The organism is Dietzia aurantiaca, from assembly GCF_021033825.1.
GTDB classification, from domain to species: domain Bacteria; phylum Actinomycetota; class Actinomycetes; order Mycobacteriales; family Mycobacteriaceae; genus Dietzia; species Dietzia aurantiaca.
On the sequence record NZ_JAIFXZ010000012.1, the window covers coordinates 1 to 56,484 of the forward strand.

A 56,484-nucleotide genomic window follows, 5' to 3' on the forward strand; every position below is an offset into this window, starting at 1 on the left:
GATGTCTATGCTGGCCTACGCCAACATCCAGCGTGAGACTTGTCGGGCCGATGCGCCGAGAACGTCAGGTCATGGGCGATGATCTGGGTCAGCGGGAACGACTCGGGTGGGCCACACAGTGCGTCGATCACCCGGCCACACCATGCGCCACGAGGTTTCACATCGCGCGTCATGGCCAGCCACCGCGCAGCGATCTCGGAGTGCTGCCAGCGCAGATCAGCCGTGTCGTCCCCTCCCTGAGGCCGGGCTCGTCCTCCCCCTCGATGCACGCGTGCCACGGTTGCTGCATATTAAACCGGCATCCCACCGAGCCCCGGTATGCACCATTTCCTTGCGCGGCGAATCGCGGAGGGCGATGGTGCTGTCATGAACATCGAACGCATCGTTCCCGATCTGACGGTCACGGACCTCGGGCGGGCCGTCAATGAACACGTCACGGCCCTCGGGCTCGAAGTCGTCATGGACCACGGGTGGATCGTCACGCTGGCTGACTCTGCAGGCCATCAGCTGAGCTTGATCACCGCCGATGACACAGCTCCCGAGAACCCCGACGTCTCCGTATTCGTGGACGACGTTCAGACCGCGTACGACCGCACCGTGGCGGCAGGTCTCGAGATCGTGCACCCGCTCACGACAGAAAAATGGGGCGTCGCCCGGTTCTTCTACCGCGACGCGTCAGGCAATGTGATCAACGTCGGCATGCATGCTCGGTGACCGCCCGACTCACACGTTGAAGCGGAACTCCACCGCATGCCGGTACAGAGCAATCGCTGATGGAGTTCGGCTCGAACGCACCATGTCAGCGATAGACATCACGAGGGTCAGTCATGAACTGATGTCGAGCGTCTCGCTCCATCCCGCGTCCGCGAGGACCTGCTGCAGGGCGTCAGCGACGCTCACCGTGGCATCGAATACTGACTCATCCAGGGCGGCGACCCGGTCGTTGCTGCGGTACCAGGACGCGACATCGGCCTCCGACACCTCCGCGGCCAATGCCTTCGTTCGATGCCGTTCGAGCGTCTCGTCGAGGTCGAGTTCATAGCAGTAGCAGCGAGTCAGACCAGCATGATCTTTTCGCAGCTGAGCGAGCATCTCGCCATAGCTCTCGGAATGCAGGATGCCCTCGATCACGACGTCGAGACCGTTGTCGAGCGCGAACCGCGCCGACAGATCGATATACGGCACGCTCAACGCACCCGGATGGTCGCGAACATGGAGGATCTCTCGCCGAAGCACGTCATGGCCGATGATCGCCACGCCGCGCGGTCGCGCAGCTCGGATCGCCTCCGCCAAATGCGACTTCCCGCTGCCCGAGTTCCCGCGAATGATGATTAGACGAGAGCTCCCGGAGCCGGTCTCCCCAGAGGTCATGCGACCTTCAACGGCGTGATCGCAACGACCTTGTCGCCCAGCACTCGACGCTCGAGCCGCAGTTCATAGTTCGACTGCAGGTTCATCCAGAACTCCTCGGACGTACCGAAGTACCGTGCCAGGCGGATCGCTGTGTCGGCGGTGATGCCCCGCTTGCCATGCACGATCTCGTTGATCCGACGCGGCGGTACACCGATCGACACAGCGAGCTTGTTCTGCGTGATCCCGAAGCCCTCGATGAAGTCCTCCATCAGGATCTCTCCCGGGTGAATCGGCTCGATCAGGTCGGCCTCAGTGGTAGTCGACGAGTTCGACATTGTCCGCACCTCCATCTCTCCAGACGAAGCAGAGACGCCATTGCGCGTTCACGCGGATACTGTGCTGCCCGCGGCGGTCACCGACCAGCCGCTCCAGGCGGTTGCCCGGTGGGATCCGGAGATCCTCGACATCCTTCGCCGCATGGATCAACTCGAGTTTCCGCAAGGTCGCCCGCTGTACAGCCCGGTCTACGCGCTTGACGTACTGCTCATGCCAGATGCGCTCAGCGTCCTTGTTGCCGAACGATCTGATCACGGGACCAGTCTATAACGGGTGCCGTCATTAACGCTAGACGTTAAACCGGAACTCCACCACGTCGCCGTCGACCATCACGTAGTCCTTGCCCTCCATGCGCACCTTGCCGGCGGCCTTGGCAGCCGCCATTGACCCAGCCGTGTCAAGGTCAGAGAACGACACGATCTCGGCCTTGATGAAGCCCTTCTCGAAGTCGGTGTGGATCACGCCGGCCGCCTTGGGCGCGGTGTCGCCCTTGCGGATGGTCCAGGCGCGCGACTCCTTGGGGCCGGCGGTGAGGTAAGTCTGCAGACCGAGGGTGTGGAACCCGGCGCGGGCGAGCGCGGCGAGGCCGGGCTCGGTCTGGCCGATCGACTCGAGGAGCTCCATGGCGTCGTCCTCGTCGAGCTCGAGCAGCTCGGCCTCGACCTTTGCGTCGAGGAACACAGCGTCGGCCGGCGCCACGGCGGCGGTCAGTTCGGCCTTGCGCTCGTCGCTGGTCAGCACCGACTCGTCGGCGTTGAACACGTAGAGGAACGGCTTCGCGGTCATGAGGTGCAGATCGCGCAGCAGTCCGCGGTCGATCTCGTCCTGCGCCTTGAACAGGGTCCGGCCGTCCTCGAGCACGGCCTGCGCCTTGCGGACCTCGTCGAGGACAGGCGCGAGTGACTTGTCCTTGCGGGAGTCCTTCTCCAGGCGCGGGATGGCCTTCTCGACCGTCTCGAGGTCCGCGAGGATCAGCTCGGTGGCGATCACCTCGATGTCGGACATCGGGTCGACCTTGCCGTCGACGTGGATGACGTCCGGGTCGTCGAACACCCGTACCACCTGGCAGATGGCGTCGGCCTCACGGATGTTGGCGAGGAACTTGTTGCCCATCCCCTCACCGGTGCTCGCGCCCTTGACGATGCCGGCGATGTCCACGAACGACACCACGGCCGGCAGGATCCGCTCCGAGCCGAAGATCTCGGCCAGGCGGTTCAGCCGCGGGTCCGGTAGGTCCACGACTCCGACGTTGGGCTCGATCGTGGCGAACGGGTAGTTCGCCGCGAGCACGTCGTTGTTCGTCAGGGCATTGAACAGGGTCGACTTCCCGACGTTGGGCAGTCCGACGATTCCGAGGGTGAGGCTCACGGGACCCGAGTCTACGTCCCACTCCCCTGCCGGCCCGCCTCGCCACCCACGCCGGTGTCCGGCAGCACACCGCCGCTCCCTCTGACATCATGAACCCCATGAGTGACGAGCCGGTACGTCCGCCCACGCAGGACTCCGACGACCAGCATGTCGACCGTTCAGTACTACTCGGGATCGGGGGCCGCTGGCTCACGGACTGGGCACTGCGCCTGGCCATCGTCCTGGTGGCCGGTTGGCTGCTGTCCCGGGTCGGCGGCGCCCTGTGGGTCGGCATTCTGCCGATCCTGCTGGCGCTCATCGTCGCCACCGTGCTGTGGCCGCCGACGGGCTGGATGACGAGACACCACGTCCCCAAGTCCCTCGCCGCGCTCATCTCGATCCTCGGATCGCTGGGCGTCGTCGCCGGAGTGATCGCCCTCATCGCGCCGTCGATCGTCGAGCAGAGCGTCCAGCTGGCCGACCAGACGTCGGAGGCGATCGGCACGGTGCAGGACTGGCTGCGCGGGCCGCCGCTCAATATCCGGGACGAGCAGCTCGACGGGGTCCTCAACCAGCTCAGCACCACCCTCCAGGACCGCGGTGACCAGATCGCCAACGGCGTGTTCACCGGCGTCAGCGCCGTCGGCTCGCTCGTCGTCACCGTCGTCCTGGTCCTGGTCCTCACATTCTTCTTCATCAAGGACGGGCCGCGCTTCCTGCCGATGGTGCGCCGGGTCGCGGGCCGCAACGCGGGCCGTCACCTCACCGAGGTGCTCACCCGCAGCTGGAACACCCTGGGCGGGTACATACGTACCCAGGCGATCGTCTCGTTCGTCGACGCGGCGCTCATCGGACTCGCGCTGGTGATCCTCGGCGTGCCGCTGGCGTGGGCCCTGGCGGTCATCACGTTCATCGCCGGCTTCATCCCCATCGTGGGTGCGTTCACGGCGGGCGCGCTGGCGGTGCTCATCGCGCTGGTGGCCAACGGCTTCACCACCGCGATCATCGTGCTCGTCGTGATCATCGCGGTGCAGCAGCTGGAGGGCAACGTGCTCCAGCCGATCCTGCAGTCCCGCGCCATGAACCTGCACCCGGTCGTGGTCCTGCTGGGCGTCGCGGCGGGTAGCACCCTGTTCGGCATCATCGGCGCGTTCCTCGCCGTGCCCGTGCTGGCGGTGGTCGCGGTGATCCTGAGGTACCTCGGCGAGCAGATCGACCTGCGCACCGGCGATGTCACGGCATCGGATCTGGCCTCCGCGACGGATGAGGGCCGGCTCACGGCGTGGCTCGGCGAGATGTCCAGCTCGCGATTCGCTCCCCTGCGCAAGAGCAGCAGCGCGATCATGGCCGGGATGATCGACGAGAAGCCCCACATCGCCGCGACGGGAACCGCGGGCGGGCGCGTCGCCACGGGTACCGGCGAGAGTGTCGGGGACGACGACGACAACGCCGCCACCGCTCCCGGCGGCGACGATCTGGTGCCGACACAGGGTGAGCTCCCCGAGCCCGGCCCGGTCGATCCGGACGCCGTGACCGGCAACCGCCCGTCGCCCGCGGAGCAGAAGCCGAACCCCCTGCGCCGCTTCGGTCGATTCCTCGCTCGCAGGCTCGAGGGTTAGAGTCTTGTCCCGTGAGTAGACGCAGAAGTGGACGGGTGCCGGCGGACGAGAGGTCTGTCGTGTCCTCGATGCGTGGACTGCCCGCATGGACTGCGGTCCTGCTGACGGTGGCCATCTCGCTGACCGGGGTGGCGATCGATTCGCTCTCCGGTGAGCTCGGTGCGGCGTTCACCGTCTTGTTCTTCCTCGGCTGCGTCCTCGCGGTGCTGATGGTCTCGCGCCGTTCGCTGTTCGTCGCCGGCGTGCAGCCGCCGATCGTGATGGCGGTCCTGGTGCCGCTGGTCTACGTGATCGCCGGCGTGGGCGGGGGCTCGGGGCTGTTCTCCCGCACCCAGATCATCTCGATCAGCCTGCCCCTGGCCACCCGGTTTCCCCTGATGATCACCACCACCGTCGTGGTGATCGCGCTCGCGCTGATCCGCGCCTACGTCCTGGAGCCACGGAACTCGCGACCCGTCGCGCGTCCCCAGCGGAGCGCCCCGGCACACGCCCGCCGCTGAGGCCGGGCGCGCCCGGGGCGCGTCGTGTTGGAGGGGCCGATCGGCCGCCGCGGGAAGAACCCGATCAGGCCTTGTTCTTCTCGGTGATCCGGAGCTCGCGCGGCAGCGCGAACGTGATCGTCTCCTGCGCGGTACGTACGGTGTCGACGTCGTTGTAACCGTGCTCGGCGAGCAGGTCCACCACGCCGCGCACGAGGATCTCGGGCACCGAGGCGCCTGAGGTGACACCCACGGTCGTCACTCCCTCGAGCCACGACAGGTCGATCTCCTTGGCGTAGTCCACCAGGTGTGCGTCGCGCGCGCCGGCCTGGAGGGCCACCTCGACGAGTCGAACCGAGTTGGAGGAGTTCGTCGACCCCACCACGATCACCAGGTCACAGTCGGGGGCCATCGCCTTGACCGCGCTCTGCCGGTTCTGCGTGGCATAACAGATGTCGTCCGACGGCGGATCGATGAGCGTGGGGTACTTCGCCTTGAGGCGACGCACAGTCTCCATGGTCTCGTCCACGCTCAGCGTGGTCTGGGAGAGCCAGATGAGCTTCTCCGTGTCGACCGGCACGTCCAGGGCGTCCACGGAATCGGGTCCGTCGACCAGGGTCACCACGTCGGGTGCCTCACCCGCGGTGCCCTCGACCTCCTCGTGCCCCTCGTGGCCCACGAGGAGGATCTGGTAGCCCTCACGGGCGAAGCGCTTGACCTCGGTGTGCACCTTGGTCACCAACGGGCAGGTCGCATCGAATGTGCGGAGCTCGAGGCTCTTGGCGCTGTCGCGGACGGCGGGGGAAACGCCGTGTGCGGAGAACACGAGGTTGGCTCCGCGGGGGACCTCATCGGTCTCGTCGACGAAGATCACGCCACGGTCGGTGAACTGCTCCACCACGTACTTGTTGTGGACGATCTCCTTGCGCATGTACAGCGGGGCACCGTGCTTCTCCAGTGCCTTCTCCACGGTCTCGACGGCCCGGTCGACACCGGCACAGTAGCCACGCGGTTCCGCGAGAAGCACTCGCTTGGTTGCCGGTTCGGCGATCATGTCGGTCTGCTCGGTCATGACCCCAGGGTACGGTTCATACTGGATTTCGACCATTACGTCTCCGGGCCTCCCCCGGCAGGAAGGTTCGCATGCTCCGCCCCCTGTTCCTCACCCGTGCCACGATCGGCCTCGCCGCCACCGCGGTGGAGGGTGTCGTGGCGCTGCCAGGTCGTGCGGCGGACGCGGTGTCCACGATTCCCGGCGTCCCGGTCAAGCTCGCCGGCTCCCTCGTCCAGTCGTACCTCCACGCAGGTCAGCGACTCACCGATTTCGCGGTCAAGGGTGACCGGGTGCTCGCGGCGGTGTTCCCCGCGCGCACCGACCAGCCCGAGTGGGCGACGTTCGACGAGGACCTCGTGACCGACGATCCGGCGGCCGGCGAGGCGGATGGGGGCGGCGCCGACGTCCCGTCCGGCCGCGTCTCCCCCCGGCACCCGTGAGCGGCTCGGCACCCGGGGCCAAGAGCAGCCCGGAACAACCGTGGCCGGTGCGGGTCGTCTCCGACCAGATCGCCGCGTGGATCCACCGGCTCGGTGCGGTCTGGGTCGAGGGCCAGATCACCCAGTTGAGTCTGCGCCCGGGCACACGCACCACGTTCCTGACGCTCCGGGACCCGTCGGTCGACAACTCGTTGACCCTCACCTGCCCGCCTCGCCTCATCTCCGAGGCGCCGGTGCCGGTCACCGAGGGCAGCCGGGTCGTGATCCGCGGCACCCCGCGCTTCTACACCGGTCGCGGCTCCCTCTCGTTGCAGGTCTCGGAGATCCGTCCGGTCGGCGTGGGCGAGTTGCTCGCCCGGATCGAGCGGCTCAAGCAGGCCCTGTCCGCCGAGGGTCTGTTCGATCCGCGCCTGAAGCGCCCGCTGCCGTTCCTGCCCGCCTGCGTGGGTCTGATCACCGGGCGCGCGAGTGCCGCCGAGCGCGATGTCGTGGAGGTGGCCCGGGGTCGCTGGCCCGACGTCCGGTTCGCGGTCCGTAACACCGCCGTCCAGGGCGTCTCGGCGGTGCCCCAGATCCTTGACGCGCTGGCGGAGCTCGATGCCGACCCCGTCGTCGACGTCATCATCCTCGCGCGCGGCGGCGGCTCCGTCGAGGACCTCCTGCCGTTCTCCGACGAGGCGCTGATCCGTGCCATCTCCACGTGCCGCACGCCGGTGGTCAGCGCGATCGGCCACGAGCCGGACTCCCCCCTGTCCGACCTGGTGGCCGACCTGCGCGCCGCCACGCCCACCGACGCGGCCAAGCGGGTCGTCCCCGACGTGGTCGAGGAGCGGCGCCGCATCGCCGAGGCGCGCGCCCGTACCGCGCGGGCCCTGCGCGCCTGGGTGGACCGCGAGCAGCACCAGCTCACCGCCGTGCGCTCCCGCCCCTGCATGGCCAACCCGCACGGACTCGTGGACTCGCGGGCCGAGATCGTGGCCGAGGCACTACGCGCCGCCCGCCGCGACATCACCCGCATCATCGACTCGGAGTCCACGTCGCTGGGCCACCTGTCAGCTCGATTGACCACCCTGGGACCGGCGGCCACCCTCGCCAGGGGTTACGCCGTCGTGCAGTCCGTGGCGGGCCCGAACGACGGCCGCGTGGTCTCGTCCATCGCCGACGCCCCGCCCGGCTCGCAGTTGCGCATCCGGGTCGCCGACGGCGCACTCTCCGCCGCGGTGCTCGGCGCCACCCCGGCCGCCGGCCGCCCCACCCGGGCGCCGGATCCCGACCCCACCTCGCCCACCTCCCCCACCTCCGAGGAGCAGTCCTGATGTCCGACGAACAGATCCCCGTCTCCGAACTCGGATACGAGAAGGCCCGCGACGAACTGATCGAGGTGGTGCGGATCCTCGAGGCCGGCGGACAGGATCTCGACTCGTCGCTGGCGCTGTGGGAGCGGGGCGAGGAGCTCGCCGCGCGGTGCACCGAGCACCTGGACGGCGCGCGCAAGCGCATCGACGCGGTTCTGGGCGAGGAGGCGCCCTAGCCGGTCGGCAGCGGCTCGGAGTCCTGCACCGCGGTGGCCATTGTCTCGAAATCGGAGTTCGGCGCGGAGCCGGTCACGGCGACCCGCGTGTCTCCGGTGTCGAGCACCCAGACAGGACGCACGTCGTCCCCGTTGTAGACGGACCACTCGCGGCCCGAGATCGGCACCATGGTGCGGCTCGGACGCGGCTCGCCGTCGACCATCCGGACCACGTCCTCCGGCGCGTCGGTCTGGACGAGCTCGATGTAACTGCGCTCCCCCGTCACCCAGCCGACGTGGCTGGAGGTGAATCCGCCCAGCGACTGGACGCGACCGGAGTTCGACGTCCATCCCTCGGGGACCTCGGGCGAACGGATCGGGAAGTCGAGGGTGCGGGCGTCCTCGGCGAGCGACGCCGCGGCGTCGAACTCGCGGATCGGGCCCTGCTCCGGCCCGGACGGCGAGAAGGCGCATTGTCCGGCGACGCCGGCGAAGACGCCGACGATCACCATGAGCACCACCACCGACCAGAACATGTCGCGGTTGCCCTGCAGGATTCTCGGTTTCGCCTCGGCCACGACCGCCAGTATCCCACCTCGCCGCGGCGCGACCGACGGTCGGTCTACGGCACTGCCCCCGACGTGGAACAATGAGTGTCGACCACCACAGCCGAGCCGCGCCCGTCATCGCCCGCGCGCGGAGCCAATCCGAGGAGCCCGACGATACATGTCTGACGCCAAGCGCCCTGATCGAAATCTCGCCATGGAGTTGGTCCGCGTGACCGAGGCCGCCGCGCTGGCGGCCGGCCGCTGGGTCGGGCGGGGTGACAAGAACGGTGGCGACGGCGCCGCGGTCGACGCGATGCGCGAGCTCATCTCGACGGTCGAGATGGACGGCGTCGTGGTGATCGGCGAGGGCGAGAAAGACGAGGCGCCCATGCTCTACAACGGCGAGCGGGTCGGCACCGGCTCCGGGCCCGCCGTCGACGTGGCCGTGGACCCGATCGACGGCACGCGCCTCATGGCAGAGGGGCGCCCCAACTCGATCGCCGTGATCGCGGTGGCCGAGCGCGGCGCGATGTTCGATCCGTCGGCCGTGTTCTACATGCGCAAGATCGCCGTGGGCCCCGAGGCCGTCGGCAATATCGACCTGGCCGAGTCCACGGAGTGGAACATCCGCTCGGTCGCCGAGGCCAAGAACATCGATGTGGGCGACCTGACGGTCTGCGTCCTGGACCGCCCCCGCCACGCGGAGCTGATCGCCGAGATCCGCGCCGCCGGCGCCAAGGTCCGTCTGATCATGGATGGTGACGTCGCCGGTGCGGTCGCCACCGCCACCGACGGCAGCTCGGTCGACATGCTCATGGGCGTCGGCGGTACCCCCGAGGGCATCATCGTGGCCTGCGCCATGAAGTGCATGGGCGGCGAGATCCAGGGCCAGCTGTGGCCCCAGGACGACGCCGAGCGTCAGAAGGCCGTCGACGCCGGTCTGGATGTCGACGCGATCCTCACCACCGACGACCTGGTCAAGGGCGACAACTGCTTCTTCGCCGCCACCGGCATCACCAACGGCGACATGGTGCGCGGCGTCAGCTACCGCGCCAACGGCGCCATCACCCGCTCTCTCGTCATGCGCTCCAAGTCGGGCACGGTCCGCCACGTCGAGGGCCGCCACAAGATGGAGAAGCTCCGCGAGTTCTCGGCCGTCGACTACGGCCAGGACGCCTGACCCACCACACTGGGCCGGCCCCGGCGGCATCCGGTAGCCGGGGTCGGGCCACGGCATCGCGGCGGTTCCACGCCCGCTCCCCTGCGGAGAGCGTCGGGCGCGCCTACTCTGGCGAACATGGCCGATCAGAGTGGATTCCGAATCGAACACGACACGATGGGCGAGGTGCGGGTGCCCGTCGACGCATTGTGGCGGGCGCAGACCCAGCGCGCCGTGGAGAACTTCCCCGTCTCGGGCCGGGGCCTGGAGCGCGCCCAGATCCGTGCGCTCGGTCTGCTCAAGTCCGCGTGCGCGGCCGTCAACGGCCAACTCGGTCTGCTCGACCGGGCCAAGGTCGATGCGATCGTGGCGGCCGCCGACCGTATCGCCGAGGGCGAGGTGGACGAGCACTTCCCGGTGGATGTGTTCCAGACCGGCTCGGGCACCAGTTCCAACATGAACACCAACGAGGTCATCGCCTCACTGTGCGCCGACGCGGGCGTGACGGTCCATCCGAACGACGACGTGAACATGTCGCAGTCGTCGAACGACACGTTTCCCACGGCAACCCATGTCGCGGCGACCGAGGTCGTGATCGGCGATCTCATCCCGGCGCTGACCGTGCTGGCCGAGTCCTTCGAGGCCAAGTCGGAGCAGTGGCGCGAGGTCGTCAAGGCCGGCCGCACCCATCTCATGGACGCGGTCCCGGTGACGCTGGGCCAGGAGTTCGGCGGGTATGCCCGTCAGATCCGGGCCGGGATCGAGCGGGTCTGCGCGACACTGCCCCGCGTGGGCGAGTTGCCGATCGGCGGCACCGCGGCCGGCACCGGACTCAACGCCCCCGACGGCTTCGGTTCGGCGGTCGTCGAGGAGCTGCGCTCCCTCACCGGGCTGGAGGAGCTGCGGTTGGCCGTGGACCCCTTCGAGGCGCAGTCCGCCCGCGACGGGCTGGTCGAGCTGTCGGGCGCACTCCGCACCGTCGCGGTGTCGCTGACCAAGATCGCGAACGACATCCGATGGATGGGCTCCGGCCCCATGACCGGCCTGTCCGAGGTGCATCTCCCCGACCTGCAGCCCGGGTCCTCCATCATGCCGGGCAAGGTCAACCCGGTCCTGTGTGAGACGGTCGCGCAGGTCGCCGCACAGGTGGTGGGCAACGACGCCGCGGTCGCCTGGGCCGGTGCCAGCGGAGCATTCGAGCTCAACACCGCCATCCCGCTGATGGCCCGCAATGTTCTCGAGTCCGTGCGGATCCTGTCGACCTCGTCCGAGTTGTTCGCGCAGCGGTGCATCGACGGGATCGAGCCGGATGCCGACCGGATGCGCCGGCTTGCCGAATCCTCGCCGTCGATCGTCACGCCGCTCAACTCCGCGATCGGCTACGAGGAGGCCGCACGTGTGGCCAAGCACGCCCTCGCCGAGGGGATGACGATCCGCGAGGCCGTCTTCGCGCTCGGTTTCGTGCCGGATCCGTTGAGCGAGGAGGAACTCGACCGTCGGCTCGACGTGCTGGGGATGACCGGGCTCGACCGCAAGCGCTGAGACGACGGCCTCCGGCTGTCAGCCCCCCTGCCCGGCCCTCTCTCCCGGCCGGGTGGGGGTGCTGACACGTGGGTCAGGCCGCGCGGATGCGCCGCAGCTCCCCCGGGGTGCCGTCGGGGTGGAACTCCTCGAGCATCGTGGTGACGAGCTCGGCGATCGCCGACCTCTCCGACCGGCTCAGCGTGACGTGGGCGAACAGCGGGTGCCCCTTCAGCTTCTCGACCACCGCCTGGATCCCGTCATGCCTGCCGACACGCAGGTTGTCGCGCTGGGCGACGTCGTGGGTGAGCACGACCCGGGACCCGCTACCGAGGCGGGACAGCACGGTGAGCAGGACGTTGCGCTCGAGTGACTGCGCCTCGTCGACGATCACGAACGAATCGTGCAGACTCCGCCCGCGGATATGGGTCAGGGGAAGCACCTCGAGGATGTCGCGGTCCATGACCTCGTCGATGACGTTCTCGCTGACCAGGCCCTCGAGCGTGTCGAACACGGCCTGCGACCAGGGTGACATCTTCTCCGACTCGCTGCCTGGCAGGTAGCCGAGTTCCTGACCGCCGACCGCGTAGAGGGGCCGGAACACGACGATCTTGCGGTGCCGGCGCCGCTCAAGGACCGACTCCAGTCCGGCGCACAGGGCGAGTGCCGACTTGCCCGTGCCCGCGCGACCGCCGAGGGACACGATCCCGATCGACTCGTCCAACAGGCAGTCGATCGCGATGCGCTGCTCTGCGGAGCGCCCGCGCAGGCCGAATACCTCGACGTCGCCGCGGACGAGCCGGAGCCCACCGTCGTCGGTCACCCGGGCCAGTGCCGACGAGGATTCGGTCTGCACGCGTACGCCGCAGTGCACGGGCGTGGCGGCGTCGAGTCCGGCGGCGCGGGCCGCCAGGGGGCTCACCCGTCCCTCGGCGAACAATCCGTCGACGAGCTCCTGGGTGGCGGGCAGATCGTCGACGCCGCGGTAGCCGGTGAGCACGACGTCCTGGGCGTGGTACTCATCCGCCGGCAGCCCCACGGACCCGGCCTTGACGCGCAGCGGGATGTCCTTGGACACCAGGACGGTCTCGGCACCCTCGGCCCGCAGGTTGAGCGCGCACGCCAGGATGCGGGAGTCGTTTCCGGTGTTGCGGAAGCCCGAGGGCAGGACGGACTGGTCGGTGTGGTTGAGCTCCACCCGCAACGTCCCGCCCTGATCGGTGACGATGAGGTCGCCGTCGAGTCGACCGTTGCGCAGCCGCAGGTCCTCCAGCAGACGTAGCGCCTCGCGGGCGTAGTAGCCCAGCTCGGGGTGGTGACGCTTGGCCTCGAGTTCCCCGATCACCGCGATGGGCAGCACCACGTGGTGCTCGGCGAAGCGGGTGACGGCCCACGGATCGGACAGCAGAACCGAGGTGTCGAGGACGTAGGTACGTACGGTGTCGGTCACGGCGCGCTCCTGACCCGCGGCACCCGCAGGCGGTTCGGGATGGACCGGTCGGGCCAGGTCACCGGGTGGTGACGGGGCCGGGTGCCGGCCCCCTCCCGATCGCGTTCGACGATCATCGGCTGGGACCTCCCGACGGTCGGCTTCCCCACCGACCGTTGGGCCTGACGCTACGCCTGAATCACATCCCTGTAGTTAAGTTGAGGTGAACTCCGCACTCCTGCCGGTCCGCCGCCGTCACTCGACCATCAGCCGGACGGTCTCGGCGACGAGCGCGGGGCGGTCAGAGCCGTCGATCTCGACGGTGACGAGGCTGTTGAGCTGGACGCCGGAGGACTTGCGCTGCAACGAGGTGAGTTCGATGCCGGCCCGGATCCGGGACCCGACGGGCACGGCAGCGGGAAAGCGGACCTTGTCGAGCCCGTAGTTGATCATCATCCCGAAGCCCCGGATCTCCATGACCTCTGCGCCGAGCAGCGGCACCAACGACAGGGTGAGATAGCCGTGCGCGATGGTCGCGCCGTAGGGGCCCTCGGCCGCGCGGACCGGGTCGACGTGGATCCACTGGTGATCACCGGTGGCATCGGCGAAGGCGTCCACCCTCTCCTGCGTCACTTCCATCCAGGAGCTGTAGCCGACGTGCTCCCCTATCGCGGCCTCGATTCCCGCGATTCCCTCGAACACCCGTGGTGCTGTGGTCATTCCAGTCCTCCTCGTGCGACGAGTTGTGCCGCGATGACGTTACAGCTGAGCCGGCGGGGTCGGCCTCAGATGTGCCGGCCGCCCGTGACCTCGAGGACCGTGCCGGTCATGTAGCTGGACATGTCACTTGCCAGGAACAGCACCACCCGGGCCACCTCCGACGGCTCGGCGGCGCGGCCCATCGGAATCTCCTTCATCTTCTCGTCCCAGATGTGCTCGGGCATCGCCAGCGTCATGGCGGTCCGGATGAGCCCGGGTTGAACGGCGTTGACCCGAACGCCGGCGAACGCGACCTCCTTGGCCGCGGCCTTGGTCAGCCCCACGATCCCGGCCTTGGCGGCGGAGTAGTTGGTCTGGCCGACCAGTCCGACCTTGCCGGAGATCGACGAGATGTTGACGATCGCACCGCCCCCATGGGTCCGCATGCGGCCGGCGGCGGCGCGTGTGCCGTTCCAGCTGCCCTTGAGGTGGATCGCGATGATGTCGTCGAACTGCTCCTCGGTCATCTTGCGCATCGTCGCGTCCCGGGTGACACCGGCGTTGTTGACGAAGACCCCGAGGGGGCCGAACGCGTCCTCCGCGGCGTCGATCGTCGCCTCGACCGCGGCCCCGTCGCGGACATCGCAACGAATGTAGCGGGCCACGCCGTCACCACCTAGCTCGGCGACGGCCGCGGCGCCGGCGTCGTCGTCGATATCGCCGATCACCACTCGCGCGCCCGCGTCGATGAACGTGCGCGCGATCTCCAGACCGATCCCCCGGGCGCCGCCCGTGACCACCGCGGTCCTGCCCTCGAGAAGTCCCGTCATGTCCCCTCTCCCCGTCGCATCCCGGCTCCGCCAGGATCGCCTCTGCGTGTTCCCCGAGCGCCGGAACCGCGCCCATCGGCAGTTCTACGCCCGCCGCTGTCCCCCGCGCTCATCGGGGCCCCGCTGCTCTGGCCGCAGCGCGGACCAGACCACCGCCGATGATGAGCTTCTGGATCTCGCTCGTTCCCTCGTAGAGGCGCAGCAACCTGATGTCGCGGTAGATCCGTTCGACGGCCACGCCGCGCATGTAGCCGGTCCCGCCGTGGACCTGGACACCGAGATCGGCGACCGTGCCGGCCATCTCGGTGCAGTAGAGCTTCGCCACGGACGGCGCGATCCGGCGATCCTCCTCGGTCACCCATTTGTCGGCTGCGTCGCGGACCAGCGCCCGCCCGGCCATGACGCCGGTTTGCATCTCCGCGAGCATGGCCTGGACCAGCTGGAATTCGCCGATCGGCCGGCCGCCCTGGGTGGTCTCGGCGGCGTAGGCGACGGATTCGTCCAGAACGCGCTGCGCGGAGCCCACGGCGACGGCGGCGATATGGACCCGGCCGCGGGCGAGCGAGGTCATGGCCGCGCGGTAGCCGGCGTCCACGTCGCCACCGACCACAGCGGAGTCCGGCACCCGCACACCCCGGAACGCGACCTCGGCGGTCCAGGCGCCCTCCTGGCCCATCTTGACGTCCTTCGGGCCCACAGAGACGCCCGGCGCGTCCGCGGGGACGAGGAACACGGCGATCCCCGTGCCTGCCGCGTCAGCGGGCCGCGTGCGGGCGAACACCACGAACAGCCCGGCCGAGGGGGCGTTGGTGATGAATCTCTTGGTCCCGTCGATCACCCAGTCGTCGCCGTCCCGGACCGCCCTGGTCGCCAACCCCGCGGGGTTGGATCCGGCGCCGTCCTCGGTCAGGGCGAAGGACGCGATCACCTCGCCGGAGGCGATCCGGCCGAGCCACTGACGCTTCTGCTCGTCGGTGCCGAAGTCGACCAGCACCTGTCCGGCGATGCCGTTGTTGGTCCCGAACTGCGACCGGACGGCCAGACTGGTGTAGCCGAACTCCATCGCTAGTTCCACGTCCTGCCGCAGGTCCAGCCCCAGCCCACCCCACTGCTGCGGGATCGCATAGCCGAACAGTCCCATGTCGGCCAGAGCGGCCCGGGTGGCCTCGTCGATCGCATCGGCGTCGGCGAACTCCTGCTCGCGTGGGACCAGTTCCGTCCGGATGAAGTCCCGCGTCGCCGCGAGGATGTCCGCGAAGTCCTCGGCCCCCACCTCCATCGTGCCCTCCGCCCGTTCGTCCTACTCGAGACCGATTCGCCGCGGCCCGAATGTACGCCAGCAACTATTATCATCGTTTGTGATCCACCGACAGCTCCGCGGCAACTGAGTAGGGTCGCACGCATGAAGGCCGCCGTGTGTGTCGAGACCGGATCACAGCTGGTGATCGAAGACATCCCCATTCCCTCCCCCCGCGCGGGCGAGGTGCTGGTCCACAACCACGCCTGCGGGGTCTGCCACACGGACCTGCACGTGATGAAGGGCGAGGTCGGCTTCCCACTGCCGGGCGTACTGGGCCATGAGATCTCCGGCATCGTGGCCGAGGTCGGCGCCGGGGTGACCAACGTCGGACCGGGCGACCGGGTGGTGGGCTCGTTCATCATGCCGTGCGGGACCTGCGAGAACTGCGCGCGCGGCATGGAGGACCTGTGCTCGACGTTCTTCGCGTACAACCGCCTGCGCGGCACGCTGTACGACGGCGAGACCCGCCTGCACCGCCCCTCCGGCGAGCCGCTGTCGATGTACTCGATGGGCGGGATGGCCGAGTACAGCGTCACCCCCGCCACGAGCGTGTTCCGCCTGCCGGACGAGCTCAACCTCACCGACACCGCGATTCTGGGGTGCTCGCTGTTCACCGCCTACGGTGCGGTTCGCAACGTGGGTGAGGTGCGGACCGGTGAGTCGGTGGCGGTGATCGCCGTGGGAGGGGTCGGACAGAACATCGTGCAACTGTCGGCCGCCAGTGGCGCCGAGGCGGTCGTCGCGATCGATGTCAACGACGACAAGCTGGCTCTCGCCCGTCGTATGGGCGCGACACACACCATCAATTCGTCCCACACCGATGCCGCCGAGGCGATCGCGGAGATCACCGGCGGCCGCGGGGTCGACGTGGCGTTCGAGGCCCTGGGCTCGGCGCGCACCACCACTCTGGCCGTGGACATCACCCGGGAGGGCGGCCGCGCCGTCGTCGTCGGCATCCCTCCCGCGGGAACCACTCTCGACGTGGACCTCGCCCGCATCGTCCGACGCAAGATCCAGATCAAGGGCTCCTACGGGGCCCGCGCCCGGCGCGATATTCCCGACCTCATTCGCATGCTCGCGGCGGGCAAGCTAGACCTGAGCGGCGTCATCTCACGGCGCGTGGGCCTCGACGAGGCGCCCGCCACCTACGAGGCGCTGGACCGCGGCGAGATCCTCGGCCGCGCGGTGGTCCTCACCGGCGGCTGAGCCGATGCTGTTGACACCGCCAGGGAGCACCCGGCATCCGCTCCCGCGCCTGCGCGTGGGCCCCCAGACGCCTCCGTCGATGTACTCGCGCCCCCACCGCATTCCTACCGCGTTCCCGCCGCCTGGCCGCCGCCTGGCCACGGCACAAGCTCATCCGGCAGAGGGTTCGGCACAAAGTCACTCGAGCTATGTGGGCCGAATCCACTTCTCGATGAGGGGTGGCACCGAACGCCGGCACCGAACGTCGGCGTCTGACGCCGCGACCCCGGCCGCCCTAGACGGGCGACCGGGGTCGAAGTGTGATGCTGCCGGCTCGTGCAGCGAGGCTCAGAGCAGCTCGATGATGGTGGCGTTGGCCTGGCCGCCGCCCTCACACATCGTCTGCAGGCCGTACTTGATGCCCTGGTTACGCATATGCGCGATCATGTCGGACATCAGGCGGCCGCCCGAGCCACCGAGCGGGTGACCGAGCGCGATCGCGCCGCCGTTGGGGTTGAGCTTGGCCGGGTCGGCGCCGGTCTCGGCGAGCCACGCCATGGGCACGGAGGCGAACGCCTCGTTGACCTCGAACACCCCGATGTCGTCAATCGACAGACCCGATTTCTGCAGGGCCTTTGCAGTGGCCGGGATCGGAGCGGTCAGCATGATGACCGGGTCATCGCCCGCCAGCGTCGCGGTGTGCACCCGGGCGATGGGCGTGCACCCGTACTTGGCGGCGGCCTCCTCGCTCATCACCAGCACGGCCGAGGCGCCGTCCGAGATCTGCGAGGCGTTGCCCGCGTGGATGACACCGTCCTCCTTGAACGGGGTCTTGAGCCCGGCCAGGCCCTCCACGGTGCTGCCGCGGCGGATGCCCTGGTCGGTGTCGAACATCCCGTCAGGGGTCTGGACCGGGACGATGTGACCGGCGAAGAAGCCGGCATCCTGCGCGGCGGCGGCCTTCTCGTGCGAGGCCACCGCGAACTCGTCGAGCTGGGTGCGCGAGAAGCCCCAGCGCTCGGCGATCATCTCAGCACCGACGCCCTGGTTGGGGGCGATGCCGTTGTAGCGGGTCATGAACTTCTCGCCGTACGGGAACGACTCGGCCGAGACGTGCGAACCCATCGGGACGCGGGTCATCGACTCGACGCCACCGGCGACCACGACGTCCTGGTAGCCCGACTCGATCACCGCGACGGCGAAGCTCAGTGCCTGCTGCGACGAACCACACTGGCGGTCGATCGTCACACCGTTGACCGTCTCCGGCCAGCCGGCCGACAGAGCAGCGGTCCGGGCGATGTCGCCGGCCTGCTCACCGGCCTGGGTGACACAACCCCAGATGACGTCCTCGACCGCGGCCGGGTCCAGGCCCGCGCGCTCGACGAGCCCGCTCAGCACCGTGCCCGACAGGTCGGCGGGATGAACGCCCGCCAGACCGCCCTTACGCTTACCGACCGCACTGCGCACGGCCTCCACAATCACTGCACCCATATGGTGTTCTCCTTGTCCGAAATGGCCCCGGCACGGGCCGCGGCCCGTTAGTGGGACATCCTAGTAGTGGCCGTGTTCCGGCGGTGGGCTGTTCTCAGCCGATGTACGGCGGGGTCCTGCGCAGCTCACCGCGCGCGATGGTGCGGCGATGCACGGCGTCCGGGCCGTCGACGATCCGCAGCGCCCGCGCCCACGCATAGAAGTACGCGAGCGGCGTGTCGTCCGAGACCCCGGCACCACCGAAGATCTCGATCGCCCGGTCGATCACCGCGCAGGCGACCTGCGGGGCGATCACCTTGATGGCGGAGATCTCGAAGCGCGCGTCCTTGGCGCCCACGGTGTCAATCATCCAGGCGCAGTGCTGCACCTGCAGGCGCGCCTGGTCGATCTCGATGCGCGAATTGGCGATGTGCTCCTGCACCACACCCTGCTCGGACAGATATCCGCCGAACGCGTGACGCGACTTGGCACGGTCCACCATCAGGGCCAGCGCCCGCTCGGCCATGCCGATCGCCCGCATCGCGTGGTGGATACGGCCCGGCCCGAGACGGGCCTGGGCGATGGCGAACCCGGCGCCCTCCTCACCCAGTAGATTCTCGACCGGCACGCGGACGTCCTTGAACACCAGCTCGCAGTGGCCGTGCTGGTCCTGGTAACCGAACAGCGGCAGGTTGCGCTCGATGGTCAGGCCCGGGGTGTCCCGCGGCACGAGCACCATCGACTGCTGGCGGTGGGTGTCCGCCTCCGGGTCGGTCTTGCCCATGACGATGAGGATCTCGCAGCGCGTATCGGCCACGCCGGTGATCCACCACTTGCGGCCGTTGATCACGTACTCGTCGCCCTCGCGGCGGATGACGGTCTGCACGTTGGTGGCATCGGAGGAGGCCACGTCCGGCTCGGTCATGACGTACGCCGAGCGCATGGTGCCGGCCTTGAGCGGCTCGAGGTAGGTGGCTTTCTGCTCGTCGGTGCCGAACAGGTGGAAGGTCTCCATGTTCCCGGTGTCCGGGGCCTGCGAGTTGATGGCCTCGGGGGCGATGACCGGCGACCAGCCGGTGATCTCGGAGACGGCGGCGAACTCGAGGTTGGAGATCCCCGACCACTCGGGCAGGAAGAGGTTCCACAACCCCCGCCGGCGGGCCTCGGCCTTGAGGTCCTCCATGACGGGCGGGTAGGCGTTGTCGCCGTGCTCGCGCAGGTATTCCTTCCACACGGGCTCGGCCGGGAAGACATGCTCGCGCATGAACTCCCACATGTTCTCCTGCAGCTCGAGGCTGCGCTGGCTGTGTGCGAATTCCATTGGCACTACTCCTGTAGAAGTGTCTGGTTCAGGCTGCGTCGGTTCAGTGCAGCGGCGGTTCAGTGCATAGTCATGCCGCCGTCCACCACGAGCGTGGTGCCCGTGATGAACGATGCGGCATCGGAGGCGAGGAAGAGCAGGGCGGCGTCCAGCTCGGGCTGGAGGCCGAGACGGCCGAAGATCGTGCTGCCGGTGATGTCGGCGAGCATCTGCTCGGGGATCTCGTCGGTCATCTCTGACGCGAAGTAGCCGGGTGCGAGCGAGTTGACCCGGATGCCGCGACGGCCACCCCACTGCGAGGCCAGGTCCCGGGTCAGGCCCATGACGGCGGCCTTGGTGGCCGAGTACGCGGCCTGCGGTGCGAAGCCGGCGGTCAGCCCCAGGACGCTGGCCACGTTGACGATGCTCGAGCCGGGCCCCATGACCGCGGCGCACTCCTTGGCGGCCCAGAACGCCCCGTTCAGGTTGACGTCCACGACCGAGCGGAACTGCTCGGGGGTCTCCTTGAGCGCGGGTACCGCGGTGCCGAGGCCGGCGTTGTTGATCAGCACGTCGATCCGCCCGTGCTCGGCCATCGCGGCGCGGACCATCTCCGCGCACGACTCGGGGTCGGCCACGTCGCAGGCCACGGTGGAGGCCTCGCCGCCGCGGGAGCGGAGCTCCTCGGCCAGCGCCTCGAGCCGTTCCTTGCGGCGGGCGGCCAGCACGACGGTGGCCCCCGCCGAGGACAGCGCGCGGGCGAACCCGGCGCCGAGGCCGGACGAGGCGCCGGTGATCACCACGACGCGACCGTCCATCCGGAACCGGTCCAGCACGGGCACCGCGGTCTGCGGCCCGGTGCGGGGATCGACAGGTGCGGGCACTGTGGGTGAACTCGCGGTGTCGGAGTCGGTCATCAGTTTGTCTCCTTCCGGGAGTCGAGGATCGAGTGGCCGTGGTCGACCAGGTCGCGGATCTGCGGACCGATGTCGCCGAAGTCCTGACCGGCCATGTCGCCGGCCAGCGAACGGGTGGCCACGCCCTGGGCGATCGCCGCGAACTTGAACGTGGCGAACGCCAGGTACCAGGGCATGTATGACGGGTCGGTGCCGGTGGCCGCGCAGTAGCGGTCGAGCAGCCGCTGCGGCCCCGGCCACCCGGGCTCGGTGGTGATGCTGGGGATCAGCGGCACCTCGGGCCCGTCCGGGTCGCCCCAGTACAGGACCGTCTGCGCGAGGTCGGCGACGGGATCGCCGAGCGTGGACAGCTCCCAGTCCAGGATCGCGAGGATACGGCCCGGGTCGTCGGGCGCCACGACGTAGTTGTCCAGTCGGTAGTCGCCGTGGATGATCCTCGACGACGGCGAGGTGGGCATGCTCTCCCCGAGCCGCGCCGCCAGCTCCGGAAGCCGATCGGCCCGGACGGAGTCGACCGCCTTCTCGGACTGCCCGAGCCACCGGCGCAGTTGCCTCTCGAGGTAGCCGTCCGGGCGACCGAGATCGGCCAGGCCCACCGCGTTCTGATCCACCGCGTGGAGCGCGATCAGGGCGTCGATCTGCGCGTCGGCCATGGCAGCCTTGTCGTCGTCGGACTCGGCGAAGCCCGGCGGCAACGCGTCGCGGATGACGTGGCCGACCACCTTCTCCATCACGTAGTACGGCACGCCCAGGTCCTCGCCGGTGGTCTCGTTGAGCACCACCTGCGCGACCGGGACGTCGGTGTCGCCCAACCCGATCTGGATCCGCGCCTCGCGACCCATGTCGTGGGCACTGGGCAGCAGCTCGCCGGTGGGCGGCCTGCGCAGGATGAGTTCGCCGGCGTCCGAACGCAGGGTGAAGGTGAGGTTGGACTTGCCACCGGCGATGAGCTCGGCCTCGAACTCGGTCCAGGCCTTCTCACCGGTCGCCTCCGCGATCTTGGGGCCCACCACGTCGGGCCGGAGCAACTCGTCGACGGGCAGCCCCTCGGACTCTGTGTCTGTCTGGGAAGTGGTCATGAACTACGATCCTCGCGGTCGATGGACGGATGTGTGGCCGGTTCGGGCGCGACTAGCCGCGGCCGACCGTGTGCAGGTTGTCGCCCCGGGTCTCCTTCATGATGGCCGTGGCGATGATCGTGCAGACACAGAGCACGATGATGTACGCGCTGATCAGCCAGTACAGGTCCCACTGGATGAACTGGGCGTTGAGATAGGGAGCACTTCCGCCGAACACCGCGACGGACAGCGAGTACGCGAACCCGATCCCGGCCGTGCGCATCTTGGTGGGGAACGCCTCGGACATGAACGAGGACAGGATCGACCCGGCCGCGGCGACCAGGGTCATGGCGATGAGCGAGGCCACGAACAGGGTCCACGGGCGGTCGTCGATCATGCCCATGAGGAAGGGGGTCGTGACGATGGTGCCCACCGCGAAGATGAAGATCACCGGACGGCGCCCGATGTGGTCCGACAACAGACCCCACAGAGGCAGGGTGCACAGCGCGATGAGCTGGCTGGCGAAGATCATCCAGAAGGCGGAGCCGGAGTCCATGTCGCGCTGGGTGATGGCGAACGTGGAGGCGTACGAACTCCAGGTGTAGTGGGCGACCGTGATGCCCGAGACCATGGTCACGACGAGGGCGATGGCGCGAGCGAGGCGGCCGCGGGAGAACGTGGTGACGACGGCGGAACCGGCGTCGGTTCCGGCTCCGGTGGCCGCGGCGGTGCTGCCGGTGGCCGCGGCGGTGCTGCCGGTGGCAGCACCGCCGGCGGCGGCGCTGTCGGCGGCCTCGGCGGTGTCGAACACCTCGGACTCCTCCATGCCGGACCGCAGGTACAGCACGAACAGAGCGAACACGGCGCCCAGCAGGAACGGCACGCGCCAGCCCCAGGAGCCGACGGCCGACTCGCTGAGCAGCTCGGTGATGCCGCCGCCGATGCCGTAGGCGATCACGGTGCCGCCCATGATGGCCACAAAGACGAGGCTGCCCCACATCCCGCGGCGGTGCGGCGGCGCGATCTCGGCGACGTAGCTGTACGCCGTGGCGGACTCACCGCCGTGCGCGAAGCCCTGGACCATGCGGCAGAGCAGCAGGAGGGCGGATGCGAAGACACCGATCGTCCCGTAGGTGGGCAGCAGTCCGATCAGCAGGCTCGCCGCGGCCATCATCAGCATGGTGACGATCAGGACGTGCTTGCGTCCCTTGACGTCGGCGATTCGGCCGAAGACGATGCCGCCCAGCGGACGCATGAGGAACCCGACCGCGAAGACAGCCAGGGTGGCGAGCAGCGCCGAGACCGGGTTGTCATTGTTGAACATCGCAGCGGCGATGAACGGGGCGAACACCGCGTAGGCGGTCCACTCGTACCACTCGAACAGCTGGCCGGTGGTACTCGCGGCCAGCGACTTGAGGGCGCCGGGGCTCTTGGTGGCCGTCGCGGGCGCGGTGGGCTGCCCGGGGACTTCTGGACGGACTGTGGCATCAGCCATGTCGGTTCCCTTCGATGGGGTGAGGGTGGGTGAGGGTTCGGGGCGGGACATCAGGGCGTGTGGGCGTCGCGGAGTTCGCGACGTCGGATCTTTCCGGTCTGGGTCTTGGGCAACTCGCCCACGACGTGCACCTCGGCGGGCCGCTTGTAGGCCGCGAGCCGCTCGCCCGCGAAGGCGGCCAACTCGTCGGAGGTGGCGGTGCAGCCCGCCTTGAGAGAGACGAACGCGACGACCTTCTCGCCGCGGTACTCGTCGGCGAGCCCGACCACCGCCGCCTCGAAAACCGCGTCGTGCTCGTAGAGGGCGTCCTCGACCTCACGGGGCCACACCTTGTAGCCGGAGGAGTTGATCTGGTCCTTGAGCCGGTCGACGAGGTAGACCCAGCCGTCGGCGTCCATGACGGCGACGTCGCCGGTGTGTAGACGGCCCCCGGGCATGGTGGACGCGGTGGCCTCCTCGTTCCGCCAGTACCCGGAGACGATCTGCGGGCCGGCGAGCACCAGTTCGCCCTGGTCGCCCGGTGGAACCGGGCGGTCGTCCGGCCCGACGACCTCGGCGGCGATGCCGGGCAGCGGCACGCCGATCGAGAGGGTCCCGCTGGAGGGGTCCACGGGTGCGCGCCGACCCGGCGGCACCGCGATGACACCAGAGGTCGTCTCGGTCATCCCGTAACCGTTGTGGATGTAGTGGCCGAACCGTTCGGCGAAGCGGTCGACCGTCGACGGCGGGATGGGCGCACCACCGCTGTAGAGGGTCTTGACGGCGGCGAAGTGCTCGGGCCTTGCCTCGTCCAGTCGCATCAGCGCGTTGTAGGCGGTGATCGAGCCGATGGTGAACGTCACCCCGTGCTCCCGGAAGGCGTCGAGGACGATCTCGGGACGGAAACGCCCGGCGAAGACCAGGGTGGTGTCCGTGATCAGCCCGAGGGTGGCGTTGATCACCGCGCCGGTGATGTGGAACAGCGGGGCGATCGCGAGGACCACGTCCCCCGGGGCCACGTCCACGAAGTCGGCGAAGCTGCGCGCCACCGCCACGACGTTGGCGTGCGAGTTCATCGCACCCTTGGGAGGGCCGGTGGTGCCGGAGGTATAGGTGAGCAGCGCCAGGTCATCGGGCACGACCTCGACCGGCGCCGGGGCCCTGCCCGCGAACCGCGTCATCAGCTCGACCAGGTCGCCGTCCGCGGACGCCGGGGCCCGATCCCCGTCGGTGAACATCCGGGGATCGTCACGGCTCTGCAGATCGAGCTCGCTCGTGCTGAGGATCCAGCCCACCTCGGTTCCGACGACGGCCTCGCGGATCGCCGGCACGTCATGGTCGGTGGCGATCACCCCGATCGCGCCGGAGTCCTCGACGGGCAGCCGGAGCTCGCGGCCGAAGTACATCGGGTTGAGGACCACCGCGGCCGCGCCGATCTTCCACAGCGCGAGCATCGCCAGTGCGTACTGCGGGATGTTCTGCAGGTGGATGCCGACGCGGTCCCCGGCGCCCACCCCGCGATCCTGGAGACCGGCGGCCAGGGCGTCCGCCCTGGCGTCGACCTCGCGGGCGGTCAGGGCGGTGTCGAAGTAGGCGATCGCGACCCCGTCCGGGTGGGCGTCGACCCGCTCAGCCCACGCGTCGATCAGCGTCGAGGGTCGGGTCACCACTCCCTCGTCGAGCCCCGGGCGGTACATCTCCTGCCATGGGCGCGAGTCCGTACGGCTCATCCTCGACCTCCGTTGTTGTCACCGACTCTGCACGTTCCCGACCGATCGATCGCTCGGTGTGGGATAGTGTTGCCCACACCACATCCGGTGTCAAGCGCGGGGGCCGGGACGGCCCGGGGATCGAGGAGAATGAACTCATGGACAACTGGCGCGAGTTCGGAACCGACGAGCTGACACCACCGCTGCGGGCCGCCCTCGGCGCCTTCGCCCGGCACGGTTATCACGGCGCCTCAATCAGGACGATCGCCGAGGCCGCCGGCCTGTCCGTTCCCGGGCTGTACCACCACTACAAGTCCAAGCAGGCGATCCTCGCAGCCCTGGTCGATGCGGCGATGGCCGAGATGCTGACGCACACCGCCGCGTCGGCCGAGGACGCGGGCGACTCCCCCGCCACCCGGTTCGCCAACATCGTGGAATGCCTCGCCCGCTTTCACATGGCCCGGCGCGATCATGCCTTCGTGGCGTCCACCGAGATGCGCAGCATGGACCCGGACGTCCGGGCTCATCACATCTCGCAGCGGGACGCCCAACAAACGATGATCGAGGACGCGATCCGTGCGGGAGTGGACGCCGGCGACTTCACCTGTCGCCACCCCGAGGACGCGGCGCGCGCCATCGCCTCCCTGTGCGTCTCGATCGCCTCCTGGTATCGACCCGGCGGGCCACTGACGGCCGATGACGTGGTGTCCCGGCACCTCGGATACGCGCGGGCGATGGTCGGCGCGAAGGAGGCCTGAACCGCGTCCGGCCAAGGGACGATCAGCGGCTGCGACGCCCCTTGGCCCGACCCGGCTGACCCGCGCGGCCGGACGCGCCGCCCTGGCCGCTCTTCTCGCCCCGGCCGGCACGCTCCGCACGCGCCCGAGCCTTGGCCGCGGACTTCTCGCGGGCCGAACGCTTCTCGCGCGGCGGCTCCGCCCCGCCGCGCGAACTCGCCTCGGAACGCCCGCGGACGATCCCCACGAACTCGTCGATGAGCTCGTCCCCCTCCCGCGTCGCGGACCACGCCACCCCCATCCGGGTCGCCGGGACGCCGTCGAGTGGACGAACCACCACGTCCCGCCGGCTCAACGCACGGGCATACGGCAGGGGCAGGACGAGCAGCCCCACATTCGCCGCCACGAGGTCCACGGCAGCGGAGACCTCATCCGGGGTCGCGGTGATCGTGTCGACGGGATCGATCCACCGCTCCCCCGCCAGGTCGTCCGCGTTCAGTGAGTCGAACGCACCGATCTCGTGTTCCTTCTCCGCGAGCACCGACATCGTCTCGGTGTACAGCGGCACCCGCAGCAGCCCGGTCGGCGCCGACCGGGGTGCGTCTGCGGGCTCACGGAAGAAGATCACGTCGAACCCCTCGGCGCCCGCCTCCGCGGCGAGTGTCGCCCGCGGATCACCCACGCGTCTCGCGGTGACCGGCACGTCGCCCCGGCGCTCGCGCCACCGGGTCAGCCACTTGTCCGGCTGCACCCCCGGGACATAGCCGACCGACAGGGCCCCTCGCGCCGGATCGCGCTCCTCGTTCACCCCAACACGGTAGCGTGCGCGATATTGAACCGAATTCAGTATTCGTCCGCGACCGCCGAGGAGAAGCCCGTGACCATCACCTTCAGGACCGTTGAGGAGTTCAGGAACTCCGCCGGCACCGACCTCGGCGCCGGCGACTGGTTCACCATCACCCAGGACCGGGTCGACGAGTTCGCCGACGTCACCGAGGACCACCAGTGGATCCACGTGGACACCGGACGGGCGGCCGCATCCGAACTCGGCTCCACCGTCGCGCACGGCTACCTCACTCTGTCGTTGATCCCCCGCCTCAGCGCCGACCTGTTCACCTTCGACGCCGCGGGACGAGCGATCAACTACGGACTCGACAGGGTCCGGTTCCCCTCGTTCGTCCGGCCCGGCGACCGCCTCCGGGCCCGCGGACGAGTGGAGTGGACCCGCGGGATCGACGACGGCGGCGCCCTCGGTTGCGTGCGCTACACGATCGACATCGAGGGCCGGGACGCCCCCGCGTGCGTCGCCGACGCACTGATGGTGGCGTTTCCCGCCTGACGCCGACGCGCGACGCCATATACTGAACCGAGTTTGGTTTATACGACGCGTGGCGAGCCGACCGCCGACAGACACCACCGAGAGGGCACCACATGGAACGCTTCACCGACCGGATCGTTCTGATCACCGGCGCAACCGGAGGAATCGGCACGGAGATCTGCACGCGCCTGGCGGGCGAAGGCGCCGTCGTCGTCGCCGCCGATCTCGCCGGCTCCCCGGTGACGGACCTGGTCGCCTCGCTCCCCACCGGCCCCCATCTCGCACTCGAGCTCGACGTCTCCGCCGAGGACGACTGGGCCGCGGCGGTGCAGCGCACCCTCGACGCCCACGGCCGGATCGACGCCCTGGTGAACAATGCCGCGATCGGCAGCATCAAGACGGTCGAGGACGAGACCCCCGAGCACTGGCAGCGCGTGATCGACGTGGACCAGACCGGCGTGTGGCTCGGCATGAAGCACGCCGGTGGCGCGATCGAACGCACCGGCGGCGGGGCGATCGTCAATGTCTGCTCGATCCTCGGCAGCGTCGGCGGATTCGGCAACAGCTTCGCCTACCACGCGGCCAAGGGTGCGGTGAGGACCATGACGAAGAACGCCGCCCTCCACTGGGCCACGAAGGGCGTACGGGTGAACTCGCTGCACCCGGGGTTCATCGAGACCCCGCAGCTGCTGGAGCGATTCGAGGGCTCCGAGCGCCACCGGGGAATGCTGGCCAACACCCCCATGGGCCGGCTCGGGACGCCCGCCGAGATCGCCGGCAGTGTCGCGTTCCTCGCCTCGGACGACGCCGGGTTCATGACCGGCGCGGAGGTCTACGCGGACGGCGGCTGGACCGCGCGCTGACCCGGGCCCCAGGGCACGAACGGCCCGCGGGATCCCTCCCGCGGGCCGCCGGGGTCAGTTCGCGATGAAGTGCTGCACCTCGCGCTGCACGTGATCCACCACCGCGTCACCACGCGCGACCAGCACGTCCAGGTGCGCCATCGTCTCGCAGGTCGCGATCATCTTGTTGAAGTCGTCCAACTCCGCGAACGTCCGCTCACGGCGGGTCCACGGAAGCGAGGCGGCCACCTCGAGCCCGGTGACACCGGGGGTCTCGAGAAGGATCCGGCGGGTCGCGTCGAGCCGGGAATCGTGGTGATCCAGCAGCTCACGGACCCTCAGGTGAACGCTCCCACCGGTGGCGCCGTGCGCCGGCAACATCAGCGAGTCGGGCCTGGCGAGCATGTCCTCGAGCGAGGTCAGGTAGTCCCCGAGGGGATTGTCCCACCCACCCAGCTCGAACCCGATCGACGGGGAGATCCGGGGCAGCACATGGTCGCCGGTGAAAGTCACCCCGAGACCGGGGTCGTCGAACACCAGGTGCCCCTTGGTGTGGCCGGCCGTCACCGTGGCCCGCATGGCGCGTCCCGCCACCGACACGGGCCCGGGCTCGGTCCACTCGTCCGGCAGCTCCCAGTCGCGCTCGAACCACTCCTCGGTGCGACTTAGCGCGAGCGCGGCCTCCGCGACCCCGGGCGCCCCGGCACGCCGCAACTGCTCGAGAGAGTCCGCCGGGACCGTGTTGGCCAGCACCCGGAGCGCGGTGAGACCCGGCTGCTCGAGCCGGCCCAGGTGAACCCGGGTCCCGACCTGCCTGCGCAGCTCGGGCCCCATCGTGTAGTGGTCGCGGTGGATGTGGGTCACATGGACGTCGCTGACCTCGGCCAGCCCCACGTCGATCGACCGGAGGCCCCCGTTCAGGATGTCGAGATTGCCGGGCACGTTCCACCCGGCGTCGATCAGCGAGACCCCGTCGGAGCCCTCCACCACGTATACGTTGATCGCACGCAGGCCGTCGTGCGGCATGGGCAGGGGAATACGGTGAACCGAGTCGGCCACCTGGTAGCACCCGACCTCGGCCCAGTCCGCACCCCCCACGGTCACTCCCCCGAGACCATGAGCTGCTCGTCGCCCATCACCATGATGGCCCGTCCGCCCATCGATCCGACGTGCTCGGCCGCCCTGGCCCACTCCGGGCTGGAGAGCATCTCCTCGTAGGCCTCCTTCGAGTCGAAGGACAGGACCGAGACGCCGTCCCAGCCCTGCGAATGCCGGTTGGGACCCGTGTCCCCGACCGCGGTGTGGGACCAGCGGCGCAGTCCCGGCAGCGGGTAGGTCACGTCGGCGTGATCGCCGCGCCACCACTCGATGAACTGCTCGTGGGTCCACTCACCTGGCTTGGACGCCATGACGATCAGGTTGTACATCTCATCCTCCGGATTTGAATTCACTTCAGGTCTTGGGGTCAAGGTACCACCCGGACAGAGCCGTCGAGGTGGAAGCGCCTCAGTGCACCAATCGGATGCAGGCGTCGGTGACCGACTCCGCGATCTGAGGCAGCTGACGGCCGCCGCCCGGGCGATACCAACTCCACACGGAGTTGATGAGACCCAGAACGAACCGGCCGAGCTCCTTCTCGTCGCGCTGCGGGAACTCCCCGGAGTCCATTCCGCGCCTGAGCAGGTCCGTCCAGTCGTTCTCGACCACCCGCACCATCTCGCGCGCCCGGATCCGCTCGTCCTCCTCGCGCTCCGACGACCTGGGGGACGCCAGCATGTCGATGTGGTTGAGCAGGATGCGTGCCGAGAGCGCCTCGGTCTCGGTGATGTCGTAGGCGCTCGCGATCACGGCCCGGAACGCCGACCCCGCGTCGGCCGATCCCTCGACCGCGGCCTCGAACCTCTCGTGGTAGCGCGTCAGCTCCATCCTCATGATGGTCAGCAGGCAGTGCGCCTTGGACTCGAAGTAGTGGTACAGCGCAGTCTGGCCGATGCCGACCTCTTTGGCGACCGTGGCCCATTTCGTGTGCTCGTAGCCGACGCTGCCGAAGTTGGCCACGGCTGCATCCAGAATGACATTGCGCTTGGAGCGCGGACTCTCGGTTCTCGTTGTGGCCGCCATGTGGCACTCCCCCGAACTCGGTGTATTTCCTTAAGGTTAGGTGAAATTGAGTTCAACTCAAACACTATCAGCCGGAAACGTGCTCCCGGGCCGTCATTGCGAAGCTTCTTCGGCGAACGTCGCCGCGAGATTCGCGGCACCGGCGCGATCCAGCTTCCCGACCCGCGACTGCGGCAGCGACTCCACCGAGATCACGAACTCCGGCCACTTGAACTTGGGGAAGTCCGCCGCGTCGAGTTCCCGCCGGATCTCCTCCAACCCCGGGGCCTGACCGTCCGGCACCACGAGCGCCGCGGCCCTCTCCCCCAGCACGGGATCCGGGACGGGGACCACGCACACCTGATGGATCCCCGGGATCCCGGCCAGCGCCGCCTCGACCTCGTTGATGTCGATGTTTCGGCCGCCGCGGATGATGAGGTCCTTCTCGCGCCCGCGGATGCTCACGCAGCCGTCGTCGAAGATCACCGCGCGGTCGCCGGTCGCCAGGAATCCGTCCTCTGTCACGTCGGGAGCGACGGGCAGACCGCCGCGCGCATAGCCGAGGAAGACCGACGGCCCCTTGACCTGGAGTGAGCCGACCTCACCCGGGCCGAGCACACGGCCGTCCCCGTCGACCACCCTGGAGAGGGTCCCGGGGAACGGCCGGCCGTCGCGCCCGAGGCGCACCTCCACGCCGTCGTCCGGGAGCGGGGTGGTGTGCCCGAGCGCCTCGGACATCCCGAACACCCGCAGGAACGTGGTGCCGAGCCGGAGTTCCGCCGACCGCAGTGATTTCTCGTTCATGGGTCCGCCGCCGACCGTCATGGCCTTCATCGCGGACAGCGCGCCGTCCGCCCCGTCGACGAGCGTGAGCTGCAGCGCCATGGTGGGCACGAGCATCGTCCACGCGACCGCGTTGTCGCGCAGCACGGCGACGGCACGCTCGGGGTTCCATTTCGCGTCGGCCACCATGGCCCCACCGAGCATCGTGGGCAGGTACATCCCGAAGCAGATGGCGGCGGCTGACGACAGCGGCACGAGCGCACCGATCGCGTCACCCGGCTCCAGTCCCACCGCATCGATCGTCGACTGACCGGCGTACCGCAGTGCGTCCTCGGTCTGGATGACGCACTTGGGGCGCCCGGTCGAGCCGGAGGTCATGGCGGCCACCACACCGCCCTTCCAGTGTTCGACGCCCCGGGTCCGCCCATCCGCCGGTCCGTGGACCTCCCAGCCGGCCAGGGCCTGACCCGAGGGGACGAACCCGTACCCTTCCAGGCCCCACACCTGTCCGAGCGGTCCGTCGGCCACCACGACGTCGGGCCGGAGGTCCTCCATCGCGATGTCGAACTCCGACCTGGTGGCGTGGCCACTCATCACCGCGAGCAGTCCGCCGGTCAGTCCCACCGCGACGGCGGCGGCGACGGTGCGCCACGAGTTGTCCGCGCGGACCAGCACCGTGGCGGGGCCGTCGGTCGCCGACTCCAGTACCGTCGCGAGCTCGCGGGCGGCCCGGACCACCTCGGTGATCGTGTGCGTGCCCTCGCCGTCGACCACAGCGATGGCGTCCGGGGTTCGGGTTGCACGTTCGGTGACGTCCCTGGCCAGCTGCTTCATGGTCGCGTTCTCCTTGGGGTGTGTGAAAGGTGTGGGTGGGGTGTGGGACCGGCGACCGGGTCCGAGTGGGCGGGAGTGACCCGATCAGGGGACGACGACGAGGCGGCCGTCCGCCCGGCCGTGCCGCAGCTCCTCGTAGGCGTTCAGGACCTCATCCAGGCTCCGCGTCTCCACGACGGCGGACAGTGTCCCGGCCGCGGCGAGGTCCACGACGTCCCGCAGGTGCCGGTGCGGGCCCCAGAAGGGGGCCTCGACGCGCCACCCGCGGGGCAGTGAGCCCTTCTTGTCGACGGTCAGGTGCCCGCCGGCCGAGCCCACCACGACCAGGGTGGCCCCGGTTGCCATGAGTCCGTCGGCGGCATCCAGGGTCTGTCCCGCGCCGACGAAGTCCATGACGAGGTCGGCGCCGGTGTCGCCGGACACCTCGGACACCAGCGCCGCGGCCTCGGCGACCGAGGCCACCGTGTGGTCCGCGCCGAGGCGCAGCCCGAGTTCCCGGGCGGACTCGCGGGGGTCCACGCCGATGATCACCGCGGGCGCGCGGTCGGCGAGCACCTGCACCGCGAGGTGGCCGAGGCCCCCGATCCCGATCACCACGACGATCGCCCCGGCCGGGTCGACCGGCTGCGACACCACGGCGTGGTAGGCGGTGAGGGCGGCGTCGGTCAGCGGGGCCACAGCGGGTCCTACGGCGGCGTCGACCTCCACCAGGTGCCGGACGGACGGGACGAGCATGTAGTCGGCGAGTCCGCCGTCGCGGCCGGTGCCGCAGCCGATCGGTCCGGTGAGCGTCACACAGTAGTTGTCCCGGCCCGCCAGGCACTTGCGACAGCTACCGCAGGACCAGACGCCGTGGACACCGCAGGTGCGGCCCATCCACTCGATGTCCGCGGCATCGCCCACCTCGACGACCGTGCCGACGACCTCGTGGCCGAGGGTGAACGGCAGCTCGTAGGGCAGCACCCCCGCGTTCGCGTCCATGATGTGCAGGTCGGAATGACACAGGCCCGCGGCGTCCACACGGAGCAGCACCTGGCCCGGCGCGGGCCGCGGAACCGGCACGCGGTCGAGGGTCGGGGCCTGACCCCACTGGTGGAGCCTGAGGGCCCGCATCTCCGGCGGCAGCCCGGCTGCGGCCGCCGATCCCGTTCCCGTCATCGCGCCGTCCACCCGCCGTCGACCGTGAGGACGTGCCCGGTCACGTAGCTGGAGGCGTCGGAGGCGAGGAACAGCACCGCGCCGTCCACCTCGCCCGCCCGGCCGCCCCGGCCGAGCATCGAGTTGCGTCGCACCCAGCCGGCCGACTTGTCGTTGGTGAACAGGCCGTCGGTCATCTCCGTGTCGAACCAGCCAGGCACCACTGCGTTGACCCTGACGCCCCGCCGGCCCCACTGGCCCGCGAGCTCGCGGGTGGTGCCGATGACCGCGGACTTGCTCGCCGCGTACCCGGCGCCACCGATCGGGGCGGTCGAGACCAGGCCGACCACCGAGGAGATGTTGACGATCGACATGCCCCGGCCCTCGGGCAGGGCGTTGACCGCGGCCACCGACAGGTGGAATCCGGAGGTGAGGTTGACCCGGAGGATGTCGTCGAACTCCTCGGCGCTCTCGGTCAGTGCGTCCGGGGGCCCGGGCCGTCCGGCGTTGTTCACCAGGATGTCGACACCGCCGTCGATCTCGGAGGCGACCGCGATCAGTCGCTCTCGATCGGCGGGCACGGTGATGTCGCACTCGACCGGGACGAGGCCCGGCAGATCAGCCGCGAGCGAGGTCAGCCGGTCGGCCCGCCGGGCCGCCGCCACGACGGTCGCGCCCGCGGCGGCGAGGGTGCGGGCGAACCCGTCCCCCAGTCCGGAGGACGCTCCCGTCACCACGGCCACGCGTCCGGACAGGTCGAACATTTCCGCGGGCGTGGGCATCAGTAGACCGCCGTCCGCCCGCCGTCGACTGGGATGATCGCGCCGGTCGTGTACCCCGCCTGATCCGAGGCCAGGTGAACGACCATGCCCGCGAGCTCGCGCGGATCGCCGAGCCGCCCCGCGGGCAGCCGGTTCACGACCAGTCCCAGGAACTCCTCGTCCCAGTCCGCCGCCATGTCCGAGGCGAATGCACCGGGCATGATGCAGTTGACCCGGACGGTCGGCGCGTACTCCTGGGCGAAAGCCCTGGTCAGGGCGTTGAGTCCGTTCTTGGCGGCCGCGTACGTGGCCTCCTGTGGGCTCGGGCGCTCGGAGCCGATGCTCGAGATGTTGATGATCGAGCCGCCGCCGCCCTTGACCATCCGGTCGCCGGCCACGGCCATCAGCCGGAACGGTCCCTTGAGGTTGACGTCGATGGTCTTGGTGAACAGGCCCTCGGAGACCTCGAGCGAGGTCGGGGCCAGGGGCGCGATGCCGGCGTTGTTGACCACCACGTCGATCGACCCGTGTTCGGCGACGATCGCGTCCACGGCGGGCTCGATCGCGTCCCAGTCACCCACGTGCAGGGCAAGTGGGTGGGCCGGGATCCCGGTGGCCTCGGTGATCTCCTCGGCGACCGCCTCACACTGGTCCGCCTTACGGCTCGAGACGATGACGGTCGCGCCGGCCTCCGAGAGGGCCAGCGCCGTGGCCTTCCCCAGCCCACGGGTGGCACCGGTGACCAGGGCCACCTTGCCGTCGAGTAGTCGGGGTGAGGTGCTCATCGCTCGCTCTCCTTCGAGGGGGTGTACTTCTTCAACTCCAGCCGCGCCATCGTCCGCAGGTGAACCTCGGAAGGGCCGTCCGCGATCTGCAATGCCCGGGTCAGGGAGTAGAAGCGCCCGAGGACGTTGTCGTCGCTGACCCCGGCGGCCCCGTAGGTCTGCACCGCACGGTCTACGACCCGGTGGGCGGTCTCCATCGCGCTGATCTTGATCGCGGCCACATCGGACCGGGCCGCGGCGTTGCCCTGGGTGTCCATGAGCCAGGCCGCCTTGAAGGTGATGAGCCGGATCTGGTCGATCTCGATACGGCTGCGGGCGATCCACTCACGGATGACGCCGCGCCTGGCGAGCGGCTCGCCGAAGGCGACCCGGTCGGTGGCACGCTGGCACAGCATCTCCAGTGCCCGCTCGGCGATACCGATGGCGCGCATCGCGTAGTGCATCCGGCCGGGGCCGAGCCGGCCCTGGGCGATGGCGAACCCGCCGCCCTCCTCACCGAGCATGTTCGTCGCCGGAACGCGGACGTTCTCGAAGAGGACCTCGCCGTGGCCGAGGCGGTCGTGGTAGCCGAGCATCGGCAGGTCGCGCACGACGGTCACGCCTTCGGCGTCCATCGGGACGAGGATCATCGACTGCTGGCGGTAGGTGGACTCGTTCGGGTCCGATTTGCCCATCACGATCATGAGTTTGCAGTCGGGGTCCAACACTCCGGAGGCGTACCACTTGCGTCCGTTGATCACGTACTCGTCGCCGTCACGGATGATGCTGGTGGAGATGTTCGTGGCGTCCGAACTGGCGACGTCCGGCTCGGTCATGGCGAACGCCGACCTGATCTCGCAGCGCAGCAGTGGCTCGAGCCACTGCTTCTTCTGCTCCTCCGTGCCGTACAGCGCGAGGATCTCCATGTTCCCGGTGTCGGGGGCGGAACAGTTGATCGCCTCGTTGCCGATGAGCGAACGGCCGACGATCTCGGCCAGCGGGGCGTACTCGAGATTCGTCAGCCCGGCCCCGAGGTCGCCGTGCGCCATGAAGAGGTTCCACAGGCCCTGCTCGCGGGCGATCGTCTGGAGGTCCCGCATCACCCGGGGCTGCTCGTGGGGGTTGTCGTTCTCGGCGATCTGCCGGTCGTACACCTCCTCGGCCGGGTACACGTGTTCATCCATGAACACCTGAAGCTTCTCGGCGAGCTCCGCCGTGCGCGGGGAAAACGCGAAGTCCATGATCTGTCTCGTTTCTGAAGGTGTCGCGTCAGGCCAGGCGTTCGATGCCGGTGACGAGGAGTCGGTTGATCGTGTCGGGCAGCTGCTCCTGGGCCGGATCGTGATGCCGACCCTCGCGGTGACGCCGCAGGTTGTGGCCCATGATCGCGGCCATCTTGAACCGGCCGAGCGCGTCGAACCAGGTGAAGTCGGTGAGCGGGCCGGCCGCGGCGCTGTAGATATCGATCAGTTCCTCGGCGGTGGGCAGGCCCTCCACCACCCGGCCGACTCCCGGGAAATTGGTCCCGTCGGCGAACACCAGGAACCATCCGAGTTCGACGCGGGGGTCGCCCGGGCTCCAGATCTCCCAGTCGATGAGGGCTGCGGGATCGGTGCCGTCGGACAGGATGTTGCCCAGCCGGTAGTCCCCGTGCACGAGGACGGGATCCACCGCATCGGGGATCCGGGCGGCCAGCAGCGACTCGAACCGCTCGGCGTCGGGCACCAGCTCCGACGGGACCGCCGCCATCGTGCGCGCCCAGCGCTTGAGCTCAGCCGTCGGCGAGAGCACCTCGCCGTCGACGGGCAGCGAGTCCAGCGCCACGCCGTGCAGGACCGGGAGGATCTCGGCGGCACGTCGCATCCGCGCGGCGGCCAACGAGGGCTCGACCGCGGGGTCGTCCAGGACCGGCTCGAGTGACTCGCCGCGGACCAGGTCCATGGCGAACCAGGCCGGTTCGGACTCGTCGGTCGCGCGGATGCCGGGAACGGGTACGTCCGTGTCCGCGAGGGCGGTCATGATGCGGGCCTGGCGCAGCATGTCGTGGCGACCGATCGCCTTCTGGCCCGGGGGCACGGATTTGACGACGAACTCCTCGTCGGCGCCGGCGATCCGGTAGGTCAGCCCCGAGTGTCCCCCGAGCATCGGCTCGAGGGTTCCGAACGGTCCGGCCACGCCGGCCGCCCCGAGTCCGGCGACGACGCGCTCACGCAGCTGCGCCTCGTGGGTGGTGTCGGCGGTGGTCATGCCCTCGGCTCCCTGGGTAGGCCGAGCACACGCTCGGCGAGGATATTTCGTTGGATCTCGTCGGTGCCACCGGCGATTCGGTAGCCGGGGGCGCCGAGCACGTGCTCTGTCCACGCCCAGGTCCCCCACCTGTCCCCGCGAAGGGTGAGCTCGGGGCCGAGCAGGGCGCGCACGGTCTCCGAGGTGCGGGCCATGGTGTCGGTCGCGAGCAGCTTGCCGACGGATGCCTCCGGCCCGGGCTCGCGCCCCGCGACGACCGCGGCCGCCACGCGCATCCCCACCAGCCTCTGCACGAAGCTGCGGCAGATGAGGTCGGCGACCTGGTCCCGCTCGAGTGCGTCGAGATCCCGCCCGAGGTTCCTCGCGAGCTCGACGGCCTGGTCGGCGTTGTCGAGTCCGAGGTTGCCCGAGTCCAGACGCTCGGCCGCCAGTACGGTGAGCGCGACCTTCCAGCCCTCCCCCACCGGACCGAGGCGATACCGGTCATCCAGCTCGACACCGTCGATCAGCACCTCGTTGAAGGAGGAGCCACCGGTCATCTGGCGGATGGGCCGCACGGTGATCCCCGGGGTGTCCAGCGGGATGATGAAGACCGTCAGCCCCCGGTGCTTGGGCACGTCCGGGTCGGTCCGGCACACGGCCACGCCGTAGTCGGACACCGGCGCTCCCGACGTCCACACCTTGGCACCGTTGAGGGTCCACGTGTCGCCGGACCGCACGGCCCGGGTGCGCACCGCCGCGAGGTCCGATCCGGCCTCGGTCTCGGAGAACAGCTGGCAGGCGATGAGGTCGGTGCGAAGCATCGCACGCACGTACGCGGCGCGCTGCTCCTCGGTCCCCCACTGCGCGATGGTCGGGGCGATGAGCTGCTGCGTGACCGGGAACATCTCGGTGCGCTGCGGCAGGTCGTACTCGGCCTCGAGCCGGCGGAACGCCAGGTCGAACGCGATCGGCAGATCTTGGCCACCGTACTCGGCTCCCCAGGTCAACGCTCCGAATCCGGCGTCGAACTTGGCCTTCTCGTAGTCCCGACGTCGATCGGTCTCGACGCGCTCCTGCTCCGGGGTCCAGTTCTCGAACACCACCACGGCGTCGGATCCCTCACCCCAGGGGCGGGACTGCCGCGGGGAGGCCACGGTCTCCAGCCATCCACGGGCCGAGTCGATGAAGTCCGCCAGCCCGGCGGGCTGCTGGGGGATCTGCTCGGTCATCGCCGGCCCCCTTCCAGGACGGTGCAGGCGCTGATCCCGGGCGCGCCGTAGACGTGGGTGAACCCGAGTCGAGGATCGCCGGGGACCTGCCGGTCACCGGCCTCGCCGCGGAGCTGCGTGACGATCTCGTGGACCTGCCGCAGCCCCGAGGCGCCGATCGGCTCACCGTTCGCCAGACAACCACCGTCGGTGTTGACGGGCAGCCGTCCCCCGATCTCGGTGTCGCCGCGCTCGAGTATGAACTCCTGTTCGCCGTCCTCGCAGAAGCCGCACTCCGACATGTGCATGATCTCCGCGCCCGACTCCGTGTCCTGGAGTTGGGCCACATCGATGTCCGCCGGCGCGACGCCCGCGGTCTCGAAGGCCCGGCGCGCGACCTCGGTGCTGACGCTGCTCGGCTCGCCCTCGCCCTGCACTGCCGGGGAGAACACCTCGAACGACCCGAACGGGCGGGTCCCGGTGGACACGGCACGCACGGCGACGGCGCGGCCGCCCATGCGGGCCGCCACGGCCTCGGAGGCCAGCAGGATCGCCGCGCCGCCCTCGCCGGGGTTGCAGAACATGAACTGGGTCAGAGGATCGTTGACCATCGGCGAACCGGCGATCTCCTCGATGGTCTTGGGGTCGCGACGCCACGCGTTGGGGTTGAGCTGGCCGTTGCGGTAGGCCTTCTCCGCGACCCGGGCCAGCGTCGTATCGGAGATCCCGTGCGCGGCCATGTAGCGGCTGATCTTCATCGCGAAGAACTGTGTGGTGACCATCAGACCGTGGGTGCCGTACCCCTCGGACAGTCCCCACTCCTCGGCCCGGGGGTCGAAGGCGCCGCGCGGGTGCTTGTCGAAGCCCACGGCCAGCGCCACCTCGGCCGCGCCGGAGCGGATCGCGTTGATCGCGGAGACCAGGGCACTGCCACCGGTGGCGCACCCGTTCTTGACGTTGGTGAACGGGATCCCCGTGAGCCCGAGATCGGCGACGAGGGTGTCCGCCAGTCCCGATCCGTCGCTACCACCGAACGCGATCTGCACGTCGGACCACGTCAGGTCCGCGTCCGCGAGGGCGGTCCGGATCGCGGTGACGGCCATCTGTCGGCCGGTGACCCCGTCCTGGCGTCCGAACCTCGACAGTCCGGCACCGACGATGAACACATCCGACATCAGTTCTCCTCGGGGGTGGCCGCCGACATCGCGAAGTGCGGCACAGGATGGGACTCGACCAGCACGACCTCGCTGCCGATGAGTTCGGCCGGCGAGTCGCCGTCGAGGAGGGCCTCGACCTTGACGCCCTCGGGGAGTTCGACATACCCCACGGCGAAGGGGCGGAACCCGTCGGCCGGCGGGACATAGGGTGGTGATTTGGGCGGGAACCGCTGGATCGTGGCGGTCCACACCGTGCCGGTGCCGGAGAGCGGGATCTCGGTCGTGTCGGATCCGCCGCAGCGCTGACAGCTCACGGACGCGGGAAACGCCACGGTCCCACAGTGATCGCACCGGCTCCCCCGCAACCGCGGCGAGAGGGTCTGGTCCTGGTTCATCTGTAGCACTCCTTGTTCTGTGGGGTTTCCCGCTCCGTCAACCGTCAGATCACTTGCCGATCCACTTCGGCTCACGCTTCTCGAGGAATGCCTGGACACCCTCCTTGCCGTCAGCCGACTGCAGCGAGTTGCCCACCGCGAAGTGCTCCATGATCATGAGCGACTTGATGTCGGCGTCCAGACCCTGGTTCACGGCCATCTTGGTCAGCTTCATCATGAACGGGCTCTTGTCCGTCAGCTCCGAGATGAAGTCCTCGACGCACTCGTCCAACTTGTCGGCCGGGGCCGAGTCGTTGATGAGGTCGAAGTCCTTGGCCTCCCTGCCCGACAGCAGCTTGCCGGTGAGCATGAGCTCCTTGGTCTTGCGCAGGCCGATCATCCGCGGGAGGCGGTAGATCGGGCCGGCGCCGCCGAACAGGGCGCGACGGATGTGGAAGTCGCCGATCTTCGCGTCGTCCGCGGCGATCGCGAAGTCACACGAGATCATGAGCTCGAAGCCACCGGCGGTGACGAAGCCCTCGAGAACGGCGACGGACGGGGTGTTCATCGAGTAGAGGCGGTCACACACCTGGGCCGAGAGCACGCCGACGTCCATGGCGTTGGTGGTACCGACGAAGTCGCCGAGCAGCTCGTTGAGGTCGAAGCCCGAGCAGAACTGGTTCTGCACGCCCCGGAGCACGAGGACCCGGAGGTCGGGGTCTGCGTCGACCTCCTTGATGATCTCGTCCAGGCGGTGGAGGAGCTCCACCGTCACGGCGTTCTTGACGTGCGGGCGGTTCAGCCAGACGCGGGCGACAGGGCCGTCCTTCTCCAACAGCACGTGATCGGTCTGCACCATGATGGTTCCTTTCAAAGTTTCCTGAACTGGATTCAGTTCATGTCTACAGGGTCGAGAATCGTTCGTCAACCCCCATTTTGAACTTGGTTCGGTTTAGCCTGCGAACAGGCCGGACACCCCGGCTCAGGCCGCGACGAGCGCCTTGTCCAACGGGTAGATCGTGAGACTCTCCGACCGGAAGCTGATGGCCACCGGCTCGCCCACCGTGGCGGTCCGCAGCCACTCGCCGTGCACGGCGGAGGAGGCCCTCAGGCGGTAGGTCTCCGGGCCGGCGGCCACCTGGACGTCGTAGTGTCGGCCGCCGAACTCCGCGGACTCCAGCGTCGCGTTCAGCACGACCTCGCGATCCGAGACATCCTCCGACCGGCTGTGGAGGGTGATGTCGTCCGGCCACAGACGTGCGGCCACGGCGTCGGCCCCCTTCGTGTCGAACCTCAGCGGCAGCTCCGTCCCGGCCGCGGTGATCCATTCCAGACCCGAGCGGTGTAGTTCGAGCCGGTTGGACATCCCGATGAAGTCCGCGACGTACTCACTGACCGGTTGGTCGAAGACGTCCTGCGGTGTCGCGAGTTGCTCGATCTTGCCGCTCTTCATGATCGCCAACCTGTCCCCCAGCGCGAATGCCTCGGAATGGTCGTGGGTCACGAACACGGCTCCGAAACCGAGCTCGGCGTGGAGCCGGTGGATCTCGGTCCGCACCTGGTCCCGCAACAGCGCGTCGAGGTTACTGAGTGGTTCGTCGAACAACATGAGGTCGGGCCTCGCGGCCATCCCCCGCGCCACCGCGATGCGCTGCTGCTGCCCGCCGCTGAGCTGCGCGGGGAACCGGTCGAGCAGGTGGCCACAGTCCACCATCGCCGCAGCCTCTTCGACACGACCCCCGGCCAGGGCCTCCTTCATCTTGCGGGCCTTGAGCGGATAGGCGATGTTCTTGCGCACCGTCATGTTGGGCCAGAGCGCGTAGGACTGGAACACCATCCCGATGCTCCGCTTGTTCGGGGGAACGTTCACCCGGCCACCGGCGTCGAACATCGACTCACCGTTGAAGGTGATCGATCCCTTCTCCGGGGTCTCGAGCCCGGCGAGGCATCGCAGCGTCGTGGTCTTGCCACATCCACTCGGACCGAGCAGGACGAGGAACTCGCCCGACTCGATCTCCAGGTCGAGCTCGTCGACGACGACGTTCGTGCCGTACTGCTTGGTGAGACCGGAAATCTCGATCTTGGCGGTCATCAGTTCTCCTCACATTCGTGGTGCCGGCGGTGCGCGGCCGGACCGTCGCAGGGCCCGGCGGCCGGGCCACGCGGACTCACAACTTCTCCAGGACGTTGCGACCACCGATGAGCATCGCGACCGCCACGCCCGCGCCGGTGACGGCGGACATGAGGATCGCCATCGCGGCCACCAGGGTGTAGGAGCCGTTGCTCCAGTGGTCGTACAGCAGGGTGCCCATCACCTGCGTGGTCGCCGAGCGCACCATCAGGGACGCGGCGAACTCGTGGGTCAACAGGATGAACATCAGTGCCACGGCACTGAGAATCGTGGGCCGGAGCATCGGCAGTGTCACGCGGAGCATCGTGGCCAGCGGCCCCGCCCCGGAGACCGACGAGGCCTCCTCGTACTTGTCGCCCATCGCGATCAGTGCGGTGAGCTGCATCCTCGTCGCGAACGGGATCATGAGAACCACGTACACGAGGATGATCACGGCCTTGGTTCCGTACAGGATCAGCGGCGGCTCGGTGTAGGTCAACAGGAAGCCGACGCCGAAGATCACGGCGGGGATCCCCATCGGCATCGCCGTGATGAGGTCCGCGATGGTCCGGAGCAATTTGAGGTCCTTGTTACGCACCATCAGATTGGCCACACCGAACCCGATCGGCACACAGATCACGACGGCCGCGATCGAGGTCACCACACTGGTGACGACGGAGTCCACGATGCCGGGGGTCGTCACCAGTGCTCGGTAGTTGGAGAGGGTGAACAGGTCCCACGACAGCGATCCGGACCAGTACGGCATCAGCGAGACCATGATCACGCCGACGAGCGGGAGCACGAGGGCGACGATCCCGTAGAGCCCCACGATCACCGCGGCCCAGATCGAGGAGCCGGACACCGGGGCGAAGGACTTCCCACCGTGCGTGACGAACCGCGACTGGTTGCCGAGCAGGATTTTCTGTCCGAAGACCACGATGATGCCGACTATCACCAACGGGGACCCGGCCGCGGCCGCGGCCGCGAAGTTGATCGGCGACTCGGAGGCGCGCAGGTACATCTCCGTCGCCAGGACCTTGACCCCCTCGTTCTGGCCGAGCAGCAGGGGCGCGGTGAACTGTCCGAGCCCCAGCAGCAACGCGACGCCGGCTCCGTAGATCAGTGAAGGACGCAGGAGGGGGAGCACGATCTTGAAGAACGTCCCGATGGAGGTCGAGCCGCTGATCTGCGCCGCCTCCAGATGCTCGCCACTGATGTTCTGCATACCCGCACTGACGAACAGGTAGACGAACGAGGTCAGACTGAAACCGGTGATGATGATGATCCACGTGGGGCTGTACACGTTGACCGGCCCGGCCTGGAGGTGATCCCACCACGGGAGCTTCCGCAGGACCATGTTGATGTAGCCGGGGCCGGGGGAGAGCAGGAACGCGAACCCGACGACGTTGGCGACGGACGGGATCACGATCGGCAGGATGGGGATCATCTTCAGAAAGCCCATCCGCCGCGGAAGCCGCGTGGTGGCGTAGGCCAGGACGGTCCCGCAGACCATCGCGATCACGAGCGAGAAGAACGCCAGGGCGGCGGTCGTCTGCAGGGTGTCGACGATGTCGGACCGGCCGTACTGCGACCGGTATCCGCGGGCACCGTCCGCGAACGCCAGCGACTGGAGTTTGTAGAGCGGCCAGACGACCAGGTACGCGAGCACCAGGACGAGTGGCACGTACAACAGGCGCTGTCGCCACTGGGTGCGCGAGCCTGGTTTTGTCATTTCGATCAGACCTCTGATTCGTATCGAACAGCTACGGAGCCGGCACGTCCGGGCGTCAGCCCATGAACTTGCGCTCCCACTCGGCCTGGAACTCCTGGACCGAGTCCGGGTCGAGGCTGTCCGGGTCGCCCAGTTCGACCGCCTGGGCGGTCACGTCCGATCCCGGCACACCCGTGCCCGGGACGTCAGGGAGCACCGCGAGGTAGTCGGCGGAGATGGCCTCCTGGCCGGCCGGGGTGATCAGGAAGTCGGCGAGGAGCTGGGCGGCATTGGGGTTGGGCGCCGAGGACAGGACGTGCGTGTACCACGGCACACCGAAGGGCTTCGCGGGCAGCGCGAAGCCGACCGGCGCACCCTTTGCCTTCTCTGTGAGGATGTTGCTGGCGGCCATCGGCGCGACCCAGACCTCACCCGAGGCCAGCGCCTGGGTGATCGCCACGGCGCTCGGGTAGATCCGCGGCTGGGTCTCCGGCAGGCGGTCGACGAAGCCGGTGCCGTAGTCCTCGTTGATCCTGCGGTACATGTCGACGTAGGTGGGGATGCCGTTCGGGTTCTGGATGCCGACCTTGCCCCGCAGGTCCGGGGCGAACACGTCATCCGGGGAGGACAGCCCGTCCGGGACGTGTGTCGTGTTCCACCCCAGGCCGAAGACGGTCGCACTGGTGAGGAAGAACTTGTCGTCGATCACGGATTCGGCCCGGTCGTACTCGGGGGTGTCGAGCGACGGGGCCACGACCTCAGCCGAGTACTCACTCTCGAGGCTGCGGTCGATCCAGCCGGCATCGGTGGTCATGTGCACGTCCGCGACTCCCGAGTTGGTGGAGTTCTCCACCTCGATCTTCGGGAGGATGTCGGCGTCCGTGCCGCGGACGTAGGTGAGGGTGATCCCGGGATACTCCGCCTCGAAGGCCCGCTTGAGCTTCTCGAGGTTGTCGGGCGAGTGGGTGGAGTAGATGGTGACCTCCCCCTCCTCGGTGGCGGCGGCGACGATTTCGTCCCACGACCCGGCGAGCTCCGAGGAGCTCCCCCCGTCGGAGCTGCAGCCGGACAGGACGAGCGCTGCGGCGGCGACACCCGCTACGGCGGTCTTGATTCTGGAAATTCGCACGAGCTTCCTCATTTCAATAGTGCGATCTATGCTCGAACTGAAGTCGATTCAAGATGAGTTTATGGTGAAGGTCACCACTATGCAATAGGTCACAAGCATTAACTTGCAGGGCACTTTCGGGCGCATACCTGCGAAGACACCTGTCAACCGAGGAACAGGCCCTCCCACCAGCCGACATACTCGGTGACCGCGTCCGGCTCGATCGACTCCGGGTCGGCCGTCTCGAGATCCTGCGCTACGACATCCGAACCCTCGACACCCGTGCCGGGCACGCCGGGTAGCACCGAGATGTAGTTCCCCGACAGCGCCTCCTGCCCCTTCTCGGTGAGCATGAACTCGGCCAGAATCTGGGCGGCATTCGGATTAGGGGCCGCGGAGAGCACGTGCGAGTAGAACGGCACGCCGATCGGGTTGGGCGGCAGCGCGAAGTCGACCGGTGCGCCCTTGTCGCGCTCGACCAGCACGTCCATCGACGCCCCTGGCGCCACCCACACCTCTCCTGAGGCCAGTGCCTGGGTCACGCCGGGCCCGCTGGAATAGATCTGGGGGTTCAACTGCGCGAGGCCCTCGACGAACCCGTCAGCGTAGTCGATGTCCATACGCTTGTAGATGTGGACCACGGCCGGGAATCCCGCCGGAGACACCACGCCCACCCTGCCGTCGAACCGCGGATCGAGCAGACCCTGCGGCGTCTCGAGCCCCTCCGGGACCTCATCGGTGTTCCAGGCGAGCCCGATCGAGGTGGCGCTCGTCATGAAGAACGTGTCGCCGAGCATCGCGTCCTCGGCACGATAGTCGGGCGCCTCGACCGCGGGGGCGACCACCGGCACCGAGAACTGGCCCGAGTCCGCACCCCGGTGGACCCATCCCGCATCCGTGGTCATGTGCACATCCGCGACGGAGTTGCCGGTCTGGTTCTCGACCTCGACCTTGGGGATCAGGTCGGCGTCCGTCCCGCGGACATACGTCAGGGAGATGTCCGGATACTCCTCCTCGAACGCCAGCTTCAGCGCCTCGAGGTTCGCGGGGGCATGGCTGGAATACAGCGTCACCGCACCCTCGTCGGAGGCCGCGGAGACGATCTCATCCCACGATCCCGCCAATTCCGAATCCGAGACCTGCGACGATCCGCACGCCGTCGCGACGAGCATCGCCGCGACGGTGCCCGTCAGTGCTACCCCGAGCTTTCTCGACCCCATCTGTCCATCCCTTCCTCCGAAACTTAAACTGAACTCACTTCATTCAAACTATATGGCATGAGTCACAGTTTGGGAAGAGGATGTTTAGGAACTCGAGCGGTTCAGACCGTGAAGCGCCCGCCGTTGCTCAGCAGCACCGCGCCGACAACGTTCGACGCCTGGTCCGACGCCAGGTAGAGGATGCTCTCGGAGAGCTGCTCGGGGGTCGCGTAGCCGAACGCACTCCCGGAGTTCATCGCCTTGCGCACGGACTCGGGCGTCCGCGCCGCCATCGCGGTGTCGACCGGCCCCGGCGCCACGGTGTTGACCCGGATGCCGAAGTGGACGACCTCCTTGGCCACCGACTGGCTGAGCGCGTGCACCGCGGCCTTGGACGAGGCGTAGTGCGGGTAGCCCACCAGCGTGTCGAACGCCGCCGACGAGCCGATGGTCACGATGGAACCCCGGCCCGCGGGGCGCATGACGCGGACGGCCTCGCGCAGGATGTGGAAGGTCCCGTCGAGGTTGACGGCGTGGATCCGGCGCCACCGGCCGTCATCCAGTCGGCTCAGGACGTCCACGGGCTCCCCGGAGTCGGCGGCCTCGTAGATGTGTCCCTTCGCCACCGGGTCGTCGACGCCGGCGGCGTGCACCACCACGTCCACTCCCCCGTCCTCGGACGCGACCTGCTCGAAGAGACGCCGGACGGCGTCCGGGTCGGCCACGTCCACCCCGTGCGCCACCCCACCGATCCCGGCGGCCACGGTGCCCGCCGCATCCTCGTCGAGATCCACCACGTGGACCCGGCGCGCGCCCTCCGCCGCGAGCTGCCGGGCCACCGCCGCGCCGATCCCGGATGCGGCGCCGGTCACCACCGCCACAGAGTCCGCGAATCTGCCGTCGGAACCACTCGTCGTCATCTCGTTCTTCCTCTCGTCACACAACTCGGGTGCGCCCGCGCCATCGCGGGGGCAGTCGTTACCGGCTCAGGGACACAACAGCGTCACAGGGTCACGACGAGACGGCCGGTGACGTCACCGCGCCGCAGCCTGTCGATCCCCCGGTCGACCTGCTCGAAGGTGAGCCGCTGGACCTGTGGGGAGATCTGTCCGTCGTTCAGGTAGGCGTAGACGGCCTCGATGTCCTTCTTGGTGCCGCCGGATGATCCGCGGATCACGGCCTTCTGGTGGATCACGTCGGCGGTGACGAGCTCGCTGGTGTGCGCGCCCATCCCGACCATCACCACCACGCCGCCGACGCGGATCGCACTTACGGCGGCCTGCGCGGTCGAGGTGAACCCGGCGAAGTCGATCACGGCGTCGAGCCCGAGGCCCGCCAGGTCGGACGCGTCCGCGACCACCGAGGTGGCCCCGACCTCCTCGCCCAGCCGGCGTGCGGAGGGGCTCGGGTCGGCGGCGTGGACCTCGGCGCCGAGCAGCACGGCGATGCGTGCGCCGATCTGCCCGAGGCCACCGAGTCCGATGATCCCCACCCGGTGGCCCGCGCGGACGCCCGCGACCTCGGCGACGGCCTGGTGGGAGGTCATCCCGGCATCGGTCCCCAGCGCGCCCAGCTCGTAGCCCAGGCCGTCCGGCAGGGGTACGAGGTCGGCGGCGGGGGCGACGTGGAACGGGGCGTAGCCGCCGTCGCGCCCGTATCCGGGCACGGTGACGCCGAGTGGGTGCACGCCGTACCGTCCACCGACGACGACGCCGGCGGTCTCCGGGTCGGCGTTCACGTCAGTGCCGACGGCCACGACCTCCCCGGCGATCTCGTGTCCGAGGGTAACCGGGTTCTTGTGGATGTTGGCCGCCCACGAGGGCTCGTCGAGCTCTCCGACGTCCGAGTGGCACATCCCGGCCGCGCGGACCCGGAGCAGGACCTCGTCGGGTCCGGGCACGGGTACGGGCACGGTGGCCAGGGTCAGCGGCCGCCCGGTGCCGGTCCACTGCCAGGCCTGCATCGTCGTGTTCCCGGTCATCAGATCTCCACTCCCACTCGGTATCCCTCGGCTATCGCGTGGCTGATCCGCCGCGGGGTCACGCAGTCCCCGATCACCGAGACCGTCGCCCGGAGGCCCAGTTCTCGCGCCAGGTGGTCGACTGGCGCGCGGGGGGTGTGCCACACCACGAGGTCCGGTTCGATCGCGGTCGCGGTGCCGCCGAACGCGGGGACGATCGCCGCGCCGGCGCCGGCGTCGCCCAGGGACAGCTCGCTCGCGACGTGCAGGCGGGCGCCGCCCGCCCCCAGGCGGGACATGAGCGGGCCCACGCTCTCGGCGGGCACGCGGTGTGCCAGTGCGGTCAGCGGGGTGATCATGTCGACCTCCCACCCCCCGGCGAGGAGCGCCTCGGCCGCGCTGTAGGCCGGCCAGAACCCGTCGCCCGGGTCGTAGACCGCGGCACGTCCGGGCGCGTCCGGGATCGTGCCCCCCAGGACGTCGTCGACGCTCACCAGAGCGGGGGCGCCGGTGGTCGGTGCGGGAACCGGCCCGGGTGACGACCCTGTGGCGACGACGACGTGGTCGGCCATCTCCAGGATGTCGGCGAGATCATCGGGTTCGATCCGGGCGCCGAGGTTCACCTCGACACCCAGTCGGCGCATCTCGTTGGTCAGGTAGTCCACGATGTCGAAGATCGTGGCCCGGTGCGGCGAGCGTGCGGCCACCCGCACGGTTCCGCCGAGTTCGGTCTGCGCCTCGAACACGGTGACGCGGTGGCCCCGGCCGGCGGCGACCCGGGCCGCCTCGAGTCCGGCCGGACCGCCACCGATCACCACCACGTCCTTCGGCTCGGTGGCGGGGACGCCGAACGCGACGTGGCGGCCTCGCCCGATCTCGGCGTTGACCGCGCAGTGCAGGTGCGGGTCGAACGCGCGACAGTCCTGGTTGATCCCCAGACAGCCGCGCACCTCGGTCAGTCGCCCGGCGCGGGACTTCTCCGGCAGGTCCGGGTCGGCGATGAGCGCGCGGGCCATACCCACGAGGTCGGCCCTGCCGTTCTTGACGATGTGGTCGGCGGTGGCGGCGTCCCGTATCCGCTGACCGACGAGCACCGGCAGCCCGGTCGCGGCGCGCACGCGGGCGGCGGAGTCCACGGCCACGGCGTCCGGGTTGCTGGAGTCCTTGACGTACTTTCCGCGGGTGCCGTGGGTGATGCTGAAGTAGTCCACCGCCCCGGACGCGGCGAGGTGTTCGGCGATCTGAACGCACTCGTCGATCCCCATTCCGCCGGGGATCTCCTCCTCGCCGGAGAGTCGCACTCCCAGGACCATGTTCTCGGGCAGTGCCGCACGCATGACGGCCACCACCTCGTCGAGAAAGCGCATCCGGTTCTCGAACGAACCGCCGTACTCGTCGGTCCGCTTGTTGGTGAGTTCCGACATGAACTGGGCGGGCAGGTACCCGTGGGCGGCATGGATCTCGGCGCCGTCGTACCCGGCGCGGACCAGGTTCGCGGTCGAGGTGGCCCAGCCGCGCACGATGTCCGCGATCTCCTCGACCGAGAGCTCGTGTGGCGGGTAGGCGTCGCGCACGGTCTTGATGGCGGACGGCGCGGTGGGGGGCGAGTCCGATTCGCCACCGATGAACTCACGACCGAGGTGGCACAGCTGGCCGATGATCTTGGCGCCGTGTCGGTGGACCGCCTGCGCCTTCTCGGTCAGCGCGGGCACCACCTCGTCGATGTACGCCTCGACCAGCTTGCGGGAGCGCAGCGTGGTGGACGGGTGCACGACGGTCGCGCCGCCGATGATCAGCCCCACCCCGCCCGCGGCGATCCGCTCGAAGTGCTCCTCGTCGCCGTGGGTGGGCACGCCGTCGAGCGCCATGCTGGTGCCGGCGGGCAGTGCCACGAGACGGTTGCGCAGCGTGAGCGGCCCGATCGTGTACGGGGAGAACGCGTGCGGGAAGTGTGTTGTGTCGGCCATCGAGGCGTCTCTCCTATCGGGTCGCGGCGTCGCCGGCCCGGAGTCCGAACACCAGGGCCGCGGAGATGCCCCCGGCGTAGGCGCGACGGTAGATCCCGCCCACGTCGGACCCGGCGGCGAGAAGGCCCGGGATCGGGCTGCCGTCCGCGCGCAGCACCGAGGCGTGCTCGTCGATCCGGATGCCCACCAGCGGGAAGGTCACCGCGGGGCTGGTCTCGATGATGTAGTACGGCCCACGGTCGAGCGGGCTGAAGTCGTACTCGCGGGGCGGGATCACCTTCTGGCCGGCGGCGTTGATCTCGCGGATCTCCGCGGCGATCGCGGCGCCGTCGTAGCCCCATTCCTCGGGCAGGTACTCGAAGTCCTCGAGCGTTTCGGCGATGCCACACCTGCCGCCGCGCTTGGCGGTCTCGGTGTACTTGTCCACCGCGATCGCGCCCTCGACGTAGGAGCCGCAGATGAACTCCTCGTAGACACGGGCGTCGGCGACGAGCAGGCCGCGCGACTCGGGCTCCTCCATCAGTGCGTTGGCGGTGAGGTGGTCGCCCTGGGTCTCGTCGTAGAATCGCTTGTTCTCGAGGTTGAACAGCAGCGCGTGCTCGGAGTAGTAGAGGGACAGTCCCACGAAGTCGCCGGAGTCCCGGAACGGCAGCCCCGCGGGGACGAGGTGACCGTAGAAGCCCGCGTCACGCGGTCCTATGTCGGCGCCCACCGCGGTGGCCAGACGCAGCCCGCCGCCGTCACTGTCGGGATTGGACCGGAGCGGGAACCGGGATGCGTTCTCGTGGAGGTGCTCGTCGATCAGCTCGTGGTTCGCCTGGAAACCGCCGGTCGCGAGCAGCACCTTGCCCGCGCGGATCCGGACCGACTCGCCATCCACCACCACATCGGCGCCGATGACCGCGCCCCCCTCGGTGACCAGGGACCGTACGTCGGCACCGGTGACCACCTGCCCACTGTCGGCCTTGATCTCCCTGACGCAGGCGTCGAGATACTGGACGGTGTCGAAGGCGTGGCCGATGCCGTACCGCAGGACCGGGACGCCGTCGGCGCACTCGACGCCGCGCCCGCGGATCCAGTCGAGCCCCGCAGCGAAGTCGTCCACGACGGCGTTGCGCAGCGCCTGCTCACCATGGGGGTTGATCTCCGCCATCATCTCCCTGGTGGGTGCGGTCCACGCATATCCTGCGAACTGCGCCGAACCGCCTGTCCCCGCGGCCTTCTCGATGACCGTGACCGTGGCGCCGTTCGCGGTGGCACGCGCGGCGGCGGTCAGTCCGGCCATTCCGGCCCCGATGACGAGCAGGTCGGCGGTGTTGTCCATGGTGACTCCCAGAATCAGATCGGCGATTCGCACAACTCGTGTGATGCGATTCACCGTATCACCGATTTGAACTCAGTTCACGAGATTTCGGCGGTGAAATCCTCACACCTTCCGGCATCGCGGCAACGGCGCGGGCAGGCACCGGGTCAGCGCCCGGCAACGGTCCGGAACTCGGGACCGCTGACGCTCGCGGCACACCCATGGACGCGTTCCCGCAGAGCTGATTCCGGCACCGTCAGTCGCCCGCGCTCCTGCTCCAGGAACTCGGCCACGTCGGCCACCCGGTAGGTCTCGGTGTACTCCCCCGGCAGGTCGACCGAGGATTCCAACCGCCAGTCGCGACCGCCCAGGCGCAACCGTGAGCGCCTGAGATCCCTCATCGCCAGATGGAACTGGGCGCGGTCGTCGTCGTCGACCCGATAGGTGTAGCGCACCTCCACGGGACCACCACCCGCGGCGCCGCCCCCACCGACCTCGGCCACATCGGCGGTGAGCACGGGTTCGATCCCGGACTCCGCACCGAGTCCCACGAACCTCAGTGAGATCGCGCTGACCGCGAGCACCGCCGCGGCGATCGCGAGCGCCCCCTGCAGCCCGATCTCATCGGTGAGCGCGCCCCACACCAGTGCGCCCACCGCCTGCGTCCCCTGGAACGCCAGCAGGATCACGGCGATGAGGCGCGGACGGATCCAGTCCGGGAAGAACTGGTGCCCCATGCTCATCCACGTGCTCTGCACGCTCACCCAGGCCGCGCCGGCGCAGAACACCGCCACCCCCACCACGACGGGCGAGGTGGACATGGCCAGGACGAGCAGTGCCACGCCGTATGTCGCCGCGCCGAGTGCCGCGAAGGTCCGCACCCGCAGGCGCCGCCGGAGCCCGCCGAGGGCGAACGCCGCGACTACCGCTCCCGCCCCGACCAACGCCATGATCACGCCGAACCCGTCGGAGTTCATCTCCAACCGGTCGTAGGCCACGAGGGAAATCAGGGCCCACAGTGCGCTGGACGGGATGCCGAACAGAACGAGCTGGACCAGCAACCGGGTGGTCCAGGCGGAGTAGGCGACGAACCGCAGCGCGCCGACCAGCTCGGGCAGGATCGGCCGACGTGGGTGGGTGCGATCGGGCGAGCCGCGCTCGGACCGGATCAGCAACACCGCACAGGCCGCCGCGAGGAAGGACACGAGCGCGAAGGTCGACGCCGCACCGACCAGCCCCAGTCCGATCCCGGCGATGAGCGGGCCGAGGGCGCGCGCCACGTTGAACACGGCGCCGTCCACCACCGCGGCCGCGGGGATGTCCTCCCGCTCGACGGTTTCCGGCAGCAGCGACTGCCACGGGACACCCACCAGTACCAGTGCGGAGCCGACCAACAGCACCGACAACACCATGGCGAACGCCTGGTCGCGGCCGACGGCGGTGAGCACACACGCCGCGGCGGCCGCGACGGCCGAGGTGGTGGTGGCCCCCGCCATGAGTTTCTTGCGGGAGGCGTAGCCGGCGATCACCCCGGCGGGCATGGACAGCAGGATGAACGGCACGGCCATCGCGGCGGGCGCCAGCGAGATCACGAGCGCCGACTCGCCGCGCTCGGTGAGTACCCACTGGACCGCTACGACGTGAATCCACACCGCGATCGCGTTGATCAGCTGCACGGTGACCAGGGCCCGGAACACGCGGTTGCGGAGCACGGAGTTCGACCCCGACCCGCCGCCGGGCGATCGTCGGGGCCCCGCGGTCACCAGGTGTCCCAGTGGATGAAGTCCGTGGCGGGCGGTCGCCACGCCGGCCTGAACCTCTCACCGGTGTGGTGGGCGACCGGGATCATGCAGACCTGCTCGACGGCCTCCGGATCGATGCCCACGATCTCGGCGACGTCGGCCTCGCGCGCCAACGTCATGCCGGTCCAGCAGGTCCCGAGCCCCCGCAGCCGTGCCGCGAGCATGAAGTTCCAGACTGTGGGATACACGGTGGCCAGGCGGTGTTTGGCGGCGAGCAGGTCCCCGTCCGCGAGCCGCGGCGTCAGGCACGGGATGACGATCGCCGGCACCCGGTCCATCACCGCGGCCAGGTGCTCCGCCGAGTCGCGGGTCCGCCGGCTCTGTGCGGCGTGCTCGTCGTCGGCGTCGACCCGCTTGAACAGTCCCACCTCACTGGCGCGGTAGAAGCCGTCGAACTCCTCGCGATAGATCGTGCCGAGCCGCGAGATCCGCTCGGGGTCGCGCACCACCACGAACTCGGTGCGCATGAGGTTCGAGCCCTGCGGCGCCTGCAGTGCGTCGGCGACGCACGCCTCGAGGAGCTCAGGCGCGACGGGGCGGTCGAGGTCCAGCCGCAGCCGCACCGCACGGGTGGTGGTGATGAGCTCGTGCGCCGAGATATCCGGGCGCACGGTGGCGGGGTCGCCGACGGTCGACATGTCAGACCCCTGCCAGTTCGGCGATCTCGCGGCGCGCGACACGCCCGCCGCCGAACGCGCCCTCGTCCCCGAGCATGCGACGCAGATAGAAATGCGCGGAGTGCTCCCAGGTGAAGCCGATGCCGCCGTGGAGCTGGATGGCCTCATAGGCACTGCGGGTGGCGGCGTCCGCGCAGACGGCGGACGCCACGGCAACTGCCATCTCGGCGTCCTCCGCGCCCTCCTCGTCGAGGATGGCCATCGCGTACAGGGCGGCGGCGCGGGCGCGCTCGCGGTCCACGAGCATATCGGCCAGTCGGTGTTTGATGGCCTGGAACGAGCCGATCGCCCGACCGAACTGCTGGCGCTGTTGCACGTATTCGACGGTGGCGTCGACCAGCCGTGAGGCGATGCCCGCGTGCTCGGCGGCGAGCGAGGCGGCCTGGATCCGGCGGAGCTCGGCGAGTACCTGCGCGGACCGGTCGGCGCCCACGAGGATCCGGGCGGGTGCGCCCTCGAGCGCCAGGTCCGCGCGGCGGCGGGTGAGGTCCACGACCTCACGGGGGGTGACGGGCACCTCGGCGAGATCGATCACCGCGAGCACGGTGTCGGTGCCGGAGGTGGCGACGACGACGAGGTGGTCCGCCGCCGCACCCCACAGCACTCCCTCGGCGAGCCCCCGGGCGACCGTCGTCCCGTCGGCGGTCTCCAGTGCCACGGTCTGGTCCAGTGCCGTCGCCACCACGGATCCGCCGGCCAGGACGCCCTCGAGCAGATCGGCCACGGCTGTCGCGTCGTCAGCGCGGACCAGCGCCTGACACCCCACGACGGCGCTGGCCAGGATGGGCTCCGGAAGCAGGGCGGCGCCGGTCTCCTCCAGGACCACCCCGAGGTCCCCGAATCCGAACCCGTGGCCGCCGAGTTCCTCGGGGACCGCGAGCGCGGCGATCTGCAGCTCGTCGTTCAGGGTGGTCCACCGCGCGCTCGAGTAGCCGGGGTCGGCCTCGACGGACTCCCGGATCGCCTCGTGCGAGGCGTGGCGGTCCACGAAGCCGGTGATGACGGAGCGGAGCTCCTCCCGCTCCTCGGAGGGCAGGATGATCGAGGGGTCGGCTTCCGGTCGGATCGTTCGAACCTGCTGTGTCACGGGGACCTCCACCAACGCTAGGATTTGAGCTGAGTTCAGTTCATACCATCACAACACGGTGAGGCAGATCACGCAAGACTATTGAAAACGTGGCACCTACTGAACTAAGTTCGATTCATGTCACTGAACGAATCCACCCTCGTGACCTACTACGAGCGAATCGACACGGGCGATCTCGACGGCGGCCTGGAACTCCTGGCCGACGGAGTCTCGTTCGCCATCATCCTCCCCGGCACCGCTGTTCGCGGTGAGAACCGGCAGGGGGTACGCGAGTACCTCGAGGGCCGCGGCCCCGTGGACCGCCGACACGTCCCCACCCACGCGACGCGCGAGGGCGAGCTCGAGTTTGTCTACGGCGCCGTGGTGGAGGACGGCGTGAAGATCACCGGACACTTCCTCGCCTCGGCGCGGATCGGCGAGGACGGCCTGATCACCGGCTACCAGGTCGCGTTCGACCCCGAGCTCGGCCTGGCCTCCCCCACGCTCGCCGCCTGACCCTTCCCCGAACACCCACCTGCCCGATTCCCCCCTGACCGCTGAACGGAGCTCCCCCGTGCCCAATCCCACCCCGCTGCTACACGCCTGGTTCGAGATCATGGACTCGGACGATCCCGACCGGGTACTGAACCACATCACCGACGACTTCGAGCTGTCCATTCTCTTCTCGAAGGGTGAGTCCGCCGCCGAGTTCCACGGAAACCGCGCCGGCCTGGTGGTCTACCTCGAGCAGCGCGAGAAGAGCGTGCTGACGCACCACATCCTCTCGGGTGCCCGCGTCGGCGACACCGAGCTCTGCCTCGGCGAGACCCGCCGCGACGGCGAGTTCGAGGCCAGCTTCAACGCCTCCGCCGAGCTGGATTTACAGGACAGGGTCCGTCGGCTCCTCATCTGCCGCACGCCCAAGATCCGGTTCACCGAGTAGACAGCGGGCCCGCGCAGGCCCCCAGAAGACGGAAGAAACCCCCGCAGCCTCCAGCTGCGGGGGTTTCTTCCTGACGACTCGAAGGTGGCGGAAGGTGAGTGCCTCAGCCCAGGATCTTCCAGTCCTCCAGGCCCTCGTAGAGCGGCGTGGCGGCGGCCAGAGCGCTCACGCGCTCGCGCAGGGCAGCGACGTCGGCACCCTTGCCGGCCGCCAGGGCGGTTCCGATGACGTCGGCGACCTCGCGGAACTGCTCTGCGGTAAAGCCTCGGGTGGCCAGCGCCGGCGTACCGATCCGCAGGCCGGAGGTGACCATCGGCGGGCGCGGGTCGAACGGCACGGCGTTGCGGTTGACGGTGATGCCGACCTCGTGGAGAAGGTCCTCGGCCTGCTGGCCGTCGAGCTCGGAATCGCGCAGATCCACCAGCACGAGGTGGACGTCGGTGCCACCCGTGAGGACCGAGACGCCGGCGTCCTTGCAGTCCTGCCGGGTAAGCCGCTCGGCGAGGATCTTCGCGCCCTCGAGGGTCCGCTGCTGCCGCTCGCGGAACTGCTCGGTCCCGGCGATCTTCATGGCCGTGGCCTTGGCGGCGATCGCGTGCATGAGCGGGCCGCCCTGCTGGCCCGGGAACACGGTGGAGTTGAGCTTCTTGAACAGCTCGAGATCGTTGGTGAGGATCATGCCCGAGCGCGGCCCGCCCAGCGTCTTGTGCACTGTCGTGGACACGACGTCGGCGTGCGGCACCGGGCTCGGATGCAGGCCCGCGGCTACCAGACCGGCGAAGTGCGCCATGTCGACCCACAGCTTGGCGCCCACCTCGTCGGCGATCTCACGGAACTTCGCGAAATCCAGCGTGCGCGGATACGCCGACCAGCCGGCGATGATCACGTCCGGCTTCTCCGCGAGCGCCATCTCGCGGACGGTGTCCATGTTGACCTGCATGGTCTCCGGATCGACCTCGTAGGCCGCGACCTCGTAGAGCTGGCCGGAGAAGTTCAGCTTCATGCCGTGGGTGAGGTGCCCACCATGCGCGAGCGACAGACCCATGATCTTCGAGCCCGGGGCCGCCAGCGCCATGAGCACGGCGGCGTTGGCCTGCGCGCCGGCGTGCGGCTGCACGTTGGCGTACTTCGCGCCGAAGACCTCTTTGGCGCGGTCACGCGCGAGGTTCTCCACCACGTCGACGTGTTCGCAGCCGCCGTAGTAGCGGCGACCCGGGTAACCCTCGGCGTACTTGTTGGTCAGGACCGAGCCCTGCGCCTGCAGCACCGAGCGCGGGACGAAGTTCTCCGACGCGATCATCTCGAGCGTGTCCCGCTGACGGGCCAGCTCCCCGGCCATCGCCTCGGCGACCTCCGGATCCAGTTCGGACAGGGAGGCGGAGAACACGTCGGTGTTCGGGTCGGTCATGTTTGCTCCTCGCGCGTCGGCGTACACCGTGGACGAAATCGTGGCGGGTGACGGACCGTGTGGTCGTCGTCATCGTCATCGTCCACCTTAGTGCCATCGACCCTCACGCCCCCTACCACGTACAGACCTGCCACAATCACGAGTTGTGAGCAGACATGCCGGCGACTACACGCCGTACGTGGAGTTCGACCGCCGAAGCTGGCGGCGGTTGCGTCGCGCCATGCCGATGGTGCTCACCGAACAGGACCT

The 56,484-nt window shown here is 69.2% G+C and carries 57 protein-coding genes (1 of these 57 only partly in view); 15 read left to right on the forward strand and 42 right to left on the reverse strand.

The window, feature by feature from the left end; genetic code table 11:
- The first annotated feature begins 366 nt into the window (after positions 1–366).
- Complete coding sequence (locus tag K3888_RS12565; RefSeq protein ID WP_230930615.1) at positions 367–714, forward strand: VOC family protein; 348 nt, start codon at positions 367–369, stop codon at positions 712–714.
- 111 nt (positions 715–825) lie between these two features.
- On the opposite strand, the gene K3888_RS12570 is transcribed toward K3888_RS12565, so the two are convergent.
- The 4 genes from K3888_RS12570 to ychF are packed head-to-tail and all read right to left on the reverse strand — an operon-like array spanning position 826 to position 3,057.
- On the reverse strand, positions 826–1,371 hold the full coding sequence (locus K3888_RS12570; RefSeq protein WP_372459573.1) for an AAA family ATPase: 546 nt from the start codon (positions 1,369–1,371) through the stop codon (positions 826–828).
- Positions 1,368–1,688, reverse strand: a complete 321-nt coding sequence (locus K3888_RS12575; protein WP_230930617.1) for a HigA family addiction module antitoxin — start codon at positions 1,686–1,688, stop codon at positions 1,368–1,370. Before K3888_RS12575 ends, K3888_RS12570 begins: the two co-directional genes overlap by 4 nt.
- Entirely contained in the window at positions 1,663–1,944 is a 282-nt protein-coding gene (locus K3888_RS12580; RefSeq protein ID WP_295650924.1) for a type II toxin-antitoxin system RelE/ParE family toxin, read from the reverse strand. Before K3888_RS12580 ends, K3888_RS12575 begins: the two co-directional genes overlap by 26 nt.
- 33 nt (positions 1,945–1,977) lie before the next feature.
- Entirely contained in the window at positions 1,978–3,057 is a 1,080-nt protein-coding gene (gene ychF / locus K3888_RS12585) for a redox-regulated ATPase YchF (protein WP_230930618.1), read from the reverse strand.
- Positions 3,058–3,155: 98 nt separating this feature from the next.
- Here ychF and K3888_RS12590 point away from each other — a divergent pair, with 98 nt between their 5' ends.
- Entirely contained in the window at positions 3,156–4,655 is a 1,500-nt protein-coding gene (locus K3888_RS12590; protein WP_230930619.1) for an AI-2E family transporter, read from the forward strand.
- 11 nt (positions 4,656–4,666) lie between these two features.
- The gene (locus K3888_RS12595; RefSeq protein ID WP_230930620.1) at positions 4,667–5,155 is read left to right on the forward strand and encodes a DUF6542 domain-containing protein; all 489 of its coding nucleotides are present in this window, start codon (positions 4,667–4,669) and stop codon (positions 5,153–5,155) included.
- A gap of 64 nt (positions 5,156–5,219) precedes the next feature.
- On the opposite strand, the gene K3888_RS12600 is transcribed toward K3888_RS12595, so the two are convergent.
- A complete protein-coding gene (locus K3888_RS12600; RefSeq protein WP_230930621.1) occupies positions 5,220–6,206 on the reverse strand; it encodes a 4-hydroxy-3-methylbut-2-enyl diphosphate reductase in 987 nt (328 codons plus the stop codon).
- Positions 6,207–6,277: 71 nt separating this feature from the next.
- Between K3888_RS12600 and K3888_RS12605 the strand changes: the two genes are divergently transcribed.
- Genes K3888_RS12605 through K3888_RS12615 form a run of 3 tightly spaced genes read left to right on the forward strand, consistent with a single transcriptional unit; the run spans position 6,278 to position 8,159 of the window.
- Positions 6,278–6,628: a hypothetical protein gene (locus tag K3888_RS12605; RefSeq protein WP_230930622.1), complete on the forward strand. Its 351-nt coding sequence runs from the start codon at positions 6,278–6,280 to the stop codon at positions 6,626–6,628.
- The gene (gene xseA / locus K3888_RS12610) at positions 6,625–7,944 is read left to right on the forward strand and encodes an exodeoxyribonuclease VII large subunit (protein ID WP_230930623.1); all 1,320 of its coding nucleotides are present in this window, start codon (positions 6,625–6,627) and stop codon (positions 7,942–7,944) included. Before K3888_RS12605 ends, xseA begins: the two co-directional genes overlap by 4 nt.
- The gene (locus K3888_RS12615) at positions 7,944–8,159 is read left to right on the forward strand and encodes an exodeoxyribonuclease VII small subunit (RefSeq protein WP_230930624.1); all 216 of its coding nucleotides are present in this window, start codon (positions 7,944–7,946) and stop codon (positions 8,157–8,159) included. Before xseA ends, K3888_RS12615 begins: the two co-directional genes overlap by 1 nt.
- On the opposite strand, the gene K3888_RS12620 is transcribed toward K3888_RS12615, so the two are convergent.
- On the reverse strand, positions 8,156–8,716 hold the full coding sequence (locus K3888_RS12620) for a DUF4245 domain-containing protein (RefSeq protein WP_230930625.1): 561 nt from the start codon (positions 8,714–8,716) through the stop codon (positions 8,156–8,158). The two genes, K3888_RS12615 and K3888_RS12620, sit on opposite strands and share 4 nt — an antisense overlap.
- Positions 8,717–8,864: 148 nt before the next feature.
- Here K3888_RS12620 and glpX point away from each other — a divergent pair, with 148 nt between their 5' ends.
- Together glpX and K3888_RS12630 are read left to right on the forward strand one after the other, a co-directional pair.
- Positions 8,865–9,866 (forward strand): class II fructose-bisphosphatase, encoded by a 1,002-nt coding sequence (gene glpX, locus K3888_RS12625; RefSeq protein WP_230930626.1) that lies wholly within the window; start codon positions 8,865–8,867, stop codon positions 9,864–9,866.
- Positions 9,867–9,983: 117 nt separating this feature from the next.
- Positions 9,984–11,387 (forward strand): class II fumarate hydratase, encoded by a 1,404-nt coding sequence (locus K3888_RS12630; RefSeq protein ID WP_230930627.1) that lies wholly within the window; start codon positions 9,984–9,986, stop codon positions 11,385–11,387.
- Positions 11,388–11,460: 73 nt separating this feature from the next.
- Here K3888_RS12630 and phoH2 read toward each other — a convergent pair whose 3' ends face one another.
- The 4 genes from phoH2 to K3888_RS12650 all read right to left on the reverse strand — a co-directional run bounded on the left by phoH2 (position 11,461) and on the right by K3888_RS12650 (position 15,603).
- Complete coding sequence (gene phoH2 / locus K3888_RS12635) at positions 11,461–12,816, reverse strand: RNA 5'-3' helicase PhoH2 (protein ID WP_230930628.1); 1,356 nt, start codon at positions 12,814–12,816, stop codon at positions 11,461–11,463.
- 234 nt (positions 12,817–13,050) lie between these two features.
- Entirely contained in the window at positions 13,051–13,515 is a 465-nt protein-coding gene (locus K3888_RS12640) for a MaoC family dehydratase (protein WP_230930629.1), read from the reverse strand.
- 65 nt (positions 13,516–13,580) lie between these two features.
- The gene (gene fabG / locus K3888_RS12645; RefSeq protein WP_230930630.1) at positions 13,581–14,324 is read right to left on the reverse strand and encodes a 3-oxoacyl-ACP reductase FabG; all 744 of its coding nucleotides are present in this window, start codon (positions 14,322–14,324) and stop codon (positions 13,581–13,583) included.
- A gap of 109 nt (positions 14,325–14,433) precedes the next feature.
- A complete protein-coding gene (locus K3888_RS12650) occupies positions 14,434–15,603 on the reverse strand; it encodes an acyl-CoA dehydrogenase family protein (RefSeq protein WP_230930631.1) in 1,170 nt (389 codons plus the stop codon).
- A 123-nt stretch (positions 15,604–15,726) separates the two neighbouring features.
- Here K3888_RS12650 and K3888_RS12655 point away from each other — a divergent pair, with 123 nt between their 5' ends.
- Positions 15,727–16,830: a zinc-binding dehydrogenase gene (locus K3888_RS12655; RefSeq protein ID WP_230930632.1), complete on the forward strand. Its 1,104-nt coding sequence runs from the start codon at positions 15,727–15,729 to the stop codon at positions 16,828–16,830.
- Between the two features lie 327 nt (positions 16,831–17,157).
- Here the strand turns inward: K3888_RS12655 and K3888_RS12660 are convergent, their stop codons facing one another.
- The 6 genes from K3888_RS12660 to K3888_RS12685 form a co-directional block, all read right to left on the reverse strand.
- Positions 17,158–18,300, reverse strand: coding sequence for a thiolase family protein (locus K3888_RS12660; RefSeq protein WP_230930633.1), 1,143 nt, complete (start codon positions 18,298–18,300; stop codon positions 17,158–17,160).
- Between the two features lie 94 nt (positions 18,301–18,394).
- Positions 18,395–19,600: an acyl-CoA dehydrogenase family protein gene (locus K3888_RS12665; protein WP_230930634.1), complete on the reverse strand. Its 1,206-nt coding sequence runs from the start codon at positions 19,598–19,600 to the stop codon at positions 18,395–18,397.
- 59 nt (positions 19,601–19,659) lie between these two features.
- Positions 19,660–20,421, reverse strand: a complete 762-nt coding sequence (locus K3888_RS12670; RefSeq protein WP_230930739.1) for an SDR family NAD(P)-dependent oxidoreductase — start codon at positions 20,419–20,421, stop codon at positions 19,660–19,662.
- A 74-nt stretch (positions 20,422–20,495) separates the two neighbouring features.
- Positions 20,496–21,575: a phosphotransferase family protein gene (locus K3888_RS12675; protein WP_230930635.1), complete on the reverse strand. Its 1,080-nt coding sequence runs from the start codon at positions 21,573–21,575 to the stop codon at positions 20,496–20,498.
- Positions 21,576–21,627: 52 nt separating this feature from the next.
- Positions 21,628–23,049: an MFS transporter gene (locus tag K3888_RS12680; RefSeq protein ID WP_230930636.1), complete on the reverse strand. Its 1,422-nt coding sequence runs from the start codon at positions 23,047–23,049 to the stop codon at positions 21,628–21,630.
- A gap of 50 nt (positions 23,050–23,099) precedes the next feature.
- A complete protein-coding gene (locus K3888_RS12685; protein ID WP_230930637.1) occupies positions 23,100–24,758 on the reverse strand; it encodes a class I adenylate-forming enzyme family protein in 1,659 nt (552 codons plus the stop codon).
- Between the two features lie 137 nt (positions 24,759–24,895).
- Between K3888_RS12685 and K3888_RS12690 the strand changes: the two genes are divergently transcribed.
- Positions 24,896–25,495: a TetR/AcrR family transcriptional regulator gene (locus K3888_RS12690; protein ID WP_230930638.1), complete on the forward strand. Its 600-nt coding sequence runs from the start codon at positions 24,896–24,898 to the stop codon at positions 25,493–25,495.
- A gap of 22 nt (positions 25,496–25,517) precedes the next feature.
- Here K3888_RS12690 and K3888_RS12695 read toward each other — a convergent pair whose 3' ends face one another.
- Positions 25,518–26,282 (reverse strand): LysR family transcriptional regulator substrate-binding protein, encoded by a 765-nt coding sequence (locus K3888_RS12695; protein WP_230930639.1) that lies wholly within the window; start codon positions 26,280–26,282, stop codon positions 25,518–25,520.
- Between the two features lie 69 nt (positions 26,283–26,351).
- On the opposite strand from K3888_RS12695, the gene K3888_RS12700 reads away from it, so the two are divergent.
- Entirely contained in the window at positions 26,352–26,813 is a 462-nt protein-coding gene (locus K3888_RS12700; RefSeq protein WP_230930640.1) for a MaoC family dehydratase, read from the forward strand.
- Positions 26,814–26,905: 92 nt separating this feature from the next.
- Positions 26,906–27,655 (forward strand): SDR family NAD(P)-dependent oxidoreductase, encoded by a 750-nt coding sequence (locus tag K3888_RS12705; protein ID WP_230930641.1) that lies wholly within the window; start codon positions 26,906–26,908, stop codon positions 27,653–27,655.
- A 54-nt stretch (positions 27,656–27,709) separates the two neighbouring features.
- On the opposite strand, the gene K3888_RS12710 is transcribed toward K3888_RS12705, so the two are convergent.
- The 24 genes from K3888_RS12710 to K3888_RS12825 all read right to left on the reverse strand — a co-directional run bounded on the left by K3888_RS12710 (position 27,710) and on the right by K3888_RS12825 (position 53,905).
- Entirely contained in the window at positions 27,710–28,732 is a 1,023-nt protein-coding gene (locus K3888_RS12710; RefSeq protein WP_308281990.1) for an MBL fold metallo-hydrolase, read from the reverse strand.
- 2 nt (positions 28,733–28,734) lie between these two features.
- On the reverse strand, positions 28,735–29,061 hold the full coding sequence (locus tag K3888_RS12715; protein WP_230930643.1) for an EthD family reductase: 327 nt from the start codon (positions 29,059–29,061) through the stop codon (positions 28,735–28,737).
- 79 nt (positions 29,062–29,140) lie between these two features.
- Positions 29,141–29,755 carry a TetR/AcrR family transcriptional regulator gene (locus K3888_RS12720; protein ID WP_230930644.1) on the reverse strand — a complete coding sequence of 205 codons (615 nt, stop codon included), beginning with the start codon at positions 29,753–29,755 and terminating at the stop codon, positions 29,141–29,143.
- Positions 29,756–29,848: 93 nt separating this feature from the next.
- Complete coding sequence (locus K3888_RS12725; protein WP_230930645.1) at positions 29,849–31,351, reverse strand: class I adenylate-forming enzyme family protein; 1,503 nt, start codon at positions 31,349–31,351, stop codon at positions 29,849–29,851.
- Between the two features lie 84 nt (positions 31,352–31,435).
- Positions 31,436–32,509: an alcohol dehydrogenase catalytic domain-containing protein gene (locus K3888_RS12730; RefSeq protein WP_230930646.1), complete on the reverse strand. Its 1,074-nt coding sequence runs from the start codon at positions 32,507–32,509 to the stop codon at positions 31,436–31,438.
- The gene (locus K3888_RS12735) at positions 32,506–33,270 is read right to left on the reverse strand and encodes an SDR family NAD(P)-dependent oxidoreductase (protein ID WP_230930647.1); all 765 of its coding nucleotides are present in this window, start codon (positions 33,268–33,270) and stop codon (positions 32,506–32,508) included. The genes K3888_RS12730 and K3888_RS12735 overlap by 4 nt, the downstream gene beginning before the upstream one ends.
- Entirely contained in the window at positions 33,270–34,034 is a 765-nt protein-coding gene (locus tag K3888_RS12740) for an SDR family NAD(P)-dependent oxidoreductase (RefSeq protein ID WP_230930648.1), read from the reverse strand. The genes K3888_RS12735 and K3888_RS12740 overlap by 1 nt, the downstream gene beginning before the upstream one ends.
- A complete protein-coding gene (locus tag K3888_RS12745) occupies positions 34,031–35,254 on the reverse strand; it encodes an acyl-CoA dehydrogenase family protein (protein WP_230930649.1) in 1,224 nt (407 codons plus the stop codon). Before K3888_RS12745 ends, K3888_RS12740 begins: the two co-directional genes overlap by 4 nt.
- A 28-nt stretch (positions 35,255–35,282) precedes the next feature.
- Positions 35,283–36,260 carry a phosphotransferase family protein gene (locus tag K3888_RS12750; protein ID WP_230930650.1) on the reverse strand — a complete coding sequence of 326 codons (978 nt, stop codon included), beginning with the start codon at positions 36,258–36,260 and terminating at the stop codon, positions 35,283–35,285.
- On the reverse strand, positions 36,257–37,471 hold the full coding sequence (locus tag K3888_RS12755; RefSeq protein ID WP_230930651.1) for an acyl-CoA dehydrogenase family protein: 1,215 nt from the start codon (positions 37,469–37,471) through the stop codon (positions 36,257–36,259). The genes K3888_RS12750 and K3888_RS12755 overlap by 4 nt, the downstream gene beginning before the upstream one ends.
- Complete coding sequence (locus tag K3888_RS12760) at positions 37,468–38,625, reverse strand: thiolase family protein (protein WP_230930652.1); 1,158 nt, start codon at positions 38,623–38,625, stop codon at positions 37,468–37,470. Before K3888_RS12760 ends, K3888_RS12755 begins: the two co-directional genes overlap by 4 nt.
- A complete protein-coding gene (locus K3888_RS12765) occupies positions 38,625–39,002 on the reverse strand; it encodes a Zn-ribbon domain-containing OB-fold protein (RefSeq protein WP_230930653.1) in 378 nt (125 codons plus the stop codon). The genes K3888_RS12760 and K3888_RS12765 overlap by 1 nt, the downstream gene beginning before the upstream one ends.
- Before the next feature lie 49 nt (positions 39,003–39,051).
- On the reverse strand, positions 39,052–39,840 hold the full coding sequence (locus K3888_RS12770; protein WP_230930654.1) for an enoyl-CoA hydratase/isomerase family protein: 789 nt from the start codon (positions 39,838–39,840) through the stop codon (positions 39,052–39,054).
- Positions 39,841–39,963: 123 nt separating this feature from the next.
- Entirely contained in the window at positions 39,964–41,073 is a 1,110-nt protein-coding gene (locus K3888_RS12775) for an ABC transporter ATP-binding protein (protein WP_230930655.1), read from the reverse strand.
- Positions 41,074–41,149: 76 nt separating this feature from the next.
- A complete protein-coding gene (locus K3888_RS12780; protein ID WP_230930656.1) occupies positions 41,150–42,823 on the reverse strand; it encodes an ABC transporter permease in 1,674 nt (557 codons plus the stop codon).
- A gap of 55 nt (positions 42,824–42,878) precedes the next feature.
- Positions 42,879–43,931 (reverse strand): ABC transporter substrate-binding protein, encoded by a 1,053-nt coding sequence (locus K3888_RS12785; protein WP_230930657.1) that lies wholly within the window; start codon positions 43,929–43,931, stop codon positions 42,879–42,881.
- Between the two features lie 143 nt (positions 43,932–44,074).
- Positions 44,075–45,130: an ABC transporter substrate-binding protein gene (locus tag K3888_RS12790; protein WP_230930658.1), complete on the reverse strand. Its 1,056-nt coding sequence runs from the start codon at positions 45,128–45,130 to the stop codon at positions 44,075–44,077.
- Between the two features lie 101 nt (positions 45,131–45,231).
- Positions 45,232–46,029 (reverse strand): SDR family NAD(P)-dependent oxidoreductase, encoded by a 798-nt coding sequence (locus tag K3888_RS12795; RefSeq protein WP_230930659.1) that lies wholly within the window; start codon positions 46,027–46,029, stop codon positions 45,232–45,234.
- Between the two features lie 83 nt (positions 46,030–46,112).
- A complete protein-coding gene (locus tag K3888_RS12800; RefSeq protein WP_230930660.1) occupies positions 46,113–47,090 on the reverse strand; it encodes a zinc-binding dehydrogenase in 978 nt (325 codons plus the stop codon).
- Complete coding sequence (locus K3888_RS12805) at positions 47,090–49,036, reverse strand: FAD-dependent oxidoreductase (RefSeq protein WP_230930661.1); 1,947 nt, start codon at positions 49,034–49,036, stop codon at positions 47,090–47,092. The genes K3888_RS12800 and K3888_RS12805 overlap by 1 nt, the downstream gene beginning before the upstream one ends.
- A 13-nt stretch (positions 49,037–49,049) precedes the next feature.
- Positions 49,050–50,360, reverse strand: a complete 1,311-nt coding sequence (locus tag K3888_RS12810; RefSeq protein ID WP_230930662.1) for an FAD-binding protein — start codon at positions 50,358–50,360, stop codon at positions 49,050–49,052.
- A gap of 146 nt (positions 50,361–50,506) precedes the next feature.
- Positions 50,507–52,051: an MFS transporter gene (locus tag K3888_RS12815; protein WP_230930663.1), complete on the reverse strand. Its 1,545-nt coding sequence runs from the start codon at positions 52,049–52,051 to the stop codon at positions 50,507–50,509.
- A gap of 47 nt (positions 52,052–52,098) precedes the next feature.
- Complete coding sequence (locus tag K3888_RS12820; protein WP_230930664.1) at positions 52,099–52,779, reverse strand: nitroreductase family protein; 681 nt, start codon at positions 52,777–52,779, stop codon at positions 52,099–52,101.
- A 1-nt stretch (position 52,780) separates the two neighbouring features.
- Entirely contained in the window at positions 52,781–53,905 is a 1,125-nt protein-coding gene (locus K3888_RS12825) for an acyl-CoA dehydrogenase family protein (protein WP_230930665.1), read from the reverse strand.
- Between the two features lie 117 nt (positions 53,906–54,022).
- On the opposite strand from K3888_RS12825, the gene K3888_RS12830 reads away from it, so the two are divergent.
- Positions 54,023–54,400: a nuclear transport factor 2 family protein gene (locus K3888_RS12830; RefSeq protein ID WP_230930666.1), complete on the forward strand. Its 378-nt coding sequence runs from the start codon at positions 54,023–54,025 to the stop codon at positions 54,398–54,400.
- Positions 54,401–54,500: 100 nt separating this feature from the next.
- On the forward strand, positions 54,501–54,827 hold the full coding sequence (locus K3888_RS12835; RefSeq protein WP_230930740.1) for a hypothetical protein: 327 nt from the start codon (positions 54,501–54,503) through the stop codon (positions 54,825–54,827).
- 103 nt (positions 54,828–54,930) lie between these two features.
- On the opposite strand, the gene glyA is transcribed toward K3888_RS12835, so the two are convergent.
- On the reverse strand, positions 54,931–56,235 hold the full coding sequence (gene glyA, locus K3888_RS12840) for a serine hydroxymethyltransferase (protein WP_230930667.1): 1,305 nt from the start codon (positions 56,233–56,235) through the stop codon (positions 54,931–54,933).
- 145 nt (positions 56,236–56,380) lie between these two features.
- Here glyA and coaA point away from each other — a divergent pair, with 145 nt between their 5' ends.
- Positions 56,381–56,484, forward strand: the beginning of a protein-coding gene (gene coaA, locus K3888_RS12845) for a type I pantothenate kinase (protein WP_230930668.1). 829 nt of this gene lie beyond the right edge of the window; 104 of the gene's 933 nt are visible here — the first part of the coding sequence; its start codon is at positions 56,381–56,383; its stop codon lies off the right edge, out of view.

Bases quoted from the DNA above. Each gene is read 5' to 3' on its own strand.
- K3888_RS12650 (WP_230930631.1), bottom strand. From the start codon at position 15,603: ATGGAGGTGGGGGCCGAGGACTTCGCGGACATCCTCGCGGCGACGCGG.
- K3888_RS12730 (WP_230930646.1), bottom strand. From the start codon at position 32,509: ATGACGGGAACGGGATCGGCGGCCGCAGCCGGGCTGCCGCCGGAGATG.
- K3888_RS12680 (WP_230930636.1), bottom strand. From the start codon at position 23,049: ATGGCTGATGCCACAGTCCGTCCAGAAGTCCCCGGGCAGCCCACCGCG.
- fabG (WP_230930630.1), bottom strand. From the start codon at position 14,324: ATGACGGGACTTCTCGAGGGCAGGACCGCGGTGGTCACGGGCGGCGCC.
- K3888_RS12575 (WP_230930617.1), bottom strand. From the start codon at position 1,688: ATGTCGAACTCGTCGACTACCACTGAGGCCGACCTGATCGAGCCGATT.
- K3888_RS12660 (WP_230930633.1), bottom strand. From the start codon at position 18,300: ATGGGTGCAGTGATTGTGGAGGCCGTGCGCAGTGCGGTCGGTAAGCGT.
- K3888_RS12740 (WP_230930648.1), bottom strand. From the start codon at position 34,034: ATGAGCACCTCACCCCGACTACTCGACGGCAAGGTGGCCCTGGTCACC.
- K3888_RS12745 (WP_230930649.1), bottom strand. From the start codon at position 35,254: ATGGACTTCGCGTTTTCCCCGCGCACGGCGGAGCTCGCCGAGAAGCTT.
- K3888_RS12640 (WP_230930629.1), bottom strand. From the start codon at position 13,515: ATGACCACAGCACCACGGGTGTTCGAGGGAATCGCGGGAATCGAGGCC.
- K3888_RS12570 (WP_372459573.1), bottom strand. From the start codon at position 1,371: ATGACCTCTGGGGAGACCGGCTCCGGGAGCTCTCGTCTAATCATCATT.
- K3888_RS12720 (WP_230930644.1), bottom strand. From the start codon at position 29,755: ATGGCGGCCACAACGAGAACCGAGAGTCCGCGCTCCAAGCGCAATGTC.
- K3888_RS12735 (WP_230930647.1), bottom strand. From the start codon at position 33,270: ATGCCCACGCCCGCGGAAATGTTCGACCTGTCCGGACGCGTGGCCGTG.
- glyA (WP_230930667.1), bottom strand. From the start codon at position 56,235: ATGACCGACCCGAACACCGACGTGTTCTCCGCCTCCCTGTCCGAACTG.
- K3888_RS12765 (WP_230930653.1), bottom strand. From the start codon at position 39,002: ATGAACCAGGACCAGACCCTCTCGCCGCGGTTGCGGGGGAGCCGGTGC.
- K3888_RS12565 (WP_230930615.1), top strand. From the start codon at position 367: ATGAACATCGAACGCATCGTTCCCGATCTGACGGTCACGGACCTCGGG.
- K3888_RS12830 (WP_230930666.1), top strand. From the start codon at position 54,023: ATGTCACTGAACGAATCCACCCTCGTGACCTACTACGAGCGAATCGAC.
- K3888_RS12600 (WP_230930621.1), bottom strand. From the start codon at position 6,206: ATGACCGAGCAGACCGACATGATCGCCGAACCGGCAACCAAGCGAGTG.
- K3888_RS12690 (WP_230930638.1), top strand. From the start codon at position 24,896: ATGGACAACTGGCGCGAGTTCGGAACCGACGAGCTGACACCACCGCTG.
- K3888_RS12750 (WP_230930650.1), bottom strand. From the start codon at position 36,260: ATGACCACCGCCGACACCACCCACGAGGCGCAGCTGCGTGAGCGCGTC.
- K3888_RS12725 (WP_230930645.1), bottom strand. From the start codon at position 31,351: ATGAAGCAGCTGGCCAGGGACGTCACCGAACGTGCAACCCGAACCCCG.
- K3888_RS12810 (WP_230930662.1), bottom strand. From the start codon at position 50,360: ATGGACAACACCGCCGACCTGCTCGTCATCGGGGCCGGAATGGCCGGA.
- K3888_RS12820 (WP_230930664.1), bottom strand. From the start codon at position 52,779: ATGTCGACCGTCGGCGACCCCGCCACCGTGCGCCCGGATATCTCGGCG.
- K3888_RS12675 (WP_230930635.1), bottom strand. From the start codon at position 21,575: ATGACCACTTCCCAGACAGACACAGAGTCCGAGGGGCTGCCCGTCGAC.
- K3888_RS12615 (WP_230930624.1), top strand. From the start codon at position 7,944: ATGTCCGACGAACAGATCCCCGTCTCCGAACTCGGATACGAGAAGGCC.
- K3888_RS12805 (WP_230930661.1), bottom strand. From the start codon at position 49,036: ATGGCCGACACAACACACTTCCCGCACGCGTTCTCCCCGTACACGATC.
- K3888_RS12775 (WP_230930655.1), bottom strand. From the start codon at position 41,073: ATGACCGCCAAGATCGAGATTTCCGGTCTCACCAAGCAGTACGGCACG.
- K3888_RS12770 (WP_230930654.1), bottom strand. From the start codon at position 39,840: ATGGTGCAGACCGATCACGTGCTGTTGGAGAAGGACGGCCCTGTCGCC.
- K3888_RS12755 (WP_230930651.1), bottom strand. From the start codon at position 37,471: ATGACCGAGCAGATCCCCCAGCAGCCCGCCGGGCTGGCGGACTTCATC.
- K3888_RS12835 (WP_230930740.1), top strand. From the start codon at position 54,501: ATGGACTCGGACGATCCCGACCGGGTACTGAACCACATCACCGACGAC.
- K3888_RS12665 (WP_230930634.1), bottom strand. From the start codon at position 19,600: ATGGAATTCGCACACAGCCAGCGCAGCCTCGAGCTGCAGGAGAACATG.
- K3888_RS12605 (WP_230930622.1), top strand. From the start codon at position 6,278: ATGCTCCGCCCCCTGTTCCTCACCCGTGCCACGATCGGCCTCGCCGCC.
- K3888_RS12790 (WP_230930658.1), bottom strand. From the start codon at position 45,130: ATGGGGTCGAGAAAGCTCGGGGTAGCACTGACGGGCACCGTCGCGGCG.
- glpX (WP_230930626.1), top strand. From the start codon at position 8,865: ATGTCTGACGCCAAGCGCCCTGATCGAAATCTCGCCATGGAGTTGGTC.
- K3888_RS12800 (WP_230930660.1), bottom strand. From the start codon at position 47,090: ATGACCGGGAACACGACGATGCAGGCCTGGCAGTGGACCGGCACCGGG.
- K3888_RS12795 (WP_230930659.1), bottom strand. From the start codon at position 46,029: ATGACGACGAGTGGTTCCGACGGCAGATTCGCGGACTCTGTGGCGGTG.
- K3888_RS12705 (WP_230930641.1), top strand. From the start codon at position 26,906: ATGGAACGCTTCACCGACCGGATCGTTCTGATCACCGGCGCAACCGGA.
- K3888_RS12780 (WP_230930656.1), bottom strand. From the start codon at position 42,823: ATGACAAAACCAGGCTCGCGCACCCAGTGGCGACAGCGCCTGTTGTAC.
- K3888_RS12685 (WP_230930637.1), bottom strand. From the start codon at position 24,758: ATGAGCCGTACGGACTCGCGCCCATGGCAGGAGATGTACCGCCCGGGG.
- K3888_RS12630 (WP_230930627.1), top strand. From the start codon at position 9,984: ATGGCCGATCAGAGTGGATTCCGAATCGAACACGACACGATGGGCGAG.
- K3888_RS12715 (WP_230930643.1), bottom strand. From the start codon at position 29,061: ATGTACAACCTGATCGTCATGGCGTCCAAGCCAGGTGAGTGGACCCAC.
- K3888_RS12760 (WP_230930652.1), bottom strand. From the start codon at position 38,625: ATGTCGGATGTGTTCATCGTCGGTGCCGGACTGTCGAGGTTCGGACGC.
- K3888_RS12655 (WP_230930632.1), top strand. From the start codon at position 15,727: ATGAAGGCCGCCGTGTGTGTCGAGACCGGATCACAGCTGGTGATCGAA.
- K3888_RS12590 (WP_230930619.1), top strand. From the start codon at position 3,156: ATGAGTGACGAGCCGGTACGTCCGCCCACGCAGGACTCCGACGACCAG.